Source organism: Streptomyces alboflavus (assembly GCF_000716675.1).
Classification (GTDB): Bacteria; Actinomycetota; Actinomycetes; order Streptomycetales; family Streptomycetaceae; genus Streptomyces; species Streptomyces alboflavus.
Map to the genome: position 1 here is coordinate 1 of NZ_JNXT01000004.1, position 56,998 is coordinate 56,998.

Below are 56,998 nucleotides of genomic sequence, written 5' to 3' on the forward strand. Positions count from 1 at the left end.
CGGGGGGGGGCGGGGAAGGGCAGGGGGGTGGGGCAGCGGCAGCGGGTCAAGCGGGGGGGGGCGGTGTCGGGGGCGGTATCGGGGGCGGTATCGGGGGTGCTTCCGGTGACGTCTTCGGGGCCGCTTCCCCGGGTGCGGGCCTCGTCGGGCCGGGTCCCTTCGGCGGGTTTCACGGAGTCAGAGGGTGCCACTGAACGGGTCCTTGCTCTCGTCGTAGAAGAGGCCCGACTTCATGACCTCCTCGAAGACCACGCCGTCCGCGGCGTCGACCAGGTCGAGGGGCGCGGTCACGGTACGGCGGCGGGGCCGCCGCTGGTGGAAGCGCAGCGTGCCGGTGGCGTCGAGGGACACCCAGACGTAGCCCTCGGGCACGTCGGCGAGGGTCCCGAACTCCCGGTGCGCCGGGTCCGGCCCGGCGTCCCGCTCCACCCCGGTCCCCGCTCCCGCGCCGGGCTGCCCCCAGTACAGCGTGATCCGCCGCGCGGCCACGTGCAGCAGGAGTCCGCCCGCCGGGACCGGATCGCCCGCGAACGCCAGCGGCTCGCGTTCCCGCAGGCCCACGCCGACCTGGTACACCTCCTGGTGGAGCGAGTAGCGCAGGGTCGCGGGGGCGCCCTCGTGCTCCGGCGGGGCGACCAGGCCGTGCGGTACGGCGGTCGTGTCCACCTCGGGGCCTTCGAGCAGCCAGCCGGGGGTCCCCTTGCACAGCAGGAGCGTGATGCGTTCCTCCTGGTCGATCTCGAAGCGGACGTTGACGCCTGCGACGGCGAGCTGGTCCGCCTCCTCCTGCAGCATCGTGTGGGTCGCCCACAGCGATTCGGCGTCCGGGGCGTCGTCGTTGGAGACGTCGTAGCGGTGCACGGCGAGCACGGCGCGCACCGGGTAGGAGACGCGGCCCTCGGCGTAGGCACGGCCGCCGGGCTCCAGTTCGAGCCGCTGCCCCCGGCTGAACACCGGTTCCGGGTACGTCTCCTGCGACCCCTTGCGCAGGTGGAAGTCGGCCGCCAGGTTCACGTACAGGCGGCTGGCGTCGACGTCCAAGTAGGAGATGCCGCTGAGCAGTTCGGGGATGACCTCGGGGTCCTCGGCGTCGGGGCTGAGGTCGGCCACCGCGTCCAGGTACACACCGCCCACCGCCGTCCCGGTCTTGGCGAACTCCGCGTCGAACTCGACCTCGAAGGTGGGCGCCAGTCGGTCGCTCTCGAAGCGGCGGCGCAGCCCGTCCTCGATGCCGCGACGCAGCGCGGCGGAGTGCATCGAACCGCCGGAGAACAGCACGCGGTCGACGCTCTCGTGACCTCCGCCGGACACGTCGATGCCGCCGCGGGCGATGCCGCCGGCCAGCCAGGTGATCTCGGCGACGAGTTCGCGCAGCTGCTCGGCGAGTTCGTCGGCAGTGACGGTCACCTCCGTGGCCGAGGGTTCGGCGGGTGCCGTTCCGTCCGGGGACTCCGGCCAGACGAAGGGAACGGCGTCGGAGCCCTGCACGGCGCTGCCAGGAGCGGCGGAGCGCACCCGGACCGCCACGGGGCTCTTTGCCCCGAGCCCTTTCCGCTTGACCGCGTCCGCCGCCTCCCACAGCGCCTGGAACAGCTGCTTGCGGGGCGCGGCCTGTTCCACGCCCTGGAACCGGGTGTCGCCGGGCCTGATCCCGAGCTTGGTGCGCAGCAGCGTGAAGAGCTGGGCGGTGAGGCGGTCCCCGCCGAGGTTGAGCCGCCCGCCCGAGGCCAGGACCTGCGGCTGGAGCGTGTAGAACCGCCCCGGGCTGTTTCCCGCGGCCGCCGGTGTCGCGTCCACGACGGTCACCTTGATCAGGGCGCAGTCGGTGGTGCCCCCGCCGACGTCGAGGACCAGCAGGTTCTCGTGCCAGGCGCGGGCCTTGGCCCACTCGTCGGGCTGCTCTCAGGCGCGCCCGCCCTCGGGGCAGCGGGCGTTCAGCCGGAACGCCTCGACACCGAGCAGGAAGTCCGCGCCGAGCCGCTTCATCATCGCGAACCCGGCGGCGGCGACGGCCTCGTCGATGTTCATCTCCACCTTGCCCCCGAGGGTGCGCAGCACCTTGAGCAGCTCATCACGCTTGTCCGGCGGCAGCTTGGTGGGGAAGGTCACGCTCAACGAGCCGATGGCACGCGGCAGCTTGAGCTCGTCCGCGACCAGCTCGGCGAACCGCGCGTACACGCCGCGGAACAGCTCCCTGCCGCTGAGGCCCGTGCCCGGCACCTCGATGTCGAGGTCGGCCAGATGGCGCTTGGCACCCCGGATGCGTTCGCCGGTGGCGTCCGTCGCGAAGTCGACGCTGTCACCGGTCACGACCAGATCGCTGGTGCGCGGCCTGGTGTGGCTGACGTGGTGCACGTCCAGGGGCGCGCAGCCGAAGACCTCGCGCCAGGCCTCCCCCCTGATCCGGGGGATGCCGATGGTGCGGTCCTCGATCTCCTGCGCCGGGTCCGGCGAGTCGTCGGTGGCGAACAGCTGGACCGGCAGCAGGCTCCTGGCCCGTTCCACACCGGCCGCGGGCAGTGCGGCGTCGCTGCCGCGCACCCGGCGGCGGTCGAAGACGCCGCACACGGCACGGCTGGTCCCGAAGTCGAAGAAGGCGCCGATGAGGTCGGGACCCGGTGTCTGTGCGGGACTGCCGTCGGGCGTGGCCTGGGTCATGGGTCGGTCTCCGATCTGTTCCGGGTCGAGCCGGAAGCTGCCGCGTGCCGACGGCGCGGGGACGCGGGATTCCGGTTGGTGGCGGCGGTAGTGGACGACGACCGTGGGCGCGGTGGGCCTGCGCCGCCACGGGGTGAGGACGAGGTCGGCGTCGGCCGCCGCGCCGTCGACGGGCGGCGTGAAGGTGGTGGTGCTGACGACCGCCGAGCCGTCCAGCACGTCGACGCGCTCTATGCGTCCTGGAACGGTGCCGCGCCGCAGCGCGAGGCCCGCGCCGCCCGACCGGCCGTAGAGCTCCAGCGACGGCCGGTCATCAGGCACGTCCCGCCCTCGCCGTCGACAGTTGCTGCAGCTCGGCCCCGATCTGGTTGAGCACGGCGACCGGTCCGGTGGCACTCACGAGCGCGAGCCGCTGCTGGACGAGGAGTTCACCGAGCGCCTTCTGGGTCTGGACGACGGCGGGTTCGAACTTGTCGATCAGCCGTCGTTCCAGGAGCCGGGCCAGTTCCTCGCGGACCCGGGCGACCTGCCGGAAGTACAGCCGCGCCGCCGGGCGGTGCCCGGTGCCGCCGTCGGCGCCGTGGCGTCCGGCCACCTGGTGCAGCAGGCGCCCCGCCATGGTGTCGACCTGCGCGACCTCCTCGGCGTCGGCGTCCGCGCGCGGCTGCTGCGGGCCGTCGTGCGCGTCGGCTCCGGACGGCGCCATGAGCCGCGCCCACGGCGCCCCGTCGGCGAAGTCCTGGCGGGTGTGCGAGGCCCACCAGCTCTCCAGGGCCTCGGTCAGCTCGGTCCGCGTCCCGTCGACGGCGGCCGCGGCGAGGCCGCCGACGTCGAGGCCGCGCAGCGGCTGGAGCGCGTCGCCGTCCGCCCTGCCCCCGGTGCCGGTCTGTTCCAGAGCGAGCCGCACCTCCGACCAGGCGTCGGCCGCGTACACGGCGGTGTCGGCCTGTTCCCTGGCGATGCGGCGCAGGTCGGCGATGGGGCGGGCGTCGTCGCGGGCCGCCGCCTCCTGGAGTTTGAGCTTCCCGGCGACGGGGACGTGTCCGCCCGCCTCCTTGAGGAGCCGGATGCCGTCCTCGATGAGCTGCTCGAACTCCTGGGAGTCGACGTGTCGCGTGTCTCTGTCGGCGAGTTCGGCGATGAGCGCGCGCAGATGGCCGACGCCGCCGTCGGCGAGGGCGCCCTCGACGGCGGCGCGCAGCTGCCCGCCGGTCGCCCCGGACGGGCCCCACGCGGCGGCGCGCCACTGCTCGCGCGCGAGTCGGGCGCTCTTCCAGATGTGCGGGTTGTCCGAGTCGAAGGCGTTCCAGTCGGCCTCGGTGGCTGCGGCCCACGGGCCGCTGACGGCGGCGACGCGCGTCTCACGGCCGGGCCGTCCGTCCGCGCCGATGTCACGCACCAGGGAGGCGACGGATGTCTCCAGGACGTCCAGGGAGTTGGCGTTGCTCGGGTTGTCGACGGCGTCGAGGCGGGTGGCGACGAACACGCAGTGCGGGTCGGGCGCGGTGCGCGGTGTCGTGAACTGGGTGCCACCACCACAGGCCACGGTGAGCAGGGCGATGTGCGCGCGGCTCTGCGTCTCGGCGATGACGACGTCCTCCAGGGCGCCGCCCTTGCGGGTGCCGGGGGTGTCGACGATCACCACGGACCGACCCGCGGCCCAGTCCAGCGGCCACACTTCGGCAGGGACGTGCAAGCGCGCACTCACCCGGGCGATGAGCGGGGTGCCGCGCCCGGAGGTGAAGATGACGGAGCCGCCGCGGGCGGCCAGTTGCTCCATCGTCAGGGTCTCGCCGTAGCCGAGCCGGTCCACGGCCTCCAGCATCTCCTGGACGATGCCGACGTGCGGATGCGCCGTCCGGCTCATCTCCTCCAGGCTCCGGGGATCGTCCTCCTCCAGGTCGAGCAGACGGCGGGCCCGGCGGCGCGCGCCTTCCTCGGTGAGCGTCACGACCGTGTACTCGGGCGGGCCCGCGGGGCCCTCGTCCTGAACGAGCCGCAGCTCCGTGGAGACCGCGCTGACCGCGCCCGGGCCCACCGAGAAGATGTCGTCGCGTCCGAGGAGCAGGCGCAACGTGGTCGACTTCATCGAGGAGTTGGCCCCGAGGGCCACGATCCTCACCTCGCCGGCGGTGGTGTGCCGCATCCGCTCTAGGACGTGTTTCAGCTGGTCGATCCGGTCGACGAGCACGGGCGAGCCGGCGGGCAGCGAAAGCCGCCCCAGGCTCGCCTCCAGCTTCTCCAGCTTCCTGACCAGGTATGTGTCCCCCATCGGGTGCCTCCCCCTCGGCGTCCGGGGAGCACCACCCCGAACGCGCCGAACACCGCTTGTCCCCCCTGGGTGGGCGGCGACTCCAGGCCATTCAGCCTGAAGCACTTTTCATGATTTTGATAGACATCGGACACTCACTGACAGATGGTCAGATATACGTCTCCCAGCAGCTGTTGACGGTCAGCCGTGCGGCACCACCGCGATGGGACAGGCCACGTGCCGGACGGCCGAGTCCGCCGTTCTCCCGAGGCGCGGCCCGGCCTGCGCACGGCGCCCGACGACCAGGAGCGAGGCGCCCGTCGCCGCCTTCAGCACGTGGTGCCCCGTGCGCCCGGACCGGACGCGCTCGACGACCTTCGTGGCGGGGTAGGCGCGGCGCCACGGCAGGAGCTCCGCCGCCAGCTCACGGCGTGCGTCCTCCGCGCGCTCGGCGAGGACGTCGGGGACCGCACGGCCCGGGGCGCAGGCGTCGAGCGGCGGCACGGTCCACACGTGCAGCACGTGCAGGGGCGCGCCGCGGACGGCCGCCGCGTCGAAGGCGTATCCGAGCAACTCCTCAGCGGGGAGCGGGAGATCGAGCGCGAGGACAACCGGCCGGTACGGCGTGCTGCGCGAGGGTCCGCCGTCGGTGTCCGGGACGTGGGCGTCCTCGGGGCACTCCCCCGCGCGGACGAGCACCACCGGCCGCTCCGCGCGCGCGGCCACCGCCGAGGCCACCGAGCCGACCAGGAAGCCGCCGAACCCGGCCGGGCTCCGGGAGCCGAGGACCAGTGTCTCGGCGTCGGCGGCCGCCGCGAGCAGGGCGGCGGCCGTCGGTCCGGAGGGCTGCTGGGCGTGGATCCGCAGCGCCGGATGGACGTACGACAACGTGATCGCGGCCCGGTCGAGGACGCCGCGCGCCCGGTCGGCTGGACCGGCCCGGCGTATCCGCGGCTGGTGGTCCTGGTCGGCCGCGACGTGCAGCAGACGCAGCGGCACCCCGCGGCGCAGCGCCTCACGCGCCGCCCAGTCGGCGGCGTCCATCCCGGCGAGAGTGCCGTCGATGCCCGCGGTGACCGTACGGGTGCGGTCACCGGCGGCGAGACGGGTGCGGGTCGTCGGGCAGGGACGGGGTGACGTGCGGTGGCGATTCATGGGGTGCCTCGGCGGGTGTGCGATCCAGTGCTGTTCGGATACAGGTGCGGGTGCGGGTCGGGGACGGTTCAGTACGGCCACGACCAGTCCGCGACCTCGGGCATGTCGGTGCCGTGCTCGCGGATCCACGCGTGGTGGCGGCTGCGCTGGTCGGCCATCAGCTGCCGCAGGGCCGTGGCACGGACGGACAGGTCGGGGACGCGGTCGACGACGTCCATGACCAGGCGGTACCGGTCGAGGTCGTTGCGTACGACCATGTCGAAGGGCGTGGTGGTCGTGCCCGCCTCCTTGTAGCCGCGCACGTGCAGGCGGCTGTGCCCGGCGCGGCGGTAGGCGAGGCGGTGGATCAGCCACGGGTAGCCGTGGTAGGCGAAGATGACCGGCTTGTCGCGGGTGAACAGCGCGTCGTACTCGAAGTCCGCCATGCCGTGCGGGTGTTCCTCGCGCGGCAGGAGCCGGGCGATGTCGACGACGTTGACGACGCGCACGGCGAGTTCGGGCCGGTGCTCGCGCAACAGGGCGGCGGCCGCGAGGACTTCCAGGGTGGGGACGTCGCCCGCGCAGGCGAGCACGACGTCGGGGTCGCGCAGGCCGTCGTCGGTGCCCGCCCACTCCCACACGCCCGCGCCGCGCGCGCAGTGGGCGCGGGCCGCGTCGAGGTTCAGCCAGTCGAAGCAGGGCTGCTTGCCCGCGACGATCACGTTCACGTGGTCGCGGCTGAGCAGGGCGTGTTCGGCGACGCAGAGGAGCGTGTTGGCGTCCGGCGGCAGGTAGACACGGACGACTTCGGGACTCTTGTTGAGGACGTGGTCGACGAAGCCGGGGTCCTGGTGGGAGAAGCCGTTGTGGTCCTGGCGCCAGACGTGCGAGGTCAGCAGGTAGTTGAGGGAGGGGACGGGCGCCCGCCAGGTCAGCTCGCGCGCGGTCCGCAGCCACTTGATGTGCTGGTTGACCATGGAGTCGACGATGTGGACGAACGCCTCGTAGCAGGAGAACAGGCCGTGGCGGCCGGTGAGGAGATAGCCCTCCAGCCAGCCCTGGCAGAGGTGTTCGGACAGGACCTCAAGCACGCGGCCGTCGGGGGCGAGGTGTTCGTCGGTGGGCAGCGTCGCGGACTGCCAGGCCTTGCCGGTGGCGGTGAACAGGGCGCCGAGGCGGTTGGAGTCCGTCTCGTCGGGGCCGACGACGCGGAAGTCACGCCGCTCGGCGGTGTCGGCCATGACCTTGGCGAGCAGCTGCCCGAGCACCCGCGCGGGCTCGTGCAGGGCGGTGCCGGGCTTGTCGACGGCGACCGCGAAGTCCTCCAGGGGGCGCAGCGGCAGGGTGCGGGTGAGCAGGCCGCCGTTGGCGTGCGGTGTCGCGCCCAGGCGCCGGTCGCCCGCGGGCACGCAGGCGAGGACCTTCGGCGTGGGGCGTCCTTCGGCGTCGAACAGCTCCTCGGGGCGGTAGGAGCGCAGCCAGGCCTCCAGCTGGCGCAGGTGCTCGGGGTTCTCGCGCACGCCCGCGAGCGGCACCTGGTGCGCGCGCCAGGTGCCCTCGACCGGCTCGCCGTCGACGTGCGCGGGCCCGGTCCAGCCCTTGGGCGTGCGCAGGACGATCATCGGCCACGCCGGGCGGCTCCCGCGCCCGCGCCCGCCCGTGGAGCGTGCCTCCCGCTGGATCGCGGTGACGCGGTCGACGGCCCGGTCGAGTGCGGCGGCCAGGTCGCGGTGGACGGTGCGGGGGTCGTCGCCGGTGACGTGCAGGGGCTCGTGGCCGTAGCCGCGCAGCAGGGCGTCGAGCTCGGCTTCGGGGATGCGGGACAGGAGGGCCGGGTTGGCGATCTTGTAGCCGTTCAGGTGCAGGATCGGCAGGACGGCGCCGTCGTGCACGGGGTCGAGGAACCGGCTGGAGTGCCAGGACGCGGCCAGCGGCCCGGTCTCGGCCTCGCCGTCGCCGACGACGCACGCCACGAGCAGGTCCGGGTTGTCGAAGGCGGCGCCGTAGGCGTGCGCCAGGGAGTAGCCGAGTTCGCCGCCCTCGTGGATGGAGCCGGGGGTCTCGGGCGCGACGTGGCTGGGCACGCCGCCGGGGAACGAGAACTGCCGGAACAGCCGCTCCATGCCAGCCGCGTCCCGGGTGACGTCCGGGTACGTCCGCGTGTAGCTGCCCTCCAGCCAGGAGTTGGCGAGGACGGCGGGCCCTCCGTGGCCGGGGCCCCACACGCACAGCGTGTCGCGGTCACGCTCCTTGATCAGCCGGTTCAGGTGCGTGTGGATCAGGTTGAGGCCGGGGGAGGTGCCCCAGTGGCCGAGGAGGCGGGGCTTGATGTGCCGCGGTTGCAGCGGCTCGGTGAGGAGCGGGTTGGCGAGCAGGTAGAGCTGGCCCGCGGCGAGGTAGTTCGCGGCGCGCCAGTGGGCGTCGAGGGCGCTGATGTGATCCTTGGCCATGGGTGACGGACCTCGATTCTGTCCGGGGATCGTGTCCGGGGCCGCGTCGCGCGGGTCCGGGGCTGCCTCGTACGGGTGCGGGTGGGCGTCCGGGTTCCACGTGCGGCGCGGTTCAGACAGGTCGGGCGCAGGGACGTCTGGTGCGTCGAGCACGTCCGGCGCATCCACCACGTCCGGCACGTCTGACATATCGGGCGCTTCTGGTGCGTCGGGCGCGGCTGCTGCATCGGGCGCATCGGGTGTGTCTGACGCATCGGGCGCATCGAGTGCATCGGGCGCAGCCGGTACGTGAGAGGCGTCTGGTACGTCCGGCGCGCACGCCGCGCGGGCGTCGCTCACGCATGGGGCACCACCGTGACCGGGCACGCGGCGTGGTGCAGGACGGCGTGGTTCACGGGGCCGAGCTGGAGGCCGGTGTGGCCGGGGCGGCGGCGGGCGCCGACCACGATCAGGTCGGCGGTGGCCGAGGCGTCGAGGAGGGCGGCCCGGGCCTGGCCCTCGACGGCCTCGTGGCGCACGGCGACGGCACCGTGGTCGCGTACGGCCGACCGCAGGGCCACGTCGAGTTCGCGCTCCGCGCGCAGCCGTCGCGGGTCGGCGGCGCCGACGGGACGCGGCCCGCCGCCGGCCTCGGGCACGGGGCGGCGCCAGGCGTGCACGGCGAGGAGTTCCGTGTCGCGCAGCCGGGCGGCACGGACGGCGTACGCCACCGCGGCCGCGGCCCCGGCGGCCTCGTCGACGCCGACGACGACGCGCCGGAACCCGCCGCGCAGACTCTGCTCCCCGCCGCGCACCACGGTGACGGGGCAGGAGGCGCGGGCGGCGACGGACAGGCTGACCGAGCCGAGCAGGAGCCCGGCGAGGCGGCCGCGCCCCCGGCTGCCGACGACCACCCCGGCCGCCCTGCGGCTCTCACGGATGAGGGCGGCGGCGGGGTCCTCGTCCAGGACGCCGCTGGTGACGCCGGCCGCGCGGGCCCGTTCGCCGACCCGCGCCGCGGCGGCCGCGAGGACGCGGTCGGCCTGGGCGCGCACGGCCTCGCGGTTGATGCCGAACGACGGTTCGTGGCCCTCGTACCACTCCCAGCCCGACGCGTGCACGACGCGCAGCGCGAGGGAGCCGCGCTCGGCCTCGTCGGCGGCCCAGTCGAGGGCCGCGAGGCTCGGTGGTGAGCCGTCCACTCCGACGATCAGTGTCCCGTCCACGGCGTACGGCCTCCTCGGCGTCGTGCCCGCGCCCGCTGCCGGGATCCGCCGCTCGCCCGACGGGTCCCACCCCGACGTTGGCATGCTCCGGCCGTGCCCGGGCAGAGGCGAACCGGCCCGATGAGGGGGCCGACCGGCCCTGCCGCAGGAGGGAGGCGAGGGGTGGTCAGCGCCGGTTCAGGGCCGCGCGCTGGGCGTCGCTGAGCCTCTCCGGCCTGGCGGCGACGCCGTAGGTGTCCGGTGCCGTGCGGCGCAGGGCCACCGGGTCGGCGATGTCCGGGTGCCGCTCGGCGTCGTGCAGCGCCATGGCGACGCGCTCCGTCGACCAGTCGAGCGCCGTCGCCAATTGCCCGGCGGTCAGCGGGGCTTCGGCGTGCACGAGGGCGGCGAGGACGGTGAGGGCGTCGGCGAAGGCGTCGGCGGTGGTGCCGCCCGCCATGTCGTCGCTGAGGCTGGTGAAGAACTGCCGCATCTGGTCGAGGCGGGCGCCCGCGGGTGTGCCGGGGTCGAGGATGTCGGCGCCCGCCTGCGCGGTGTCGGCCATCATCGCGTGCGTACGGGCGCTGGTCAGCCAGGTGCGCAGCCAGACGTCGTCGTCGATGACGTAGGCCTCGCGGCGTCCGGAGGCGTGGCGTTCGCGGCGCAGCACGTCCAGGCGTTCCAGGTACGCAACGGCCTTCGACACGGAGGCGGGGCTGACCCGCAGGCGCCGCGTCAGGTCGGCGGCGGTCAGCGCGCCGGAGTCGGCCGTGACGAGGCTCGCGAGGACGCGGGCGGCCATGCGGGGCAGCCCCGTGTGCACCATCAGCTCCGCGAACCGGTCGACGAAGCCGCGGACCGCCTCGGGGTCACGTCCGTATCCCGCGTCCTCGGCGGGCGCGTCCTCGCCCCGGGCCGAGGCGGCGCGCCGGGCACGGCGGGCGGTGGCGTGGTGGGCGTGGTCGGCCCGGTACCCGCGGGGGCCGCCGTTGCGGGCCACTTCCCTGCTGACGGTCGACGTCGGCCGGTCGAGACGCCGGGCGATCTCCGCGTACCCGAGCCCGTCGGCGAGCCCGGCGGCGACGCGCAGCCGGTCCTCGTGGGTGAGCCTGCCTCCAGGCATCGTCGCGCGCTCCCCTCCGCCGCCATGGCCTCTGGTCGATGACCGGGACAGTATCCGTTAACGGACATCTCATTGCAACGAAGAGGAGCCAAGTGTTGCGTTCACCTTCACCTCCATTGCACTGACTGGGCATTTTTCTCGCCAGAACACCCCTCGCTCCCACTCTCGCCCATTGCGCCAGCCATAAACGCAACGTAGCTTTCGCGGCCGATGAACAGTGAGGACAAGGTATCGATGACTACGGACACCGGCTGTGACGACGTCGTACTCGACGTCGAAGGGCTGCGCATGCGGTACGGCACGACGGACGTCCTGCGGGAGGTGACGTTCCGCGCCCGGCACGGCGAAGTGCTTGCCCTGCTCGGGCCGAACGGCGCGGGCAAGACCACCACGATCGAGATCCTGGAGGGCTTCCGGATGCGCTCGGCGGGCCGGGTCCGGGTCCTCGGCACGGATCCGGCGCGCGGCGACGAGGCGTGGCGGGCGCGGGTGGGTGTCGTCCTGCAGTCGTGGCGCGACCACGGCAAGTGGCGGGTGCGGGAGCTGCTCGCGCACTTCGGCAGGTACTACGTCCCGTACGCCACCGAGGCGGTGCCGCGCCCCTGGGGCGCCGATGAACTCCTCGCCGCCGTGGGCCTGTCGGCGCAAGCGGGCGACAAGGTGAAGACGCTGTCGGGCGGGCAGCGGCGCCGCCTCGACGTGGCGATCGGCCTCGTCGGCCGGCCCGAACTCCTCTTCCTCGACGAGCCGACGGCGGGCCTCGACCCGCGGGCCCGCCACGAGTTCCACGACCTGGTCCACGGCCTGGCCGCCGAACACCGGACCACGATCCTGCTCACCACGCACGACCTCGCGGAGGCGGACAGACTCGCCGACCGCATCATGATCCTGTCCGGCGGCCGGATCGTCGCGGACGGCACCGCGGCGGACCTCGCCCGCCGCACGGCCGCGGCGGACGAGGTGAGCTGGACCCGCGAGGGACGGCGGTTCACGCACACGACCGGTGAATCGACGCGGTTCGTACGGGAGTTGTTCGCCCGGCACGGCGAGGCGATCGGTGATCTGGCGGTCCGCCGGGCCTCGTTGGAGGACACGTATCTGGCGCTGGTGCGCGAACCCGGGAATGGAAGCGGCTTGCCGACGCCTGCCGCCGCGCACGGGGAGCGCACGACGGAGGTGGCCCGATGAGCACCCTCGCCCCCGCGCGGTGGACGCGCCCCGCGAGCCCCGCGGTCACCGCCCTGCGCGCGGGCTGCGGACGCGGCGCGATCGAACTGCGCCAGTCGTTCACCAACGGCGCGGAGCTGGTGTCGCACCTGCTCTGGCCCGTGCTCATGCTCACGGCGCTGTTCTTCCTGCGGGACACGGAGTTCGGGTCGAGCGGGCTGCTGCTCGGCACCCTCGCGCTGCCGAGCATCCTCGGCATGAACGCCGCGATGGGCATGGTCACGATGAGCCAGGTCCTGACGGCCGAGCGGGAGGACGGCACCCTGCTGCGCGCCAAGGCGACGCCGGGCGGGATGCGCGGCTATCTGACCGGCAAGGTGATCTCCGTCGCCGGGGGTCTCATCGCCGACCTGGCGATCCTCCTCGTCCCCGGCATGTTCCTCATCGACGGCCTGGCGGCGGACGACGCCGGGTCCTGGCTGACGCTGCTGTGGATCCTGGTCCTCGGCATGGTGGCGACGCTGCCCATCGGCGCGATCCTGGGCTCCCTCTTCCCCAGCGCCCGCAGCCAGGGCCTCATCCAGCTCCCCGTCATCGGCATGATCTCGATCTCCGGCGTCTTCTATCCCCTCACCGCACTCCCCGACTGGCTCCAGATCGTCGCCCAGTGCTCCCCCATCTACTGGCTCGGCCTCGGCATGCGCTCCGCGCTGCTCCCCGACGCCGCGGCGCAGGTGGAGATCGCCGACTCCTGGCGCCACCTGGAGACGGCCGCGGTGCTCGGCGCCTGGGCGGTGCTCGGCCTGGCCCTCGCTCCGGTGGTGCTGCGGAGGATGGCGCGACGGGAGTCGGGGTCGGAGGTGGCCGAGCGCCGGGAGAGGGCGCTGCAGCGCGTGGGCTGAGGACGCTGCAGCGCGTGGGCTGAGGGCCGCGCGAGCGCGCGGGGCCGCGTCGCCCGCCGGAGGTTCCTTCGGGTCGGCGCGTGGACCGGCGCGCGCCGAACGGCCGGACCGGCTCAGCAGGTGGGCCGGTACGGCACGTCGGGGACGTACGCCTTCCAGTCCCGCCGGGACAACCCGGTGCCCGTGCGGGCGCAGACATCGGAGGCCACCCGCCGCGGAGCGACGCGGTAGCGCTGGACGGGGACGTGCTCGCCCGCCGCGTACAGGGTGGCGCTGTCCGGGCTGAACGCGAGGGAGAGCTGCAGGTCGCCGGGCGTGGGCAGCGCGGCGCCCAGGGCCTGGTTGGCGGTGGCGTCCCACAGCCGCAGCGTCCCCTCGGAACCGCCCACGGCGAGGGTCCTGCCGTCCGGGGAGAAGGCCAGGGCAGCCACCGGCTCGGCGACGTCCTGCCGTTCACTGGTGAACGTACCGTCGAACTCCCCGACGCGGCGGCGCAGTTCGCCGTCCCACAGGCTGACCCGCCCCGAGGTGTCACCCGCGGCGAACAGGCGGCCGTCGGGGCTGAACGTGATCGCGGTCAGCGAGTCCGCGTCAAGGCCCGGGCCCACGCGCCGCACCCGGCCGTCCCGCAGGTCGGCCGTCCGGCCGCTCGCGGCCACCAGGAGCCTGCCGTCGGGCCGGACCGTCAGGTCACCGCCGAGGCCGCGCAGCACCTCGGTGCGGTTTCCCCGGCGTACGTCGTAGACCTCGGTGTGCCCGTCCGCGCCCTCCCCGCGGGACAGGAACAGGGAACTCCCGTCCGGGCTCAGCGCCATCGAGAAGCCGCCCTCCGCGTCCCTGCCGGGGGCCCGGAGGGACTTCGGTGTCCTGTCCCGGCCCGCGGCGACGTCCCAGACGGCGAGCCGCTCCCCCGCGGCCGAGTCCACCGGTCCCGTCCGGTAGGCGAGCGTCCGCCCGTCCGCGCTGAACGCCATGCCCTCCAGACAGTCGCCCACCTGCTCCTCGGGGCAGCGCAGCCGGGGCAGTTCGCGCGCGGGCCGCCGGGTGCGCACGTCGTACAGCTGGAAGCGGATCCCGTCGGCCTCCTGCCGCGAGCCGACGAGCAGGCGGCCGTCCGCGCCGAACGCGGCGCCGGACACCTCTGGTTCCAGCCAGGTCCTGGCGGCGGCGTCGCGCAGGGCGAGCGAGCGCACGACTCCCCCGCGCATCCGGCGCTGGGACAGATAGCGGATGCGGCGGTCGTCGAGGTCGAGGCTGAGCTGCCCGACGGACTGCGTGCCGACCGGGTACCGCAGCACCGGCCGCTCGGCGTCGGCCGGCCGCCAGAGGCTGATCTCCTCGGCGTCGGACGTCACCACGAACCTGCCGTCGGCACCGAACTCCAGGCTCGTCACGCCCACTTGGTCGATGCCGGGCAGCGACGCTCCGGTCCGCGCCCGCCACATCCGCACCGCGTCAGGCGCGAGGGCCGCGACCGTGCGGCTGTCGGGGGCGAAGCGGACCTCCGCGCAGGCGTCGTCCCCCCGGCGCGGCAACGACCCGGGAACGGGAAGGCGCCGCCGCCCGGCCATGTCCCACACCTGGAGCCTGCTCCCGGCCGGGCAGAGCGCCACCAGACGCTCGTCCGGACTGACGACGGCCGCTTCCACCTGGCCGACGGGAGCGCTGAAGAGCACACGCCGGCGCTCCGTGTCCCAGACGCGGGCCCGCACGGCGGCGGTGTCGCCCAGGACGACGGTGCGCGCGGTGGAGCCGAACCCCAGGCCCACCGCGTCGGGCGAGCCGATCCGGCGTCCGGACGTCCGGCCCGCGCCGATGTCCCAGACGAAGACACCGTCCTCCGTCTCCAGGAGCAACCCCCGTGCGTCGGGGCTGAGATGAGTGGCCGCACCCACGTGGCGGCCGAGCCCCGGATACGTTCCCGTCCTGCGCTTGGTCCGCACGTCCCACTTCGTGACGTGCGAGCGGTCGGCGACGACCAGGGTGCGCCCGTCCCGGCTCAGGAACTGCTGGGAGTCCAGGCTCTCGGGCACCGTGAGGACGTCCTCCTCCGGCTGGGTGTGGGCGCCCATGAGGCCCGCGCGGGTCTCCGGTGTGTCGGCCACCCTCCAGGCGGCGACACTCAGCCGCATGGCCGTGACGGGGTCGGAGAAGCGCATGCCGTTCGCCAGCGCGCTGACCTTGCGCGCGACGGCCTCCGTTCTGCGCTTCTCGCTCGTGCGGTTCTGCTGCCAGGCGATCGCACCGGCGAGCAGCGCCAGGACCAGCAGGACCGTCAGCGTGCCCAGCAGGGACCGGTTGCGGCGGCGGTCCCTGGTGCGGGCGGCGACGGCGGCCGCCAGGAAGGCCCGCTCGTGCGCGGTCAGGGCGACCTCGCCGTCCCTCCCGCCGAACGCCTCCTCCACGGCGGTCAGACGGTTGCCCCGGTACAGGGCCCCGGTGTCGCGCCCGCTCTCCTCCCACACGTTCGCCGCGTCCGTCAGGCGGCGGTGCAGCCGCAACCGCTCCCTGTCCTCCTCCACCCAGGTGCTCAGCCGGGGCCAGGCCGTGATCAGCGCCTCATGGGCCAGATCCGCCGAGGACTCCTCCAGGGTGACAAGCCGGGCACGGGCCAGCTGTTCCAGGACGGACGCGGCACCGGGTCCCACCGCGAGGAGTTCGGCGCGGTCGGCCGGGCGCCGGGTGTCCGGCGCCCCTTCCCCCGGAGTGATCAGGCGCAGCAGAAGGTGCCGCGCGAGAGCGGCCTCGGCGGGCGTGAGCCGCGCGTACACCTCCTCGCCCGTGTGGGCGATGGCACCCCGCAGGCCGCCCGCCGCCTCGTAGGACGACTCGGTCAGCGCCCGGCCCCTGCGCCGCCGCCACGTCTCCAGGAGCGCGTGTGACAGCAGGGGCAGACCGCCCGGCTCGTCGGCGACCTCGGTGACGAGCCGGGCGGTCAGGGCCCGTTCGACGAGGGCTCCCCGGGTGGCCGCGGGACCGACGATGGCCTGGCGCACCTCTCCCCGGCTCATGGGCCCCACCAGCAGGCTGGTTCCGCGCAGGGCCGCGGCGAGCGCGCGGTGCTCGGCGCACCGGCCGTAGAAGTCGGCGCGTACGGCGATGACGACGCGCAGTCGGCTGTCCGGCCGCCGGGCGGTGAGCAGCAGGTCGATGAACCTCGCCCGTTCCTCCTGGCTCCGGCACAGGGTGAAGGCCTCCTCAAACTGGTCGATCACGACGACCGTGTCGCGTTCGCCGTCGGCCGGGGAGAGCGGCGCCGCGTGCGCGGTGAAGGGGTGCGTGCCGGGGGTGAGGATGCGGATGGCCGCGGGGCGCCGGTGCAGCTCGTCGGCGTGCTGGAGTGCGGGAATGAGGCCCGCGCGGAGCAGGGAGGACTTGCCGCTGCCGGAGGCTCCCACGAGCGCGGCGAACCGGTTCTCCGCCACGACGGTGAGCAGTTCGCCGGTCAGTCGCTCGCGGCCGAAGAACTTCTCCCGGTCGCCCGGCTCGAACCGGGCGAGGCCCAGGTAGGGCGCGGGTTCGTCGTCCGCGGCCGAGGGCACGGCCGCCGCCTTGGCTCCGGCCTCGCGCAGGCGCCGCTCCCACGCCGCCCCGTCACCGCCGCAGGCCGCCACGTAGGCCCGCAGGACCGGCAGCGACGGCAGCCGCTCGCCCGCGGCGGCCTGCGCCAGGGTCGTGGCCGAGTAGCCGCCGCGCGCGGCCATCGTCCGGTAGGTCGGTCCGCCCGCGTCCCGGCGGAGCGCGCGCAGCTCGGACGCGAAGCGCTGGACGGGCCCCGCGTCCGGGTCCAGCGGACTCTCCCGACGCCCCACATTCCCTCCCCCGGCACGTGGTGGACCGCGTCAAAGTACGCGGGGCCGTGGCGTGCGGCAACGCGCCGCGACCGCCCGGGGGCCTTCTTCGGCCACCGCGTGCGACCGGCGGTGTTCGTTTGTACGGAGTGATCCCTGAGGGCTGCCTGACAACGCGGCGGCGGCTGCAATCGAGTCATCGGCCAGCGGTCGGCCGGCGCCCCGGGGTTCTCCCCCAGGTGCCTCGGCCGCCCCCGCAGGCCGGCCACATCACAGCCATCGGACCAGCCCTGTAGGGGCTCCGTCGGGGGAGAGATGCCATGTACGTCAAGCAAGCCATCGGCGTGGCCGCTGCCGCTGTCGCGGCGGCGGTCGCCCTGACCATCACCACGGCGGCCGAGGAGGACACGCCGGACACGAGGGCGGCCTCGGGGACGGCGGCCACTCTCGCACAGCCGAGCCCGCTCACGGGCGAGGGCACCACGGGCAACTGGCCGCCTCCGCATGCCACCGAGAGGGGCAACTGGCCGCCGCCCCAGTCCCAGTCCCAGACCACCCGGGCAGGTAACTGGCCTCCGCCCCAAACCACCCAGACCACTCAGACCACCCAGACAGGCAACTGGCCTCCGCCCCAGTCCACTCACACGGGCAACTGGCCGCCTCCGCAGGTGGCCGCCGCGATCGACGCATGACCCGTTCTCCCGAACCGGTGCCGTCCGCCCAAGTGGGCGGACGGCACCGGCACGCCCGGGTGACGCCGGTCAACGTGCCTGCCCGGCGGCCGTGTTCAGGGGTTTCCGGCGTGGGCGAGCAGGTCGCGTACGTGCGCGGCCTCGGGGCTGCCGACACGTTCGAACAGGGACAGGGCGTCCTGCCAGCAGGTGTGCGCGCGTTCCTGCTGCCCGAGCCTGCGCAGCGCCCGGGCGAGGACGGACAGCACACCGGCGACCCGCCGGTCGCCGCCGATGTCGCGCAGGAGGACGAGGGCCCGTTCGCCGTGCGCGGCGGCCGCGGGCGCGCGGGCGGCGGCCAGGTGGGCGGTGGCCATGCGGAAGTGGGTCATGCCGGTCCAGTACGGCTGTCTGCTCTCCTGGAACATCACGAGGCCCTGGTGGAACCGTTCGAGCGCCTCGTCGTGGCGGCCCGCCTCGTGCAGGGCGAGGCCGAGCGCGTAGTAGCCGTTCGCGAGCCGCAGGGTGGCGCCGAGTCCGCGCCACAGCTCCACCGACTGCTCGGACGCGGCGATCGCGCTCTCGGTCTGCCCGAGACCGAGCTGAGCCCGGCCCAGGTTCATGAGCATGGCCGTCTCGCCGTAGCGGTTGCCGTCGTCCCTGAAGGCGCCGAGTGCCTGGGTGAAGCAGGCCGCGGCGGCCCGGTGGCGGCCGTGGAAGACGGCGAGCAGGCCGAGCAGGTTGGGCGCGTAGCCGAGCGTGAGCGCGTCGTCGGCGGCGGCGCCGAGGGCGTGAGCGCGCTCGGCCTCCTCGCGCGCACGCTCCACGCGGCCCGCCAAGTGGTGCACTTGGCCGAGAACCACCCTGGCGCGGCCCTCGGCGCGCGGATCGCCGCCGCGCCGGGCCTCCTCGGCCACGGCTGACGCCGCCGACGCGTACGGCTGCCGGTGGGCGCCCGACTCCATCAGGTCCTGCGTCACCAGCAGGACGTCGGCGGCCATGGGCGCGAGCGCCGGTTCCGCCGCGCACTGGCGCACCGCGGCGAGCAGGGCGGGCCCTTCGGAGAACAGCCAGTCCAGGGCCTGTTGGCGGTCGTCGAACGGCAGGGCCCGGCGGCCGGTGGGCGCCAGGTGTTCCAGGAGCCGGTCCCCCGGGTTCTCCAGCGCGTACGCGTGGCAGGCCGTGGCCAGGTAGAAGCCGAGCAGCCGGGACAGCACGGCCCCGCGGTCCCCGTCCGGGTCCTCGCGTACGGCGCGGTCGCGGGCGAAGAGGCGCAGCAGGTCGTGGTGGTGGTAGCGGCCCGGGGCGGCGGATTCGAGGAGACCGGTGTCGACCAGGGACTCCAGGAGGCGCTCGCTGGTGTCCTCGTCCTCGTCCAGGACGGCGGCGGCCGCGGCGAGGGAGATGTCGGCGCCGTCCGGCAGCGCGAGGCGCCGGAAGGCCCGGGCGGGCGCGGGCTCCAACTGGCCGTAACCCAGCTCGAAGGAGGCGTCCACGGCGAGGTCGCCGACGCGCAGCTGGTCGAGTCTGCGGCGTTCGTCGGCGAGCCGCCCGGCCAGGGTGGAGACCGCCCAGGCGGGGCGGGCGACCAGGCGTGCGGCGGCGATGCGGATCGCGAGGGGCAGGTAGCCGCAGGCGGCGACGGTCTCGCGGCAGGCGGTCGGCTCGGCCGCGGCACGCGGGGCGCCGACGACGCGCGTGAAGAGGGCGAGGGCCTCCTGCTCGGTCATGACGTCGAGGTCGAGCACCTGCGCGCCGGGGGCCGCGACGAGCCGTGCGCGGCTCGTGATCAGCACGGCGCAGCCAGGGGCGCCGGGCAGCAGGGGGCGCACCTGGGCCTCGCCGTGCGCGTTGTCGAGCAGGACCAGGACCCGGCGTCCGGCCAGGGTGGACCGGTAGAGCGCCGACCGTTCCTCGTGGTCGTCGGGGAGGGCTGAGTCGGGGACGCCGAGGGCGCGCAGGAAGGCACCCAGGACGTCGTGGGGCCCGGCGGGCCGGGCGCTCTGGCCGAGGAGGTCCGCGTAGAGCTGCCCGTCGGGGAAGTGGCCGCGGACGGCATGGGCCACCCGCACGGCGAGCGTGGTCTTGCCGACGCCGCCGAGTCCGCGCACCGAGGCGATGGGCATCACCCGGCCCGGGTCGCGCAGCAGCTCGCGCCGCAGGTGTGCCGTGGCGGCGGCCCGGCCGGTGAAGTCGGCGAGGTCGGCCGGGAGTTGGGCCAGGCGCGCTCCCGGGGGCGGCGGCTCGTCCTCGCCGCCGGTGTCGGCGGGCGCGGCGAGGGCGGGGTCCGCGTGCAGGACGCGCTGGTGCAGTGCCGTCAGCTCCGGGCCCGGGCCGACGCCGAGTTCCTCGTCGAGCATGCGGCGGGTGTCGGCGTAGACGCCCAGGGCCTCGCCCTGGCGTCCGCCGCGGTAGAGCGCCAGCATCAGCAGGGCGCGCAGGTCCTCGCGCAGAGGGTGCTCGGCCGTCAGCGAGGTCAGTTCGGATACGGCGTCCAGGTGTCCGCCGAGTTCCAGGTCGAGGGCGAGGCGGTGTTCGAGCAGGGCCAGGCGCCATTCGGCGAGGCGGGAGCGCTGGGCGTCGGCGAAGGGGCCGGGGACGCCGCCCAGGGGCTCCCCGTGCCAGAGCGCGAGCGCGTCGCGCAGTGCCTGCCGGGCGCGGTGCGGGTCGTGTGCGGCGCGGGCCTCGGCCGCCTGCGCCTCGTGCTGCTCGCACCGGGCCAGGTCGAGCGCCCCGTCCGGCAGGGCGATCGCGTATCCCCCGGCCTCGGAGACGAGGGTGCGGCGGCCGAGGGCCTTGCGGAGCCGGGAGGCGTAGGTGCGCAGGGCGGGGAGCGCCTGGGCGGGGGGCGTCTGGCCCCAGATGGCGTCGATGAGTTCGCTCGCGGTCGCCGTGCGTCCGGCCCGCAGCAGCAGCGCGGCCAGCAGAGCCCGTTCCTGGGGGCGGCCCTCGGGCAGCGCCTGCGCACCGCACCACACCCGGACAGGACCGAGCACCTGGAAACGCAGCGGGGACGCGGGCCGCCCCGCGGTGCGGCCCGGGTCCTCGGCCCGCGCGGGGGTCCTGCCGGGGCCGGGCGGTGCGCGGCGGTGGTCGGGAAGCGTGAAGCCGAGCCGCTCCAGGGGCATGCCGAACATCTCCTCCAGCACCCGCTGGCTGGAGGGGCGCGGGCAGGGCGGATCGGGCTGCCGCCAGCGGTGCAGCTGGCGCGCGGTGATCCGCCGCGGCTCGCCGAGCCGCCACGCCGTGGCGTCGTACACCGCGATGAACACCGCGGGCTGCTGCCACTGGCGCCGGGCGCAAAGGCGGGCGAAGACCGACTGCTGTGTCGCCATGCCCGCCTCCCGGCTCTCGCGGCCGACGGCTCGGGCGGCTCGCTCCGGCCGACGGCTCAAGCTAGCGGCCGCCGCGATGCGGTCACAGGTGTCTTACCGGACGAAAAGTCCGGCCGGAAGTCCGGCGGCATGGCCGCGGCTCGGGCACGGGACGGCTCCGACCACGGTGTTTCGCCGGGAGGTCCGCCTCGTGGGCGTGGTCATCGGACGGACAGTGCGCGGAGGCGGCCTGGTGAGCGCGCCGGTGTTGACTCGTCCTCGTCCGGCACATCGGCGCGAAGAAGAGAAGGAGAGGACGAGAACATGACGGCACGCATTTCCACGCGTCTGGCGCTGATTTCAGGTGCGACGCTGCTGGGCGGAGGTCTCGCGTTCGCCCCCTCGGCCGGCGCGGCCTCGCCGGAGGCCCCGGCACGGACGTCGGCCGGGGTGTCCGCGCCGGCCGGGGCGGAGCAGGCCGCCGCTCCGCCCGGCTGCCCGCGTGAGTACTACTGCGTGTACCTGCACGCGAGGTACGGGGGCGAGGACTACTTCTTCAAGGACGACAACAGGTCGTGGTCGCGCTGGGCGATCTTCAACAACGACTCCTCGTCGTGGAACAACGGTGTTTCGGGGCTCGGTGTGGCCCTGTACGGCGAGGAGAACTACGGGCGCAAGCTGGGCTGTCTGCCGAGGGGACAGGGCTGGACCCAGCACCGGCCGAACGACGACGGCGAGAGCAACAAGTGGATGCGGTGCTGAGGGCCTTCCCCTCCAGTTCCGCTCCGGCTCGCTGAGCGGCACCACACAGCCCGGGGCCGGGCGCGTCGCGAGGGGGGCTCGCGCGGGCCCGCCTCGGGACGTCCGGGCACGGTCACGGGGGGCCGTGCCCGGCCACTGCTCCTCTTCCCCCTCCGCCCGCCCCGAATTCCCCCTCCGCCCGCCCCGAACCGCCCCGCCCGTCCCGAACCGCGCCCGCACCGCCCCGGCCCACCAGGGCGTACCCGACCGGAGGTTCCCATGCAGCGCGTCGTGACTCCCCGCCGGGCGGCGGTCGCCGGATGCGTGGCGCTGCTGCTCGCCGCGTGCTCCCCGCAGGAGGACGCCGCCTCGCCGCACTCCGACCGGCCCGGGCAGCCGAACGTACTGGACCGGGCGGCCCTCGCCCGCGTCAAGGGAACCGAGGCGCAGCAGAAGCGGCTCCACGCCGCGCAGGAACGGCTCATCGTCCGCTGCATGGCGGACCGGGGCTTCAGCTACCGGCCCAACCCCTGGTTCGTGCCTCGCACTCCCGGTGAGGACGACCCGCGCAGGGGCGATCAGGTGGAGCGGCGCCGCCAGGTCGGGTACGAGGCCGCCGCGCATCTGCGCAAGGTACGGCTCCCCGCGGATCCCAACGCCGCCTACGTGCGGTCGCTGACCGCGGCGAAGCGGACCTCGTACACCGCGGCGCTCTTCGGCACGCTCGGCCACAAGGTCCTGGCGAAGCTGCCCGACGGCAGCGAGACCTACATATACGCCGACGGTTGCAACGCACGGGCGCTGCAGGACCTTTACGGGGATCTGAAGGTGTGGATGCGGGCGCAGATGGTGGCGACCAACCTCGACGCCGAGATCGACCGCAGGCTCCTGAACAACAAGCGGGTCACGGCGCTCGACGCCCCCTGGAGCCGCTGCATGGCCGCCTCCGGACACCGCTACCGCGACACGTCCGCGGCCAGGTCGGCGGTCTTCGAGGGCTACGACAAGGCGCTGCGGCAGAAGTCCGCGCGCGGCGAGGCCGCGGCGCGGCGCCGCGAGACGGCGGTGGCCGTCGCCGACGCCACCTGCGACGCGTCCGTGGGCCGGGCCCGCCTCGTCCGCTCCCTCGACCGCCACTACCGCGAGCAGGTCGCCGACGACCGCGCCCGTGAGATCGCCACCTATCGGTCCCTGCGCGCGAAGGCGCTCTCGGCGGTGGCGGGCCGGGAGGCCGACGCCCGCTGAGCCCGGCTCGCGGGCGCCCCCCGACTTCGCTTGTCCCGTCGCCCCGGCTCCCCCCGCCCCGTCCGCCCTCGGAACCTCTTTGGCCGGACGGACAAAACATGTGCGGGATCTCTGGACCGGCACCGCATGCACGCGGTCATGAACGGGAGAAAGACTACGCGCAAGCTGCCTGCAAGGAGTTTCGCGGGGCAGTGACCGCTCTTCCCACTTTTGATTCCTCCTTTTGATTCCTCGCGCAGGCCCTCACCTTTCTTGAGCGCTATGTCGACGGCGCAAGGACTGCGTTCTCCTTTTCCAGGCGTACCGGAATTCCCGCCATGCCCGCCGGATTTCCGAGAAGGGCCCTGCAGCATGAAAGCACCATCGCCCGAGCCACCCGTCGAGGCGGCACCCGACGTGCCCGCGGAGACGGAGGTGTCCAGCTCCGACGGCGCCGCGGACGGCACGTCCGTGCGGGGGCGCTCCCTGGGGCGGATCGCCTGGGAGCGCCTCAAGAGCGACAGGCTCGCTCTCACGGGCGGCATCGTCGTGCTCCTCCTCGTCGTCGTGGCCCTGCTCGCCCCGGTGCTCACCGGCATCGTCGGCCAGGACCCCGAGACCCACCACGAGGACCTGATCAACCCCCTGTTCGGCACGCCGACCGGCTCCCTCGGCGGCATCAGCGGCGACCACCTCCTGGGCGTGGAACCGGTCAACGGCCGCGACATCTTCGCCCGCATCCTGTACGGCGCCCGGATCTCGCTGCTCGTCGGCTTCCTCTCGGCCGTGGTCGCGGTCGTCCTGGGCACCGTCCTCGGCATCCTGGCGGGCTTCTTCGGCGGCTGGGTGGACACGGTCATCAGCCGCGTCATGGACGGCCTGCTCGCCTTCCCGCAGCTGCTCTTCATCATCGCGCTGGTCTCCGTCATGCCGAACGACATGCTGGGTCTCACCGGATCGAGCGTGCGCGTCTTCGTGATGATCCTCGTCATCGGCTTCTTCGGCTGGCCCTACATCGGACGCGTCGTGCGCGGCCAGGCCCTCTCCCTGCGGACACGGGAGTACGTCGAAGCGGCCCGGTCGCTGGGCGCCGGGCGCCGCCACATCCTCTTCAAGGAACTGCTGCCCAACCTCGTCGCACCGATCATCGTGTACACGACGATGATGATCCCCACCAACATCCTCACCGAAGCGGCACTCAGCTTCCTGGGCGTGGGCGTCAAACCCCCCACGGCCTCCTGGGGGCAGATGCTCTCGAGGGCGATCGACTACTACGACTCGGACCCCATGTACATGGTCGTGCCCGGCACGGCGATCTTCGTCACGGTCCTTGCCTTCAATCTCCTCGGCGACGGCGTGCGGGACGCGCTCGACCCGAAGGGTTCCCGCTGAACCGCGGTGCCCCCAGCGGCCCGTGGCACTCACACGGTGTTTCCCGTCAATTCCGGAGGATCCGAGATGGTGACTACCCAGCGCGCCCCAGGGCGGCGCAAGCAGACCCTGGCCGCCGCCGCGGTGGCCGCCGCCCTGCTGACCACGGCGGCGTGCGGCGACGGCAAGGAGGACGCGGCCGGCTATGACGCCGCGAACAACAAGGTGCTCAACGCCAGTTCCCAGAAGGGCGGTGAGCTGAAGTTCGCCGGTTCCCAGGACGCCGACTCCTGGGACACCACGCGCGGCTACTACGGTTTCGCCTGGAACTTCATGCGCTACTACAGCCGTCAATTGCTGTCGTACAAGACCGAGCCCGGAAAGGCGGGCGCGGAACTGACGCCGGACCTCGCCACGAACGCGGGCAGGATCTCGAACAACGGCAAGACCTACACGTTCGACCTGCGCGACGGGATCACCTGGGAGGACGGCAAGCCGATCACCTCCAAGGACCTCAAGTACGGCATCGAGCGCCAGTGGGCACAGGACGTGCTGTCCGGCGGTCCGGTCTACCTCAAGGACGTCCTCGACCCGGACGGCGCGTACCCGGGCCCCTACAAGGACAAGTCGGCCGACAGACTGGGCCTGAAGTCGATCGAGACGCCCGACGACAGAACGATCGTCTTCAACCTGCCGCGCGCCAACAGCGACTTCACGCAGATGCTCGCGACACCGTCGGCCTCCCCCGTGCGCCAGGACAAGGACACCAAGTCCAAGTACGGCCTCAGGCCGTTCTCGAGCGGCCCCTACAAGTTCGATGCGTACGCGCCGGGAAAGAGCCTGAAGCTGGTCCGCAACACGCGGTGGAAAGCCGCGTCGGACCCGATCCGCAAGGCGTACCCGGACACCATCAGCGCCACGTTCTTCGCGAACGCGGGCGACATGGACCAGCGCCTGATCAACGGCGACTACCATCTGGACCTCAACCAGACGGGCCCGTCGCCGCAGGGTCGTACCACCGCCCTCAAGCAGCACAAGGGCAACCTGGACAACCCGCTCACCAGCTACATCCGTTACGCGGTCTTCCCGCGGAGCGTGCCGCCGTTCGACAACATCCACTGCCGCAAGGCCGTGATCCACGGTGCGGACCACGTCTCGCTGCAGAACGCGCGCGGCGGCCCGCTCGCCGGTGGTGACATCGCCACCAACATGCTCCCGCCGTCCGTGCCGGGCGCCGAGGGGCAGAAGTACGACCCGTACAAGATCGCCGGGGACGGCAAGAAGGGCGACATCGAGAAGGCCAAGGAGGAACTCAAGGCCTGCGGTCGCCCGGACGGCTTCCGGACCACCATCGCGGTCCGCAACAACAAACATGCGGAGGTCGCGACCGCCGAGTCCCTCCAGGCATCGCTGAAGAAGATCGGCGTCCGCGCCGAGATCGACCAGTACGACGGCGCGCAGACCGCCGGCATCGTCGGCAGCCCCGCCCACGTCAAGAAGAAGAAGTACGGCATCGTCATCGACGGCTGGGCCCCGGACTTCGGCACGGTCCAGGGCTTCGGTCTGCCGCTGTGGAGCAGCAAGTACATCCTGCAGAGCGGCAACAACAACTTCGCCCTGATCAAGGACAAGACGATCGACGGACTCTTCGACTCCTATGTGAAGGAGCTCGACGAGGGCGAGCAGGCCAGGATCGCCAAGGGCATCAACCACAGGGTGATGGAGGGCGCGTACTACCTGCCCTTCACCTTCGAGAAGTTCCTCAACTGGCGCTCCCCGAAACTGACGAACGCGTACACCACCGACGGCTACAGCGGCATGTACGACTTCGTCAACCTCGGCCTGAAGAACGCGAACTGAGCCATGCTCGCTTACCTCATCAGGCGGCTGTTCGCCGCCGCGGTGATGCTGGTGGTCATCGTCGTGGTGGTCTTCTGCATCTTCTTCCTCGTCCCCCGGTGGGCGGGCGTCGACATCGCGTCCAGCTTCGTCGGCAAGCAGGCCGACCCGGCCGCCGTGGCGGCGGTGCGCGAGAAGCTCGGTCTCGGTGACCCGATCCACGTCCAGGTCTGGGAGTTCTTCAGGGGCGTCTTCGCGGGCCGCACCTACGCGGCCGGCGGCGAGGTCACGCACTGCGCCGCGCCGTGCTTCGGCTACTCCTTCCGCAGCGAACAGGCCGTCTGGCCGGTGCTCACCGACCGGTTGCCGGTGACCTTGGGCCTCGCGCTCGGCGCCGCCGTGCTGTGGGTCGTCGTCGGCGTCGCCGCCGGTGTGCTGTCCGCGCTCAAGCGGGGCAGCCTGTGGGACCGGGGTGCGATGGTCGTCGCCCTCGCGGGTGTCTCCCTGCCGATCTACTTCACCGGCCTGCTCTCCCTGGCGGTCTTCGCCTTCGGCCTCGACTGGCTCGACGCGCAGTACGTGCCACTCGAACAGAGCTTCACGGGCTGGCTCGGCGGCATGATCCTGCCCTGGGTCACCCTCGCCTTCCTGTACGCGGCGATGTACGCCCGGATCACCCGGGCCACGATGCTGGAGGTGCTCGGTGAGGACTACATCCGCACCGCCCGCGCCAAGGGCCTGCGCGAGCACACCGTCGTCGGCAAGCACGCCATGCGCTCCACGATGACGCCGCTCCTGACCATGCTGGGCATGGACCTCGGCGCCCTCATCGGCGGCGCCATCCTGACCGAGTCGACGTTCAACCTGCCGGGCCTCGGCCGGGCGGTGCTCGACGCCACCAGGAACCAGGACCTGCCCGTCGTCCTGGGCGTCACCCTGATCACCTCGCTCGCGGTGCTGCTCGCCAACCTCGCGGTGGACGTCCTGTACGCCGTGATCGACCCCCGGGTGAGGCTCGCATGACGGCGTTCCTGGACGTGCGCGACCTGAAGGTGCACTTCCCCACCGACGACGGCCTGGTGAAGTCCGTCGACGGGCTCAGCTTCCAGCTGGAGAAGGGCCGGACCCTCGGCATCGTGGGCGAGTCCGGCTCCGGCAAGTCGGTGACCTCGCTCGCCGTGATGGGCCTGCACACCGCCGGCCAGTACGGCAGGCGCAAGGCACGGATATCGGGCGAGATCTGGCTGGACGGCACCGAACTGCTCGCGGCGGGCCCCGACCACGTACGGGGACTCCGCGGGCGCGAGATGGCCATGATCTTCCAGGACCCGCTGTCCGCGCTGCACCCGTACTACACGATCGGCAAGCAGATCGTGGAGGCGTACCGGATCCACCACGACGTCGGGGCGAAGTCCGCCCGCAGGCGGGCGGTCGAGATGCTCGACCGGGTCGGCATCCCGCAGCCGGACAAGCGGGTGGACAGCTACCCGCACGAGTTCTCCGGCGGCATGCGCCAGCGCGCGATGATCGCGATGTCGCTGGTCAACAACCCCGAGCTGCTCATCGCGGACGAGCCGACCACCGCCCTGGACGTGACGGTGCAGGCGCAGATCCTGGACCTGATCCGGGACCTGCAGCGGGAGTTCGGCTCCGCGGTCGTCATCATCACCCACGACCTCGGAGTCGTCGCCGAACTGGCCGACGACATCCTGGTGATGTACGGCGGCCGCTGCGTCGAGCGCGGCCCGGCGGACCGGGTGTTCCACGAACCCCGGCACCCCTACACCTGGGGCCTGCTCGGCTCGATGCCGCGGCTCGACCGCGACCAGCAGGAACGCCTCGTCCCGGTCAAGGGCTCCCCGCCCTCCCTCATCAACCGCCCCTCCGGCTGCGCCTTCCACCCGCGCTGCCCGTACGCCGACGTCCCGAAGGACGACGTCACCCGCACGGTCCGCCCCGAACTGACCGAGGTCGGCGGGCGGCACTGGGCCGCCTGCCACATGTCGGCCGAGCAACAGAAGCGCATCTGGGCCGAAGAGATCGCGCCGAAGCTGTGAGCGAGAAACCGAGGACGCAGCCATGACGATTCCCGAGCGGAGCGACAGCGCCGCCCCCGCCCCGGTCCCCGCGACCGTCCCCGCCGAGAAGCACGACAGCGAAGCCCTGCTGAAGGTGACGGGTCTGCGGAAGCACTTCCCGATCAAGAAGGGCCTCTTCCAGCGGCAGGCCGGCGCCGTCCGCGCGGTCGACGAGCTGGACTTCGAGGTCCGGCCGGGCGAGACGCTGGGCGTCGTCGGCGAGTCCGGGTGCGGCAAGTCGACGATGGGCAGGCTGATCACACGGCTGCTCGAACCGACCGCCGGGACGGTCGAGTTCGAGGGCAGGGACATCACGCACCTCGGCGTCGGCGCCATGCGGCCGCTGCGCCGCGACATCCAGATGATCTTCCAGGACCCCTACTCCTCGCTGAACCCGCGCCACACCATCGGCACCATCGTCGGCGCCCCCTTCGGACTCCAGCGCGTCTCGCCCCCCGGCGGCGTCAAGAAGGAGGTGCAGCGGCTCCTCTCGGTCGTGGGTCTCAACCCCGAGCACTACAACCGCTACCCGCACGAGTTCTCCGGCGGTCAGCGCCAGCGTGTCGGCATCGCCCGCGCGCTCGCCCTCCGACCGAAGCTCGTGGTCGCCGACGAGCCGGTCTCCGCCCTCGACGTGTCGATCCAGGCGCAGGTCGTCAACCTCCTGGACGACCTCCAGCAGGATCTCGGCCTGACCTACGTGATCATCGCGCACGACCTCTCGGTCGTCCGGCACGTCTCGGACCGGATCGCGGTGATGTACCTCGGCAAGATCGTCGAACTGGCCGACCGCGACTCGCTCTACAGGGCGCCACTGCACCCGTACACCAAGGCCCTGATGTCGGCCGTCCCGATCCCGGACCCCCGGCGCAAGAACGCCAGGGGCGGCCGCGTCCTCCTCAACGGCGACGTGCCCTCACCGATCTCCCCGCCGAGCGGCTGCCGCTTCCACACCCGGTGCTGGAAGGCCACGGAGATCTGCGGGACGACCGAACCGCCGCTGTCGGAGGTGCGGGCCGGCCGACAGGTGGCCTGCCACCACACGGAGAACCCCGAGGCCCCGGCTCCGCCGGTCCAGCGCGGCTGATCCGGGGCCCGGCCGCGGGGCAGCGGCCTACGGGCGCTGCCTCACCCGGTCGACGATCCCCCAGTCCACCACGTGCGACAGCTGGACGTACTTCTTCTTCCCGGAAGCCGAGGTCCGCTCGTCGCGGAAGCCCAGGAACTCATGCGATGCCGGGTCGAAGATCAGGTACTTGCCGTCGTAGGGCTCGCGCCCGGTGTGGGCGATCCCCACCCCGGTCCGCCCGGCGGAGTCCTTCACTCCCGGGATCGTCTTGACGCCGGGCACGAGCGCCAGCGCCTCGTACGCCGCGGGGCGCAGTCCCTGGGGCAGCACCGGGTTCTTCAGGAGCTCACCGAGCAGCCAGTAGGCCTCGTACCGATTCGGCTTGTCGAGGTCGCTGACCGGCCGGTCGTCGGACGCGCCGCGGAGGTCGAGGGAGACGATGGCCCAGATGAGCTTCTTGGGGTCCTGGGGCAGCTTCTTCAGCTCGCTCCACTTCCGGGGTGGCCACACCCCGCCGCCCTTCCCCGCGGGCTCCTCCCACATCTCGCGGCCCAGTTCCATGGACAAAGAGGGCTTGGAGACGTCCACCGAGTCCCACATCTCGTCGGTGTAGGTCTTGACCTCGCCGGTCTTCTGCTCCGTCTCCTTGATGATCCGCTTCGAGTAGATGAACTGGTCGTCGCGCGGCGCCACCGGCTCCTTCTCGCGCTTGCGCTCCCACGCCGCCGCCCCGTTCAACACCGCGGCGGCGTTCTCCATCCGCGGGGTGCTCGTGCCCGGTGCGCCGTCCTCACCGGAGCCGTCCGTACCGATCAGCACCGCCGTCCCCGTGACCGCCGTGGCGACCACCGCGGCCGCCGCGAGGCGCAGTGCACGGCGGCGACCCGGACCGGTGCCGGTGGGCCGGTCCGCGTGCGCCATCGCGTTCAGCAGCCGGTGCCGGGCCCGGTCCCGGGCCGGTCCGGTGAGCGGGGCCGCGTCCGCGTCCCACTCCCTCAAGAGTTCGAGTTCGTCATGCATGGTCGGATACCTCTCGCAGTGCCGTCGGATTGGATCCGCCCAACGCTTCGCGCAGCTTGCTGCGAGCCCGGTGCATCCGTGATCTGACCGTGCCCACGGGGATGCCGAGGGCCTGGGCCGCCTCCCCGTAGCTGAGATCCCCCCAGGCCACCAGCAGCAGCACGTCCCGGTGCCGAGCGGGCAGCGCGGCAAGGGCCGCCGCAAGGTCGCGGCCCGCGGCCCGCGCCACCACCCGGTCCGCGGCCCGGTCGGCCAGCGGCTCGTCGTGGTCGGCGGGGGCCGGGACCCGGGCCATGGCCTTGAACCGGCGGGCCTCGGCCCGCCGATGGCGGCCGACCAGGTTGGTCGCTATGCCGAACAGCCAGGGCCGGGCGTCGGCGCCCGCGCCGCGGGCCGGGTCATAGCGATGCCGCTGCTGGAACGCGGTGGTGAAGGTCTCCGCGACGAGGTCATCGGCGACCTCGCCGCCGAGGCGACGGGCCGCATAGCGGTGCACGGCGTCGGCGTGCCGGTCGAAGAGCGCGGCGAACGCCTCGGGCTCATCCCGGGACCGCGCGATCACTGAGGCGTCGCTCTCGGCATCGGCACGCGCGGTGCCGATGCCGACGCCTGGTTCGACGGTCATCGGGGCTCCTCTCGTCCAAGGGACGATGCTCGAATACTTGGGCTTTCACCTGTCCTTCGCCCATCGCGCCGAACCGGTTCCCTCAGACATCCTCGGCGACCTCGCGGCACTGTCTCAGGGCCGGCTGCGCCTCGGCGGGACGTGCGCGGTCGAGGTGAGACTCGTCCGCATACTCGGCAGTGCGACGGGCCGCCACCCGGATGCCGCCGCGACGCCTTGACACGCCCTGCACGCCCGGTACTTCACCTCCGCGTCCCCGGGGTGTGGTCACCGGCAGCACCCTGTCGTGCCGAGCTCCGGGAACGGTGGGTGAGGCCGACCGCGCGGCCCACCGCGTTGCGCACCGCGAGGCCCGGCCGGGTGCGGGGCACCATGAGCCTGGAGAGCAGGCCGACGCGTCGCTGCCGCGGGCCCACCTCACGACGCAGCCGCGACTCGTAGGCGGCGAAGGCACGGGCGTGCTCACCGGGATGGGCGGCGAGCTCTTCCGCGAGGGCGTACGCGCCCGTCATCGCCATGCTGGACCCGTCACCCAGCAGGGCGGTGGCCGCCGCCGCGTCCCCGAGCAGCACGACCCGCCCGCGGGACCACGACGGCACCCGGACGGTGGTCAGGGGGTCGAAGTACGGAGCCGGGTGGTCGAGGAACGCCGCCACGAGTTCCGGCGCCCGCCACCGCACGTCGGCGTAGGCCTCGGCCACGGTCTGCTTGTGAAGGGCGATGTTCTTGCGGTCGTGGGGGGCCGGTTGCGCGGCCCGGAAGGTGAAGATCGCGAGCGGAGTGGTCCGCGAGGGATGGAGGACCAGCATCCGGTTCGGCACGGTCAGCATCGTCATCTCGCTCGGGTCCTCGACGGCGTCGGGTTCCAGTGGCACGGTCGCGCCGTACAGGCCCAGGTCGCCCGCGACCTGCCGCTCGGGTCCGAACACCAGGCGCCGTACGGTGGAGTGCATCCCGTCGGCACCGACCACCAGGTCGAAGCGTCGTGACGCGGACCGCCGGAAGGTGACGTCGACCCCGCCTCCGTGCTGGTCGAGAGCGGTGACCGTGTCGTCGAACAGGAAATCGGCCTCGGTCTGCGCCGCCCGGTGGAGCACCTCGGACAGGTCGGCGCGGGTCACCTCGACCGTCGGCGCCCCGTCCGAGGCGAGCGGGAGGCGCAGGATTCGCCTGCCGCCCGGGTCGAGCAGGGTCAGTGACCGATTGCGGGTGGCGAGCCCGCGGAGCTCCGGGAGGATGCCCATGCGGTCGGCGACCGGGATCGCGGGTCCCTTCACGACGATCGCGCTGCCACCGGAGCGCAGCTGCCGGGCGTGTTCGACGACCGTCGGCCGGTAGCCGTTCCGGGAGAGCCAGTGCGCGAGTGCGGGCCCTGCGATTCCGGCACCGACTATCAGCACCTCGGGCTTCTTCATGACGATGACCTCTCGGAGTGTCGACGACCAGGCCCCGGGCGACTGCCGGGGGCCTGGCCTCAGGGCGCGGCGGCAAAGGGCGGCGCAACCCGGAATCAGGTACGAAAGATTTCGTACCTGAGTGGAGCACACTCTTCAGGTACGATTCAAGTCGTACCTGAAAGGGGTGTCGCGTGGCCGGGAAGAACCTGGTCGGCCCGGAGGCCGATGCGCTCGATCTGGGTGCCGTGTTTCGCGCCCTCGCCGACGAGCACCGTCGTTCGGTGCTGACGCAGTTGGCCACCGACCGCGACGACAACGAGCGGGGCTGCAACTCGTTCGACCTTCCGATCTCGAAGCAGACCCAGACCCACCACTTCCGCGTCCTGCGCGAAGCGGGTCTCATCGACGAGATCGACTACGGCAACCGCAAGGGCGTCCGGCTGCGACGCGCGGACATCGAGAAGAGATTCCCCGGGCTGCTCGCCCTCCTGGGAGCAGAGCCTCCGGGCGACACCGCTCCTGGCTGAGCGCGGGTGGGCGCAGGCGTTCGCCCTGGGGCCCCTCGAACCGTCGAAGCGCTTCACGCGGCCTTGGTCAGCGTGGACCGGTCCTCGCTGGGTGCGTGCCGGGCGGGTGTCACGGGGCTGGTCGTGGTTCCTCGTCCGTCGTGGCGCGGCCACAGCAGGAGGGCGCCGACCGCTCCCCCTCCGGCGAGGACCGCGAGGACGGACCAGGCGGCGGCGAGGCCGGTGTTCGTGCCGAGCCAGCCCGCGACGGGGTAGGTGATCAGCCAGGCCAGGTGGGAGAGGGAGAACTGGGCCGCGAACGCCTCGGGGATCGCGTTCCGGCCGACGGAGGCGCGCAGGACCTTGCCGGTCGGCGTGATGATCAGTGCCATGCCGATGCCGATCACGGTCCAGACGACCGCCGTTCCGGTCCAGGTGGCCAGGCCGGTGGCGATGAGCGTGACCGCGGCGGTCGTGCCGCCGACGAGGACTCCGGCGCCGGTCATCATGACGGTGCGGGCGGCGATCCGGTCGAGAACGCGGGGCAGTGCGAGGGCGGCCACGAGGGTTCCGGTGCCGGAGGCGGCGAGCATCCAGGCGACGTCCGGCTGCGAGCCGCCGAGTCCGTCACGGACGTGGTTGACGGTGTTGACGACGACGATCGAACCCGCCGCCGCGACCACCAGGTTGAGCGCCATGACACCGCGCAGTCGCGGCGTCCTGAGGAAGGTCCTGATCCCCGATGCCGCCTTGTCCCACGCCTTGGTGTGGGTGCTGGGGCGGGCGTCGGGGATGCGCGTGGACAGGACGAGCAGGGCGGAGACGAGGAATCCGGCTGAGGTGCCGAGGAACAGCAGGTCGAAGCTCATGAAGGTGAGGGCGACGGCCGCGAGGACGGGGCTGAGCAGGCTCTCCATGGTGGAGGCGACCTGGGAGGCGGACAGGGCACGTGTGTAGTCGGACTCGTCGGTGACGATGTCGGGGATGACGGCCTGGAACGTCGGGGTGAACGCCGCGGAGCCCGCCTGGAGCAGGCCGATCAGGACGTAGATGTGCCAGACCTCGGTGACCAGCGGCAGCGCCAGGACCACCGCGCCGCGGACCACGTCGAGGAGGACCAGGAGAGTTCTTCTGGGGAGCCGGTCGACGTACGCGGCGGCCAGCGGGGCGATGACCACGTACATGACCATCTTGATCGTCAGGGCGGTGCCGAGGACCATCCCGGCGCGCGGTCCTGCGAGGTCGTAGGCGAGCAGTCCGAGGGCCACGGTGGTCAGTCCGGTGCCGAACAGGGCGATGACCTGGGCGCCGAACAGGTGGCGGTAGTCGCGGACGGCGAAGAGCCGCATGACGGGTTCCTTCCGTGTTCATGCGGCGGGGCACGGCCCCGGGGTGAGGGCCGTGCCCCGCGCGTACAGGCGGGGGTGTCTTCTCTACGCACCGGTGTCGCTCCCCGCGGTGAGGCCGGCCCCCGGTGTGAGGCCGGCGAGGAGGTTGAAGGCGCCGGTGAGGATGTTGAGCGCGACGACGCCGACGACATCGGCTATGGCGCGGTCGCTGTAGCCGTGCGCCCGCAGCGCGATGACCTGTGCGTCGGTGATCGACGTCGGCTCGCGATGGATCTGGAGGGCGAGGGTGATGATCGCCGCGATCGCGGGATCGGCCGACGTGCCCGCCTGGGCCCGCCCGATCTCTTCCTCGTCGACTCCCAGGGCGCGGGCGGCACTCACGTGCGAGTCGAGGCAGAGCCCGCATCCCTGCACGGCCTGGACGGCGATCGAGATCCGTTCGCTGATCCGGCGGTCGAGTTTGGCTCGTCCCATGGCCCGGCTGAGCTGGAGGTATCCGCCGAGTACGGCCGGGGAGTGCGCCATCGTGGAGACCATGTCACCGATCTGGCCATGGCGGGAGACCAGGTCGGCGAGGAGGTCGCGTGAGGCGCCGACCGCCGTGTCGGGGGTGAGGGGGGTCAGGCGGGGCATGACGCTCCTTCCGGTGCGGCCGGTCAGTGGTGGGCGTGGTGTGCGTGGGGGCCGTGGTGGTGGCTCCCGTGCTCGGGTGCGGCGTCCGCGTGCGGGGTGGCCGCGGCGGTCCGCACCGTGAACTCGGCCGTCCGGACGACGCCGTCGTGCTGGAAGTCCAGGAACAGCCGGTAGGTGCCGGCCGTGGGCGCGACCGCCATGAAGGCGATCTCGGGTCCCGGCGCGGTGGTGCCGTCACCGGGTTCGCCCTCCGGGTGGACGTGGAGGTAGCCCAGGTCACCGACCCGCAGGGCCACCAGGTGCCCGTACGCGGCCAGGTAGGGCTGCAGGTCGGTGACGGGGCGGCCGTCCCGGCTGACGGTCAGGACCAGCTCGCTCGCCTCGCCGGGCAGGAGTTCGCCGTCGAGCGCGACGGTGTACTCGCCGATCCGGGCGGTGCCGGTGGCCTCCGGAAGCGGCCGCGGCTCGTACGCCCCGGCGACCGCGACGTCGATCCCCAGCGTCATGGTCCCGTCGTGCCCGGCCGGGTGGATGTCGGCGAAAAGCCTCCAGTCCCCCGGCTCCAGGGCCAGTTCGGTGCTCCAGGTGCCCTTCTCGTCCCGCACCGGGTGCACGTGCTGGAACCCGGCCGTGTCGCGCCGTACGGCGATGAAGTGCAGCTCCTTCTCGTGCTCGGGCACGAACTCGGTCACCGCCCGCCCGTCGGGGCCGATCACCCTGAAGCTGACCGGCTGGACGCCGGCGGTGCGGATCGTCGAGTCGAGATCGAGGGTGTAACCGTCCACCGAGACCGAAAGGCCGCCGGGCTGGGCCCCGTTGTGACCGCCATGACCGCTGTGCGCGCCGTGGGCACCGTGGTCGGCCTGGTCGTGTGCGGCGTGGTTCCTCATGACATCTCCAAAGGTGCGATGGGCCTTCCGGTGTCGTCCGTTCAGGCCGTTGATCAGAACTCTATACCCCCAGGGGGTATCTCGACCAGCCTCGATGCTGGAAATCTCGCGAGAGGGCTTACCGAAGTGGATCCAGCAGGTAGATCCAGTAGGTGGAACCGGCGGATGGAGCCACCCACCGGCTACACGCCGATCTGCTCGCCCGTGGACTGCGGAGCGTCGGCCCGCCGCGCGGTGTCTGCGGCCTTGTCGCCACGCATCACGAGGAGGGTGATGAGGCCGCCTGCCGCAGCGATCGCGGCGGCGCCCAGGAACGCGGCACTGAAGCCGTCGGTGAGTGCCGGCAGATCGCCCAGCTGTCCCGCGCCCCGCGAGGCGGCAAGGGCGGTCAGGGCGGCCAAGCCGAGGGCCGAACCGACCTGATAGGTGGTGTTGACGATCCCGGAGGCCAGGCCCGCCTGCTCCTGCGGGGCGCCGGACATGGCAGCCATCATCGCCGGGATGTACGCGAGCGACATGCCAAGGGCCGCGACCAGCGAGGCAGGCAGGACATCGACCGCGAACGAGCCGGTCGGCTCGACGGCCGACAGCCACAGCAGTCCCGCCGCGAGAACGAGCAGGCCGCCGCCGATGAGCGGCTTGGCGCCGAACCTGGCGAGCAGCTTCGCGGTGATCGCCGTCATGAAGATCATCAGGAGCACGGTCATCGGCAGCAACGCGGCGCCGGAGGCGAACGCCCCGTAGCCGAGCACCTGTTGCAGGTACAGGTTGAGGAAGTACCACATCGGTATCCACGCGGCGCCGAGCAACGCCATCGCCAGGTTGGCGGACCCCAGGCGCGGCACCCGCCAGATACCGAGCGGCATCAGCGGCTGCCCCGTCGATTTCTGGATCGCGAAGAACAGGACCAGCAGGGCGGCGGCGCCCACAAGCTGCAGAACGGTGGCGCTGGATCCCCAACCGACGTGCTCCGCGCGGACGATGGCGAACACGGCGAGGGCCAGACCCGCGGTCACGGATGCGGCACCGAGTACGTCCACTCGGCCGCGGCGGGGCTCGACGGCGGGCAGCAGCTTGGTGGCCGCGAGGGTGGCGACGCCGATCGGGACGTAGATGATGAAGATCCAGGGCCAGCTGAGCCACTCGGTGAACACACCGCCCAGGAACACACCCGCCGTGCCGCCGGCGGGGGCCGCGGCGCCGTAGAGCGCCATCGCCTTGCCCAGCTCCTTCGGGTCATGGGCGAAGAGGATCATCAGCAGCGTCATGGCGGCAGGCGCGATGAGCGCCCCACCGACGCCTTGTACGGCACGGCCCACGACCTCGACCCAGGCGGTCTGCGCGGCCGCGGCGACGACGGAGCCCACGATCAGGACGACCCAGCCCGCATTGAAGACCTTGCGCGCCCCCAAGAGGTCGGACAGCCGACCGCCCAGCAGCAGGAGACCGCCGAAGGCGATGACGTAGGCGTTGAAGACCCACTGCAACTCGCCCTGTGAGAAGCCGAGTTCACGCTGCATCTCGGGAAGTGCCACTCCGATGATGCTGGTGTCCATGATCACCATGAACTGGGCGGTGGCGAGCACGAGCAGCGCCCACCATCGTTTCGGATTGCTTGTCGACATGATCCCATCCCCTCTCTCGGATACCCCTCCGGGGCATCTCCGAGCGGGAATCTAACATACCCCTGGGGGGTATACAACGGAGCTGGGCGTGCGCCTTCGTCGCACCGACGATCGGCACGGCGGACCTGCCGGGCAGCGTCCGCTCCTAGCTGTCGGCCCGGCCTTCGCCGGTGATCAGGTCCTGCGCAGGCACCGGATCTTCTGCTGTGCGGCGCCGATGGCATGCTCCAGTTCGATGCGGGCGTACTCCTGCTTCATGGCGCGCCTCATCAGGGCATCGTGCTCCGCGAGCGTCGGCCGCGAGCTCTGCTCCTGGATCAAGGTGTTGAGGTAGACCTCGATGCGCTCGACGACGGTGCGCAGCTCCGTGGAGATCGCTTCCGTCTGTCCGATCGACCCTTTGATCATGTTGCTCAGCCGGAGCAGCCTGTCGGCGTCGGCCGCTCGGCACGGCTTCTGGGCGAGGCCGCACAGCTCGGCGGAGAGGTCCCTGAGGTACTGGCAGACTTCCTCAAGGTCTCTGGCTTCGTCGTCCTTGGCTCGCGTGATCTTCATCCAGGCGAAGACCGCCTGGTGATGGCGGATGCCGTAGCTGGTGATGATCGCCATGACCACGCCGACCAAGGCGGCCGTCAACATGGAGCCGGCGCTTGTCCCGAGCGCCACGGTGACTTCGGTGAGGGGCATCGTGAAGGGAATCCGTTCGGGAAGCGCGTACGGAACCCGCGGGGCCCGGGGCGCTGGGGACGGTCGGTGGGTCCATGCTTGTGGCGCAGGGGACTACGCCGACATCGCGATGTCGCGGAGGCCGAAACGGTCCGTCACCACGAACTGCCGGTACTTGCTGGTGATCACGCCATGGGTGCGGCGCAGGCGGCCGATGGCGTTCTCCACGGTGGAGACGCCCATCATGAGGGCGTCCGCCAGGTCCCTCTGGCTCGGCCCCAGGATGGTGGTGTGGCCGGGCGTGGCAGGGGTGGGCGTGCCGGCGGTGTCGGCGAGGTGGAGCAGCAGCCCGCCGACCCGCTGCAGGGGTGTGCGCGTGGCGGTGCTGTAGATCAGTTCGTCGCCGCGGATGCGGTCCTCCAGGCTCCGCAGCAGCGACAGCTGGATCTCCGGGTGCTGGGTGAGGAGAAGGTTCAAGCGGCCCACCGGGCACGGCATGACCCAAGTCGTGGTCAGGCAGAAGGTCCTGACGGACTCTCGGGGGGTGATGAGCTTGGCCTCCCCCAGCATCTGGCCGACCCCGCGGAACCGCGTGATCTTCGGGGCGTCCTTGTGCGTGCCACAGGGGAAGCGTTCCTGACGGACGCACCCGCCGAGCACTATGTACACGTGCTGGCCGTCCGGCCCGAGGGGCAGTTCCTCGTCCCGCTCGTACACGCGGGCGTCCGAGCCCCATGCGGAGACCAGCAGCGGCCAGGAGGCGACCGGCAGGTGCTGGAGGAAGCTGCCCTGGGGCATGGCCTGCTGGCCCTTGAGGACATCGGTGGTGCGGAACGCGTCGACCTTGGGAGGCATCATCCCTCCCCGGTTCCGGGTTTCCCGTTCGCGGTCGCCCGGCGCGGAAGGCGGAGCCGTCCGGGCCGGTGACGCCGCATCAGCCGGGGACTCCCGGCCCCCTCCGGAGGGAAGGGCTGTCGTACGGCGACGCCATCGGTGGTGGCGGTCTTCATCGGTCTGAGGTCCTTCCAGCTCAGAGCTGTTGGGCTGGGTGCGTCCGCCGCAGCGGACGCACCCCGGTTGGCGGGTCCAGCGCCCTCTCCATCGCGTGATACCGGGTGGTAGGGCCGGTAGCGAGGCGAAGACTCACAGAAGGCTACGCCTATGCGCGCGGGAAATGCCAGCCACGCCGCCACCTGCGATGTTCCCTGATCTGGAGAGAAATCGAAGCCCCTCCCAGGAGGGTTTTGTTACATCACCACCAGGGTCGACTGTGATGCAGATCACATAGCCTTCCAGGTGATCCGGCCCTGCAAATCGAGGTGCCGCAACATTTCAAAGTCTTTACGCAGGAAAGGTACGGAATTTTTGCCCGGGGGACACCAGAAGGCGCGGATGTAAACATTCCGAAAAATACAGAGGCCCCGGGGAACCACCCCCGGGGCCTCCGGAAAGGGTCTGGACCCGCCAAGGCTCAGACCGACATCCAGTAAACACCATGAGGTCCAAAAAGGTCACACCGCAGGGGAAACAAGGCCTGCGGCACCCCTCGCGAGAGGGGTTTACCGGCCTCCGGGGCCGCCCCCTCGAACCCGAGGCGAGACGAGCCGTCTCGAACCCGCTATGCGGCTTCCATCCGATTTGCCACACTTCACTGCGCACTCAACTTCGCAGCACCTCCACATCGATCAACAATATCGAATATTGATCACCCGCAGGTCAGGGAGAGTCGCCGACATTAGGGCAGCCTTACCTGCCGACCCGATAGCTCAGATGTTCCACGGCCGTAAAGCTGACTGCTCGGCCAAAGCGAGGGTCGAATAAATAGAGAAACCATTCTTGAAGGGCTTATGCCGCCACCCGGGCAGTCCTTATTGGCAAATGCAGGCCATCGACTCACGGACCTACTCTCGCGTAAGTCGACTAAGGAACAACATCACAAGCCACATGGCGCCGGACAACGAGTTGAAGCCCCTCCGCCACGGCAACGAACCCTCTGGCCACGCCTTTTAGAACGCATGACGGCGTCAACTACACGGAGCACTACGCCGCGTACGCGCCCCCTGCCCCGAACGGTTGATGACCGCAACAACCGCAACGGCGAGACCCTCCTCAACCGACGTGCGCCGACAGCCCCGTACGGCCCGAATGCCGCCGGGCCCCGCGCACGGGCGGACAGACCGGCCTGGCGTTCGATGACGGCGAGAAGTCGTCGAAGGTCGGTGGCGGGGCCCTGGAAGTCACCCCGATGCGGGAGCACGGCGGGCGGTCCGTCGGGGACGCCGCATCACTCCTCGGCGTCAGGCGCTTCGACCGTGAACGTCACACATTCGACCTCGGCATCGGAGGGCAGGCCGGGATAGTGGCCCTGGAGGGCCTTCTTGAGCTGGTCGATGCTCGTGAAGCCATCGCGCCGAGCCTGGTCGGCAGTGAGGCGATCGAGCCGGTGGCGTTCGACGCCGGTGACGGTGCCGTTCAACGTGCGGTGGGCTTCGTCGTCCTCGAAGAGGAAGATTGCGGGCCCCGGAGCGATCGGATCTTCATGGCGGACGGTGGAGGTCTTCCGCCCGGTGGCGATGTCCTCGTAGTAGCGCTTGTTGAACCGAACAATTCGACGCGCATCCGTACCGGGGAAGAAGTAGGCGTCCGGCAGAAGCTCTCGAATCGGGCGCAGGGTCGGCCCGTCGTCGGTCGGTACGGCGACGAAGATGTCGGGATGGAGGTCGAGAAGCGCTTGGCGGCAGCGGCCGCACGGCGGGATCAGGCCGCGGCCCCGATCTCCCGCGGCGGCGATGGTGACGAGCGGGCCGGCCCCTGTGGCTGCGGCAGCACCGAGTACGACGAGCTCGGCGCACGGTCCGCCGGTGAAGTGGTAGACGTTGACCGCCTCGTGGATCCTGCCGGCCGTGTCCATCGCCGCTGCGGCCACGGTGTGGTTCGGATCGCTCCCGAGGGAGGCAGCGAGCCGTTCCGCAGCCTCGATGACGCGGCGCTCGGAGTCGAAGAGCTTCATGGAGACCATGCCGTCGACCCTAGGTCGGCCCAGCCGGACTCCTCCACACCATTTGTTCTCATGAGCCGCTCCCTCAGTGTGGTCGGCGGCTTGACATCGAGACCCACATACCAGAGGAGCGGTTCAGTCGCCCTTGGGGCCGTGTCGCAGCGAGACGCGGACCGTGAAGGAGCGGTCGGCAGGGGCGCGAACCGCTGACCTATGCGTGACCTTCGCTGCCGCAAGACCGATACTGCCGTCAACAGGAGGTGCGGTCGCCTCTCGCCGTACGCGCTCTGGCCTCGTCAACGGCAAGCCAAAGGCACGCCTGCCGATCTCTCCAGGAGGTACCCGTGAAGATGCTCATCAACGTGGCGGAGACCGTGGTCGCCGACGCGCTCAGGGGGATGGCGGCGGCGCATCCGGAGCTGACCGTCGACGTGGAGAACCGGGTGATCACGCGCGCGGACGCACCCGTCGCCGGGAAGGTCGCGCTGGTGTCGGGGGGCGGGTCGGGGCACGAGCCGCTGCACGGGGGGTTCGTGGGGCCGGGGATGCTGTCGGCCGCGTGTCCCGGTGAGGTGTTCACCTCGCCCGTGCCCGACCAGATGGTGCGGGCCGCGGCGGCCGTGGACAGCGGAGCGGGCGTGCTGTTCGTCGTGAAGAACTACACCGGTGACGTGCTGAACTTCGACATGGCCGCCGAGTTGGCCGAGGACGAGGGCATCCAGGTCGCCAAGGTCCTCGTCAACGACGACGTGGCGGTGACCGACAGCCTGTACACGGCGGGGCGGCGCGGCACCGGCGCGACCCTGTTCGTGGAGAAGATGGCGGGCGCGGCCGCCGAGGAGGGCAGGCCCCTGGAGCGCGTCGAGGCCATCGCCCGCCGCGTCAACGAGAACTCCCGCAGCTTCGGCGTCGCCCTCAGCGCCTGCTCCACCCCCGCGAAGGGCTCCCCCACCTTCGACCTGCCCGCCGGTGAGCTGGAGCTCGGCGTCGGCATCCACGGCGAGCCGGGCCGTGAGCGGCGCGCCATGATGACGTCCCGGGAGATCGCCGACTTCGCCGTCGACGCCGTCCTGGACGACCTCGCCTCGCACGACCCGGTCCTCGTCCTCGTCAACGGCATGGGCGCCACCCCGCTCCTGGAGCTGTACGGATTCAACGCGGAGGTCCAGCGCGTGCTCGGCGAGCGCGGGGTCCCCGTCGCCCGCACCCTCGTCGGCAACTACGTCACCTCCCTCGACATGGCCGGCGCGTCCGTGACGCTCTGCCGGGCCGACGAGGAACTGCTGCGCCTCTGGGACGCGCCCGTGCGCACCGCGGGGCTGCGCTGGGGCATGTGACCGCGGGTCCGGCTCCGCACCCGATCGCCCTGCCACCGCTCCGGGTCCCCGCCCCGGCGCCCCGACAACGCAAGGAGTACCCGTGCTCGACGCCGATTTCTTCCGCCGCTGGCTGACCACCGCCGCCGCGGCTGTCGACCGTGAGGCGGAGCGGCTCACCGAGTTGGACTCGCCCATCGGCGACGCCGACCACGGCAGCAACCTCCAGCGCGGCTTCACCGCCGTCGCCGCCACCCTGGAGAAGGAGGCCCCGGACACCCCCGGCGCCGTCCTGACGCTGGCGGGACGGCAGTTGATCTCCACCGTGGGCGGCGCGTCGGGACCGCTGTACGGCACGCTGCTGCGCCGCACGGGCAAGGCACTCGGCGACGCGGCCGAGGTCGGCGCGGCCGAGTTCGCGGACGCCCTGCGCACCGGCGTCGACGCGGTGGCCGCGCTCGGCGGGGCGGCACCCGGCGACAAGACGATGCTGGACGCCCTGGTCCCCGCGGTCGACGCGCTCCCCACCTCCTTCGCCGCGGCCCGCGCCGCCGCCCACGAGGGCGCCCTCGCGACCACGCCGCTCCAGGCCCGCAAGGGCAGGGCGAGCTACCTCGGCGAGCGCAGCATCGGCCACCAGGACCCGGGGGCCACTTCGTCGGCCCTGCTGTTCGAGGCGCTGGCCGAGACCGCGGAGGGGGCGGGGCATGAGTGACAACGGCAAGCTGGTGGGCATCGTGCTCGTCTCCCACAGCGGGCCCGTCGCCGAGTCCGTGGCCACGCTCGCGACGGGTCTCGCCGGGGGCGGCACCGCGCCGGTGGCCGCCGCGGGCGGCACGGAGGGCGGCGGCCTCGGCACCAGCTCCGAGCTGATCGCCGCCGCGGCGCACCGGGTCGACCGGGGCGCCGGGGTCGCGATCCTCGTCGACCTCGGCAGCGCCGTCCTCACCGTCAAGGCACTCATCGCCGAGGGCGACGAACTCCCGGACGGCGCCCGCCTCGTCGACGCGCCGTTCGTGGAGGGCGCGGTGGCGGCGGTCGTGACGGCGTCGGCGGGCGCGGACATCGCGGCGGTGGAGGCGGCGGCGCGGGAGGCCTACGAGTACCGGAAGGTGTGAGGAGGGAAGGGCGGAAGGTGGGGCGGGGGCGGGGAGTTCCACCCCGCCCCTTGATGTGCCCCGTCACCCCTGTCAAATTGGTCCGGACCAATCGCGTCGAGTGGAAGGCACGACCGTGCGACGGACCCCCCACCTGCCCCGCCACCGGCTCCCCCTGACGACCGCCTGCCTCACCGTCACCGCGGCCGTCCTCGGGGTGAGTTCCTGCGCCTGGGGCGGTGACGACGGCAAGGGCACGCGGCTGCCCTCCGCGCCCCGCGGCCTCACCGTGCAGGCGGGCAGCGCCACGTCCGTGCATGTGATGTGGAACAGCACCACCGACGGCTCCGACGTCACCGGCTACGAGATCTACCGGGGCACCGCCAAGGTGAAGGACGTGCCCGCCGACCAGCACATGGTGGACATCACCGGCCTCAAGCCGGCGGCCACGTACACCTTCTCCGTGCGGGCCCGCGACGGCCACGGCAACGTCAGCCCCGACAGCAAGAAGCTGCGGGTCACCACGCCCGCCGCGACCGCCGCCGACCGCAAGGCCCCGTCCCGCCCGGCCACGCTGCGCGGCGAGGCCCAGGGCGGGCACGCGGCGACGCTGGCGTGGGGCACGTCGAAGGACAACCGCAGCGTGGCCTCGTACGAGATCTACCAGGGCACGACGAAGATCCACAGCGTGGGCGGAGGCACCACCGACACGCTGATCACGGGCCTGCGGCCGGGCACGACGTACACGTTCACCGTGAAGGCGCGCGACGCCGCCGACAACTTCTCGGCCGCGAGCCCCGCCGTGCGGGTCAGGACCGCCGCGGGCAAGGGCAGCGGGCGCGCCACCGCCCCCGCGGACTTCGAGGCCCGGACGCACAAGTCGGGCGACGGGGCGTACTACATCGACCTGACCTGGAAGCCCCCGCACACCGGCGGAGCGGTGACGGAGTATCAGATCCACCTGGACGGCAAGAGCGCGACCTCGCTGGTGTTCGGCGGCACGGCGCCCCAGGGCAAGGCGAAGCACAGCTTCTACATCGGACGGGAGCCCGGCGAGACACACCGCGTGAAGCTCCGCGCCAAGCTGCCCGACGGCACCTGGGGGCGCTACTCCCCCGAACGGACCGTCACCACCGCGCGGAGCGGCCCGAAGTAGGTGATCTCGTTCCGCTCCATGGGGATGTTTCCGCCTTTATGATCACCGCGGGTCCCCAGGGGGGAGGCCCGTATCGATCAGGAGGGGAACATGTCCGGAGTCTCCAGGCGGTCCTTGTTGGGCTACTCGGGTTCGGCCGCGGCCGGCGCGGTACTCGCTTCGGCGGGTACGGCCCAGGCGGATGAGAAGAGCGGCGCCGCGGCCGCGCAGACCGCCGAGGGCAGCCAGGCGGCGGTGGCGTTCGAACCGGGGACGCAGTTCAGCGGGCGCGTCCAGCACAGCTCGGGCTACGCGGAGCTGTCCATGACCTTCAGCGTCCGGCACGAGGAGCGCTCGGGGCAGCAGGAGGTCACGCCCGCGGACATCGCGGAGGCCCTCAACGACCTCGCCGCCAAGCGCGGCTGGCCGCCCATCACCTTCTACGGCACGCCGCCGAAGGCCCGCCTGAACTGACCCGGGCGGCCGCCCCCGAGAGCCACCCCCGCACCGGACGCCGATCGGGTGCGGGGGCATCCGGCCGGGGCCGTCTCACCCGCCCTGACCACGGCGCGCCGACCCCGACGGGGCCCGCCGCGCGCTCTCCCGCCGCTCCAGCAGCTCCGCCGTCCGCAGGCACCACTCGCGTGTCTCGCGCTCGAAGGCGAGCCCGCGCTGACAGGTCAGATACGGCCCGATCCGCTGCCCCGCGAGCAGGAACTCCGCCTCGTCAAGATCCCCGCGCAGCCGCCGAAGGAGCTTCCCCAGGACCTCGGCCTTGGCCTCGGCGACCGCCGCGCGCTCCTGGAGTTGGGCGATCACCGGCGCCGCGTCGACGCCGTCGACCGCCTGCACCTTGACCAGCAGGTCGTCCCGGATGAACGACGGCTTCGCGGGCGCGGCGGCGAAGCGCTCCAGCTCCGCGACGCCCGCGTCCGTCACCCGGAACATCCGCTTGTTGGGTCGCCCGTCCTGCACCACCTCGCGCCCGGCGACCAAGCCGTCGCTCTCCAGGCGCGACAGCTCGGCGTACAACTGCTGCGGCAGCGCATGCCAGAAGTTGGCGACGCCGATGTCGAAGCCCTTGGCCAGCTGATAGCCGCTGAACTCGCCGTCGAGCAGTGCCGCGAGCACCGCGTGCCGCAGAGCCATGTCCGACCTCTCCCTCTGTCCCCGATATCCCCGATGTCCCGGTGCCGCCCCCGTGCCGCGCGGGCCTCTCCTTCCGGGCGCCCCGCGCAGTCTTCCCTTCCGGGCACCGCGACGCCATGATAGTCATCATTCTGACTACTCAGATTCTTGACTATGGAGGTTCGTATGGCCACCGCACCGTCCGCCGACAGCGTCCCCGCCGCGGCCCGCGACGCCGTCGCCCGCTTCCGCGAGGCCGTCGAGAAGCGCGACATCAGCGTGCTCGACGCTCTGTTCACGCCGGACATCCGCTTCTACAGCCCGGTGAAGTTCCAGCCCTTCGAGGGCCGCGAGATGGTGGTCGGGCTCTTCGGGGTGCTGCTCCGGCTCTTCGAGGACTTCCGGTACGTCGGGTCCTACGAGGGCGCGGCACAGACCAGCAGCGACGGGAGCGAGGCGGTGTCGGCCGTGCTGCTGTTCCGCACGACCGTGTCCGGCAAGGAGATCCACGGCATCGACCTGCTGCACTTCGACGAGGACGGCCGGATCAAGGAGTTCACGGTGATGGTGCGGCCGCAGTCGGCCGTCCAGACGCTCGGGCAGGCCGTGTACGCGGGCCTGGTCGCCGACGGCCTGGTGCCGCCCCTTCCCGAGGAGGGGTGACACCGGGCCGGTCGGTGACGGTGGCGGATCAGGCGGACAGCGGCACGTCCAGGCGCGCCTTGCGGTGGCTGAACGTCTCGATGGAGTGCGGGCCGTGGTAGGCGCCGAGGCCGCTCTCGCCGACGCCGCCGAACGGCAGCTCGGGGACGGAGAGATGGGCCATCGGCAGGCCGAAGCCGAGCCCGCCCGACGAGGTCTCGGCGGCGAGCCGCTCGCGGGTGACGTCCGCCTCGGTGAACGCGTACAGGGCGAGCGGCTTGTCCCGGTCGTTGATGAACTCGATGGCCTCGTCCAGGCCTTCGACCTCGACGATCGGCAGGACGGGGCCGAAGATCTCCTCGCGCATGACGGGCTCGTCGGGCTTGACCCCGCCGAGCACGGTCGGCGCGATGTACTTCGTGGCCCGGTCGGTCTGCCCGCCGGTCACCAGACGGCCCGAGCCGAGCAGCCCCGAGAGCCGGTCGAAGTGCCGCTCGTTGACGATCCGGCCGTACGCGTCCGACGCCGCCGGGTCCGCACCGTACCGCTGCGCGATCGCCTCCGTGAGCGCGGTCTCCAGGGCGCGGGCGGTGGCCGGGTCGGTGAGGACGTAGTCGGGGGCGACGCAGGTCTGCCCGGCGTTGGCGAACTTGGCCTGGGCCAGGCGCCGGGCGACCTCCTGGACGTCCACGCCGGAGTCGACGAACGCCGGTGACTTTCCGCCCAGTTCGAGCGTGACGGGGGTCAGGTGCTCGGCGGCGGCGCGCATCACGATGCGGCCGACGGTGCCGTTGCCGGTGTAGAAGATGTGGTCGAAGCGCTGGGCGAGCAGCGCGGTGGTCTCGGGCACACCGCCCTCGACGACGGCCACGGCGTCGGTGTCCAGGTAGCGCGGCAGCAGGCGGGCGACGGCCGCGGAGGTGGCGGGCGCCATCTCGCTGGGCTTGACGACGACCGCGTTGCCCGCGGCGAGCGCCCCGGCGACGGGTACGAGGAGGAGCTGCGCGGGGTAGTTCCACGGCGCGATGACGAGGACGACACCGAGCGGGTCGACCTGGGTGCCCGCGCTGGCCCGCTCCCCGAAGACGCCGCTGACGTCGACGGACTGCGGGCGCAACCAGTCCTCCAGGTTTTCGAGGGTGTGGTCGATCTCCCTGATGCTGAAGTCGACTTCAGAGCGGTAGGCCTCGGCGCGCGGCTTGCCGAGGTCGGCGTGCAGGGCGTCCGCGATGTCCTCGCGGTGCTCGGTGAGCATCTCGCGCAGCCCGGTGAGCTGGCGCACTCGCCATGCGAGGGGGCGGGTGCGGCCGGTGCGGAAGGTGGCGCGGAGGCGGGCCACGAGGGCGGCGGGGTCCTCGGGGCCAGAGGGGTTCGCGGGGTTCGCGGGGTTCGCGGGGTTCGCGGTGTTAGCGGTGTTCGCGGGGGTGCTGCTGGCGTTCATGGGGTCCTCAGGAGTGTGACTCGGGTGCGGGCAGGAGCCCGGTGAGCAGGGCGTCGGTGGCGGGGCGCAGCAGGTGCGCCGCGGCGGGGAGGGATTCCAGGCCGATGACGAGGGCGAGGCAGACGTCGGCGGCCTGGGCGGGGGTGAGGGGGGTGGCGGTGGCCCGGGCGGGGGTGGACGTGGACCCGGCGGCGGGGACGAGGGTGGTTCCGGCGGGAGGTGGCGGGGACCCGGCCGGGGTGGGCCCGGTGTCCGTGTCGGCCTGCGTGCCCCCGGCGGCTCCCGCGGGCGCGGCCGCCACGCCCGTCCCGGTGAACTGCTCGGTCAGCAGCTCCCGGATCCGGTCCGTGAACGCGTCGCAGATGTCGCCGGACAGGCGCGCCTTGGCGTCGAGGAGTTCCGCGGCGTGCCCCGCCCCGCCCGCGAGGTCGAGGACCAGGTCGAGCTTGGCGGCCAGGATGCCGTGGATCCGCTCGGCGGCGGGCGCGTCGGCGGTGGCGGCCGCCGCGGCCCGCTCCAGCGCCCGGTCGTGCAGGCGCCGGGCGAGCTGCCGGACCGCGTCGTCCTTGCCGCGTACGTACTGGTAGACTGCGGACCGGGACACACCCATCTCGCCCGCGATGTCGTCCATCGTGGTGCGCCGCACGCCGTACCTGCTCAGGCACGTGTACGTCGCGTCGAGGACGTCGGTGAGCCGGTCGCCCGCCATCGCTCAGCCCAGCGCCGTGACGAACCGGGCGGCGAGCGGGGCCGCCGACGCCGGGTTCTGGCCGGTGTACAGGTTGCCGTCGGCGACGATGTGCGGCGCCCACGGCTCGCCCTCCTGGAAGTCGACGCCGAGGGCGACGAGCCGGTCCTGGAGCAGCCACGGCGCACGGTCGGCGAACCCGGCCTGGGTCTCCTCGGCGTTGCTGAACGCGGTCACGCGGCGGCCCGCGAAGGGCGAGCCGCCCTCGACGTCGGCGGTGGCCAGCAGAGCGGCGGGGCCGTGGCAGACGATGCCGAGGGGCTTGCCGGACGCGAGGGCCGCGATCAGGAGGGCACCGGAAGCGGCGTTCACCGCGAGGTCCTCCATCGGGCCGTGGCCGCCGGGGTAGAACACGCCGGCGTAGTCGTCGAGCCGCACGTCCTCCAGGGCCACGGGCTGCTTGAGCGCGGCGACGCCCGCCAGGAGGGCGGCGATGGCGTCGGCGTTCTCCTGGCCGTCGTTCAGCTCGGGCGCGAGGCTCGCCGGGTCCATCGTCGGCTCGACCCCTCCGGGCGTCGCGACCACGACGTCGTAGCCGGCCTCGGTGAAGGCCCGGTACGGAGCCGCGACCTCCTCGGCCCAGTAGCCGCTCGGGTGCGCGGTGCCGTCGGCCAGCGTCCATACGTCGGAGCCGGTGACCACCATCAAGATCTTCGCCATAGCCCAGTCCTTCTCTCGTGTGACGCCTGTGATGCCTTGTCTCGTGCGACTCCCTGACATTTCGTGCGCAGAACGTCAGGTCGCCGGTGATCCGAAGGTAGGACGCCGAGCCATAGAGTTCCAATACGATCTCCGGTATGCCCCATAGAGATTCCAATGGCACGAGCTCAGCGCGGGTCCGCCGGGCACGGCCCGCGCCGTCGCCCGCCGAGGTCGCCCCGGCACGCGCGCCGCTCGACCTGTCCCTGCTGCGTACCTTCCTCGCCGTGCACCGCTCCGGCTCCTTCACGGCGGCCGCACGGGTGCTCGGGCTCTCGCAGCCGACGGTGACGACGCAGATCCGCTCCCTGGAGCAGCAGCTCGGCCGGGAGCTGTTCGAGCGGCGGCCACGCGGGGCCGTGCCGACGTCCGTCGCCGACGAGCTGGCCACCCAGGTGGCGGCTCCCATCGACGCGCTCGCCGCCGTGGCGGAGCGCGGCCCGCTCGCCGCCGAGAAGCGCCCGGACCCGGTGCACCTGGCGGGTCCAGCCGAGCTGCTCTGTGCCCGCGTCCTGCCCGCGCTCGCGCCGCTCACCGACCAGGGGGTGCGGCTGCGGGTCACCATGGGCCTCACCGACGAGCTCCTCGACGGGCTCCGCGGCGGCCGCTTCGACCTGGTGATCTCGACGCTGCGGCTGCGCGGGCGGATCTTCGGCGCGGTGCCGCTCGCGGACGAGGAGTTCGTGCTTGTCGCCTCGCCGGAGTGGGCGGAGCGCATCGGCCCGCGGCGGGTCGCGGCGGAGGGGCCCGCCGCGCTGCGCGGGGTGCCGATCGTCGCGTACGCCGACGATCTGCCCATCGCCCGCAGGTACTGGTGGCACGTCTTCGGCGAGCGCCTGACCGAGCAGCCCGCGATCACCGTGCCGGACCTGCGCGGGGTGCTCGCCGCGGTGGCGGCCGGGGCGGGCATCAGCGTGCTGCCGCGCTATCTGTGCCTGGACGCGCTGGCCGCCGGCGCCGTGGTGCCGCTGCTGCTGCCCGAGGACCCGCCGATCAACACGGGCTATCTCGCGCAGCGGCCCGGCGCCGCCGCCAACCCGCATGTGCTCCTCGTCCGGGACCGGATGCTGCGGTCGGCGCCGTCGTGGTGACACGCGTGGCCGGGTGACAGCGGGTCAGTCGGCCGCGAGGCGCCGGACGCTCCGGGGACGCCGGGCACGCCCCTGAAACGCGGTCAGCTCTCCGCCGGACGATGGACTCCGTCACCTGCCCGGGGGCAGTCCGCATGCGGTACGGGCTGACGCCGCGTTGGCTCGTCGTCAGGTAGCACGGACGTTTCCCAATTCCGGCGGCGCACGGGACGTACCGCCAACCGTGCCACCGGAGGGCAGACGCATGCGTACTACTCAGATATCGCTCCGCTCCGGACTGGCCGTGGCCGCCATCGCACTCCCGCTGGCACTGACCGCCCCCTCGGCGGTCGCGGGACCCGGGATCAACGTGACCGTCACCGGGACGACCGTGCAGGTCACCACGACTGCCTGTCCAGGCGGCGGCAAGGCCGCGCTGATGAGCGGCGGCAACGCCAGCTTCGCCGCGGGGCGGCAGGCCCAGCTGTCGGGCGGCAGTGCCTCCTGGACCAATGCCAGTCCCGGCACCCATACGGTGGCCGTGCTCTGTCAGGACGGTTCGGCGGCCGGTTCGCAGTCGGTCACGGTCGGCACGACCGGGACGACCTCGTCGACGACGGCACCCGCGCGCGGTGTGCGCGGTGGCATCGGCGGCGCGGTCGAGGACTACGGCACGATCACGCTGGTCGCGGGCGGGGCCCTGGTGGCCGCGGGTGTGACGGGCGGCGTGCTGTACTTCCGGCGCCACACGGTGCACCGCCACTTCTGACCCTGTCCCCCACGGTGGCCCAGCTCCTCTCGGCCACCGCTCCGGCCGGGCCCACTTCCGGCCACCGCCTCGGCCGGGGTTCGCCCCGGCCACCGAACGGCCCGCGCCCGGCCCCGGCACTCCCACCGGATCCGGGCCCGGGCCTTCGTGCGTGCGGCGGGGGCGGCCGGCGCACCCCGACTCGAACGCGGGCGGCACGCCCCGCCCCTGACGTGCCGCCCGCCGCCGGAACCGGTCGACGTGCTTTTTCCGCACGCCCGTGGACATTCCCCAGCGGCTACCGGAGCCTGTCCCTGTGGACTCGTCCCTGACCACGTTCCTGCTGCCCGCCGTCCTCGCCGTGATCATGTTCGGCCTCGGACTCGGCCTGACCGTGGCCGACTTCCGCCGGGTCACCACGCATCCCCGGCCCGTGGCCGTCGCCCTCTGCTGCCAGTTGGTGCTGCTGCCCGCCGCCTGTCTCGGCCTGGTCCTCGCCTTCGACCTGAGCCCCGCGCTCGCCGTCGGCATGATGCTGCTCGCGGCCTCCCCCGGCGGCACGATGGCCAATATCTTCAGCCATCTCTTCGGCGGTGACGTCGCCCTCAACGTCACGCTCACCGCCATCAATTCGGTGATCGCCGTCTTCACGCTGCCGATCGTCGTGAATCTCTCCCTCGACCACTTCATGTCCGGCACGGACGAGGCCCTGGGACTGCGCTTCGACAAGACCCTCCAGGTCTTCCTCGTCGTCCTTGTGCCGGTCGCGGCGGGGATGCTGGTCCGACAGCGCCACCCGGACTTCGCGGAGCGCTCCACGCGGGCGGTCAAGGTGACGGCGGTGACCGCGCTCGTCGGCGTCATCATCGCGGCGGTCGTCAGCGAGCGGAAGAACGTGCTCGGCTATCTCGCCGACGTCGGCCACGTCGCCTTCCTCTTCGCCGCGATCTCCCTCACCGTCGGCTACGGAGCGACCCGGCTCGCCCGCGGCGACCACCGGCAGTCCGTCGCCACCTGCTTCGAGATCGGCATGCACAACACCACCCTGTCGATGGCCATCGCCCTCAGCCCCTCCCTCCTCGACAGCACCCGCATGGCCATCCCGTCGGCGGTGTACGCGGTGGAGATGTTCCTCATGGCCCTCGCAGCGGGCTTCCTGCTGCGCCGGATCGCCCCGCCGGATACCACCGCCGACAGCACGGGGGCCCAGCCTGCCCAGGCGTGACGAACGCCGCCGACGGCCACGTAAGACTTTCGTCATGTGAATCCGGGAGTTCCGGGCACCCCGCCGACGTCGTACCGGGAGAGGATCACCACTCCATCCCCGACGGAGGCATCACATGGGACGCGTACGGCGCACACTCGGCAAGCCGTGGTTCATCACCGCGCTGACCACGGGCGTGGTGCTCGTAGGTGTGGGCCTCTACTGGTTCCAGCCGTGGAAGCTGTGGGTGGACGAGACCGTACGGGACCCGTTTCCCGTCGCGGCGTCCGTGCCGCCCTCGGACGCCGGGGGCACGGACGCGGGGCCGAAGGAGCTGGCCACCGGCAAGCTCATCAGCCACGAGCACGCGACCAGCGGCTCCGTCCGCGTCCTGCGCCTCGCGGACGGCACCCGCGTCCTGCGCCTGACGGGCCTGGAGACGAGCAACGGGCCCGCCCTGCGGGTCTGGCTCAGCGACGCGGAGGTGAAGCCGGGCAAGGACGGCTGGCACGTGTTCGACGACGGCAAGCACGTCAGCCTGGGCGAACTCAAGGGCAACAAGGGCGACCAGAACTACCCGCTGCCCGCCGACGTCGACCTGGACGACTACCGCAGCGTCACCATCTGGTGCGACCGCTTCGACGTGTCGTTCGGCGCCACGGAGCTGACCCGCGCCTGACCCCGTGGCCCGCGCGGCACCGGGTCCGAGTCCCGCCCCTGCGCCGTGCCGCGCCGTCAGCCCGCCGGAGGCCGCCAGCCGTCGGCCAGGATGGCGAAGACGGCCTCGACCGCGGCCCGGTGGTCCCGCTGCCCCTGGGCGAGGACGGGAACGTCGAGGGCGAACCGGGCGAGCGCGGCACAGGCGAGGTCGCCGTGCCCCACGCCGAACTCGTCGGCGATGGCCGCGCTGAGGGTGTCGGTGTGCCGGATCCACATGCGCTCGGCGTACGCGCGCAACGCCGGGGTGGAGTCCACCAGCTGGTTGAAGGCCTCGTGCCGGGGATCCGCCGCGATCGGCAGCCAGGTGTCCAGTACGTGCTGCCGCAGGGCGTCGAGGACGCTCTGCCCGGCGTCGCGCTCGCGCACCGCGGCGACCAGCTGGGCGTCCGTGCTCGCCTCCCGGTCGAAGACCAGGGCTTCCTTGCCGGTGAAGTGCTTGAACACCGTGGTGGTCGACACATCGGCCGCGTCGGCGATGTCCCGGATGCTCACGGCGTCGTAACCGCGCTCCAGGAAGAGGTGGAGCGCGGCGTCGGCGATGGCTTGCCGGGTGGCCGCCTTCTTGCGTTCGCGGCGGCCGATCGGAGGCTCGGTCATGGGCGCGATCCTAGCCGATGGCGGAGTCGGCAGCTTAATGGCATCCACATCTTAGAGGCTTTCATCAATTAGTTGTCAGATTACACTTTTGAACTTAGTCTCCCTTCCATGACTTCACCGCACCCTTCCCGCGCCCGCGTCAGCGTCGTCGGGGCCGGTCCCGGCGGGCTGACCTGCGCCCGCATCCTGCAACTGCACGGCATCGCGGTCACCGTCCACGAACGCGACCCCGGCCCCGACTCCCGTGACCAGGGCGGCACCCTGGACCTGCACGCCGACAACGGCCAGATCGCCCTGCGCGCGGCCGGACTGCTCGACGAGTTCTTCGCGCTGGCCCGCCCCGAGGGCCAGGAGATGCGCGTACTCGACCCGGCGGGCACGCTCACGTCCCATCAAGTCCCGGCGCCCGACGAGACGTTCAGGCCCGAGATCGACCGGGGAAAGCTGCGCGACCTGCTGCTCGGATCCCTCATGCCCGGCACCGTGCGCTGGGGCCAGGCACTGGAGCGCGTCGGCGCGTCTCGCGACGGGACGCGGCAGTTGCACTTCGCGAACGGCACCACCGCCGAAGCCGACCTGGTCATCGGCGCCGACGGCGCCTTCTCCCGGGTCCGCCCGGCCCTCTCCCCCGCGACGCCCGCACACAGCGGCGTCAGCTTCCTCGAGGCGTGGTTCGACGACGTCGACAACCGTCACCCCGAGATCGCGGCACTCGTCGGCCAGGGCGGCGCGCACGCGGCCGACGGCGAACGCGCCGTGTTCGCCCAGCGCAACGGCGGCGACCACATCCGCGTCTACCTCATCCAGCGCGTCCCGGCCGACTGGATCCGCGCGAGCGGCCTGACGCCCGAGGACACCGACGGCATCCGCTCCCTGCTCCTGGAGCGCTACGCCCACTGGTCGCCCCGCATGCGCCGGATGATCACCGACAACGACGGCCCCTACGTCGACCGCCCGATCCTCGCCCTGCCCGTCCCGCACACCTGGGACCACGACCCCACGGTGACCCTCCTCGGCGACGCCGCCCACCTCATGCCGCCGCTCGGCGTGGGCGTCAACCTCGCCATGCTCGACGCCCACGACCTCGCCCTCGCGCTCACCGGCGCCGGCACCGTCGACGACGGCGTCCGCGCCTACGAGAAGTCCATGCTCCCCCGGTCGGCCGAGATGGCCAGGCTCCTCGACGGCGGCGCCGAGGACCTGCTCCGCACCGACGTCAGCGGGAGCGCCGACGTCAGCGGGAGCCCCGACGTCAGCGGATGAGGGAGCGGCCGGTGGGCGCGAGCCGGAGCACGCGCGGGGGCCCGGCCTGCTCCCGCTCGATGCCCGGCAGGACCTCGTCCCGCGCCAGGGGGTACGCCCGCACCTCGGCGGCGTGGCGGCGCTGGGCGGACTCGTCCGGATAGGCGGAGAGGACCACGGTGACGTTCTCGCCGGTGCGGACCGGCAGCCGGGTGAAGGTGTTGGGCGCCGACTCGGTGGTGAGGACGGCGAGCGGCGCCGGGCCCGTCGCACGCAGGACGGGCAGCAGTCCGTCCTGGATCAGCGCGGCGCCCTCGGACCGTCCCGGCGGGAAGGACCACACCGTGGCGGACACGAAACGGTCCGGCGCGGGGGCGCCGACGCGCGGCCGCTTCGCCGGGGCCACGCCGAGTCCGTTCGCCCCCCGACACCGGACGCAGCAGCAGGACGTCGTCGGAGTCGGCCATGGTGGTGTTGGCCCGGGGCCCGTGCTCGGCCCAGACGGGCCCTCCGTAGAAGTCCGCGAGCGACCGGTGGCGTGCCGCCATGTCCGGGAATCCGCGCAGCCACACGAAGCGGTCCGGGTCGTCGAGGTCCCGGAACTGGCCGAGCACGACCATCCCGGTCGCTTCCTGGGTCTCGACGAACTCCCGGTCGAACAGCTCGATCAGCTCGTCGCGCCGACCGGGCCGCAGCGTGTACTGGCGCAGCTCGACCACGGCGGGGCGGACGGCCTGACCGCCGGGCTCGACGGGCTCGACGGGGGCGTGAGGGGACGCGGGGATGCGAGGGGGCACGGCGGGCTCCTGTTCGATGCGCTTGCGTCGACGGTAGGCAGCCGGTGTGCCAGGGCCTGTCAGTGTTTCCGAGCAGAATGGGTCCATGTCCGCCGGTCGTCTGCTGTCGCTGCTGCTGTTGCTCCAGTCCCGCGGCCGGGTGTCCGCGCGCGGTATCGCCGACGAGCTGGGGGTGTCCGTGCGGACCGCCTACCGGGACGTGGCGCGGCTCCAGGACGCCGGGGTCCCGGTCTACGCCGAGCCGGGCCGCCGCGGCGGCTATCAGCTGCTCGACGGCTACCGCACCCGTCTCACCGGGATGAGCGAGGGCGAGGCGCGGGCGCTGTTCTTCGCCGGACTGCCGGGCCCCGCAGCCGAGTTGGGCCTCGCGGCGGAGGTGACGGCGGCGCGGCTCAAGCTGCTCGCCGCACTGCCATCGGGGCCGCGCGAGGAGGCGGCGCGGACCGCGGCGGTGTTCCACGTGGACGCTCCCGGCTGGTACCGGGAGCCCGAGGAGACGCCCCATCTCCCCCTGTTCGTCGACGCGGTGCTCGCCCGGCACGCGGTGGACGTGCGCTACCGCCGCTGGCGCGCGCCGCAGGAGGTGAGCCGCCGCCTGCGCCCCTACGGCCTCGTGCTCAAGTCCGGCACCTGGTACCTCGTGGCCGCGTCGGACCGCCGGACCGCGACCTACCGCGTCACCCAGATCCTCGACGCCACCCCCACCGGCGAACGGTTCGACCGGCCACGGGACTTCGACCTGGGCGCGTACTGGGCCACGTACCTCGACGGCTTCCGGAGCCGCCGCCACACCGGCACCGCCACCATCCGCCTGTCCCCGCGCGGGCGACGCCGCCTGCCCGACAACGTCCCGCAGGACGTGGCGCGGGCCGTCGAGGAAACCGCCACCCCCGTCGGCGACGACGGCTGGGTCGAGGCCGTCATCCCGACCGAGAGCACCGGCCACGCCTGCGGCGAACTGCTCCGGCTCGGCGTCGACGTGGAGGTCGTGGCCCCGGCCGGACTGCGCCGGGCCATGGCCGCCACCGTGGCCGCGCTCGCCCGGACCTACGGCGCCGGGAGCCCGCAGACACCCTTGTAGACCCGCCGCGCGCGCCTTACGGTCCTCCCAGCCGCCGACGGGGAGGGACCTCCATGCCACGACCGCTCAGCGTTCAGCTCTACTCCGTACGCGACGAGTTCGCCGTCGACCGCGCGGGGACCCTGGGCCGCCTCGCCGAGATGGGCTACGGCGCGGTGGAGGCGTACGACGTCACCGACGACGCGGCGGGGCTGCGCCGGCTCGCCGACGACCTCGGCCTCACCGTGTCCGGCGCGCACGCCGTGCAGCTCCTCACCGGCGAACCGGGACCCGTCCTCGACGCGGTGGCCACGCTCGGCACGCCCCTTGCGATCGTCCCCGCGGGGTTCCCGCACGAGGACTTCACGACGTACGACGGACTCGCCCGCGTCGCCGACCGCCTCGGCGGCCTCGCGCGGGACGCCGCCCGGCACGGCCTGCGGCTCGGCTATCACAACCACTGGTGGGAGGTGGAGCCGCGGCTCGCGAGCCACGGCGGGCGCCCCGCCCTGGAGGTCCTCGCCGAACTCCTGGACCCCGAGGTGTTCCTGGAGGTCGACACGTACTGGGCGGCGGTCGCGGGCGCCGACGTCCCCGCGCTGCTCACCCGGCTCGGCGACCGTGTGGAGGCCCTGCACCTGAAGGACGGCCCCGGCACGAAGGACGACCCGAACGTGG

At 72.6% G+C, this 56,998-nt stretch carries 48 protein-coding genes and 2 pseudogenes (1 of these 50 cut by a window edge); 24 read left to right on the forward strand and 26 right to left on the reverse strand.

The genetic code is table 11. From position 1 onward, the window contains the following. Positions 1-177: 177 nt before the first annotated feature. From OO63_RS04700 to OO63_RS04730, 7 genes are all read right to left on the reverse strand, one after another. Entirely contained in the window at positions 178-1,797 is a 1,620-nt protein-coding gene (locus OO63_RS04700) for an Hsp70 family protein (protein WP_030357484.1), read from the reverse strand. A 105-nt stretch (positions 1,798-1,902) separates the two neighbouring features. Next, positions 1,903-2,979 (reverse strand): hypothetical protein, encoded by a 1,077-nt coding sequence (locus OO63_RS45925; RefSeq protein ID WP_030357485.1) that lies wholly within the window; start codon positions 2,977-2,979, stop codon positions 1,903-1,905. Then, complete coding sequence (locus OO63_RS04710) at positions 2,972-4,930, reverse strand: P-loop NTPase family protein (protein ID WP_033263819.1); 1,959 nt, start codon at positions 4,928-4,930, stop codon at positions 2,972-2,974. Before OO63_RS04710 ends, OO63_RS45925 begins: the two co-directional genes overlap by 8 nt. A 180-nt stretch (positions 4,931-5,110) precedes the next feature. Continuing rightward, positions 5,111-6,064 (reverse strand): universal stress protein, encoded by a 954-nt coding sequence (locus OO63_RS04715; protein WP_051810559.1) that lies wholly within the window; start codon positions 6,062-6,064, stop codon positions 5,111-5,113. Positions 6,065-6,132: 68 nt separating this feature from the next. Further along, positions 6,133-8,493, reverse strand: coding sequence for a phosphoketolase family protein (locus OO63_RS04720; RefSeq protein WP_033263820.1), 2,361 nt, complete (start codon positions 8,491-8,493; stop codon positions 6,133-6,135). Between the two features lie 335 nt (positions 8,494-8,828). Next, positions 8,829-9,698 (reverse strand): universal stress protein, encoded by an 870-nt coding sequence (locus tag OO63_RS04725; protein ID WP_030357488.1) that lies wholly within the window; start codon positions 9,696-9,698, stop codon positions 8,829-8,831. A gap of 166 nt (positions 9,699-9,864) precedes the next feature. Then, positions 9,865-10,800, reverse strand: a complete 936-nt coding sequence (locus OO63_RS04730) for a GbsR/MarR family transcriptional regulator (RefSeq protein WP_030357489.1) — start codon at positions 10,798-10,800, stop codon at positions 9,865-9,867. Between the two features lie 234 nt (positions 10,801-11,034). On the opposite strand from OO63_RS04730, the gene OO63_RS04735 reads away from it, so the two are divergent. Next, complete coding sequence (locus tag OO63_RS04735) at positions 11,035-11,988, forward strand: ABC transporter ATP-binding protein (protein WP_234311092.1); 954 nt, start codon at positions 11,035-11,037, stop codon at positions 11,986-11,988. Then, a complete protein-coding gene (locus tag OO63_RS04740; protein WP_051810560.1) occupies positions 11,985-12,869 on the forward strand; it encodes an ABC transporter permease in 885 nt (294 codons plus the stop codon). The genes OO63_RS04735 and OO63_RS04740 overlap by 4 nt, the downstream gene beginning before the upstream one ends. Before the next feature lie 113 nt (positions 12,870-12,982). Here the strand turns inward: OO63_RS04740 and OO63_RS04745 are convergent, their stop codons facing one another. Further along, positions 12,983-16,681: an nSTAND1 domain-containing NTPase gene (locus OO63_RS04745; RefSeq protein ID WP_030357492.1), complete on the reverse strand. Its 3,699-nt coding sequence runs from the start codon at positions 16,679-16,681 to the stop codon at positions 12,983-12,985. A 299-nt stretch (positions 16,682-16,980) separates the two neighbouring features. Here OO63_RS04745 and OO63_RS04750 point away from each other — a divergent pair, with 299 nt between their 5' ends. Then, entirely contained in the window at positions 16,981-17,352 is a 372-nt protein-coding gene (locus tag OO63_RS04750) for a hypothetical protein (protein ID WP_030357493.1), read from the forward strand. A gap of 95 nt (positions 17,353-17,447) precedes the next feature. On the opposite strand, the gene OO63_RS04755 is transcribed toward OO63_RS04750, so the two are convergent. Next, the gene (locus OO63_RS04755; RefSeq protein ID WP_051810579.1) at positions 17,448-20,459 is read right to left on the reverse strand and encodes an AfsR/SARP family transcriptional regulator; all 3,012 of its coding nucleotides are present in this window, start codon (positions 20,457-20,459) and stop codon (positions 17,448-17,450) included. Between the two features lie 510 nt (positions 20,460-20,969). On the opposite strand from OO63_RS04755, the gene OO63_RS04760 reads away from it, so the two are divergent. The 7 genes and pseudogenes from OO63_RS04760 to OO63_RS04790 form a co-directional block, all read left to right on the forward strand. Continuing rightward, complete coding sequence (locus OO63_RS04760) at positions 20,970-21,407, forward strand: peptidase inhibitor family I36 protein (protein WP_030357495.1); 438 nt, start codon at positions 20,970-20,972, stop codon at positions 21,405-21,407. Between the two features lie 258 nt (positions 21,408-21,665). Next, positions 21,666-22,631, forward strand: coding sequence for a hypothetical protein (locus tag OO63_RS04765; RefSeq protein WP_030357496.1), 966 nt, complete (start codon positions 21,666-21,668; stop codon positions 22,629-22,631). A gap of 351 nt (positions 22,632-22,982) precedes the next feature. Beyond that, positions 22,983-24,002, forward strand: a complete 1,020-nt coding sequence (locus OO63_RS04770; protein ID WP_030357497.1) for an ABC transporter permease — start codon at positions 22,983-22,985, stop codon at positions 24,000-24,002. Positions 24,003-24,071: 69 nt separating this feature from the next. Beyond that, a complete protein-coding gene (locus OO63_RS04775; protein ID WP_030357498.1) occupies positions 24,072-25,841 on the forward strand; it encodes an ABC transporter substrate-binding protein in 1,770 nt (589 codons plus the stop codon). 3 nt (positions 25,842-25,844) lie between these two features. Beyond that, positions 25,845-26,843 (forward strand): ABC transporter permease, encoded by a 999-nt coding sequence (locus OO63_RS04780; protein ID WP_030357499.1) that lies wholly within the window; start codon positions 25,845-25,847, stop codon positions 26,841-26,843. Further along, entirely contained in the window at positions 26,840-27,877 is a 1,038-nt protein-coding gene (locus OO63_RS04785; RefSeq protein ID WP_051810561.1) for an ABC transporter ATP-binding protein, read from the forward strand. The genes OO63_RS04780 and OO63_RS04785 overlap by 4 nt, the downstream gene beginning before the upstream one ends. A gap of 22 nt (positions 27,878-27,899) precedes the next feature. After that, a pseudogene (locus tag OO63_RS04790) lies at positions 27,900-28,967 on the forward strand (ABC transporter ATP-binding protein); the annotation flags it as partial. A gap of 45 nt (positions 28,968-29,012) precedes the next feature. Here OO63_RS04790 and OO63_RS04795 read toward each other — a convergent pair. From OO63_RS04795 to OO63_RS04810, 3 genes are all read right to left on the reverse strand, one after another. Then, the gene (locus OO63_RS04795; RefSeq protein ID WP_030357502.1) at positions 29,013-29,987 is read right to left on the reverse strand and encodes a CU044_5270 family protein; all 975 of its coding nucleotides are present in this window, start codon (positions 29,985-29,987) and stop codon (positions 29,013-29,015) included. Continuing rightward, positions 29,980-30,612, reverse strand: a complete 633-nt coding sequence (locus tag OO63_RS04800; RefSeq protein WP_030357503.1) for an RNA polymerase sigma factor — start codon at positions 30,610-30,612, stop codon at positions 29,980-29,982. Before OO63_RS04800 ends, OO63_RS04795 begins: the two co-directional genes overlap by 8 nt. 242 nt (positions 30,613-30,854) lie before the next feature. Continuing rightward, the gene (locus OO63_RS04810) at positions 30,855-32,027 is read right to left on the reverse strand and encodes an FAD-dependent monooxygenase (protein WP_030357505.1); all 1,173 of its coding nucleotides are present in this window, start codon (positions 32,025-32,027) and stop codon (positions 30,855-30,857) included. 173 nt (positions 32,028-32,200) lie between these two features. On the opposite strand from OO63_RS04810, the gene OO63_RS04815 reads away from it, so the two are divergent. After that, positions 32,201-32,536, forward strand: coding sequence for an ArsR/SmtB family transcription factor (locus tag OO63_RS04815; protein WP_030357506.1), 336 nt, complete (start codon positions 32,201-32,203; stop codon positions 32,534-32,536). Between the two features lie 53 nt (positions 32,537-32,589). Here OO63_RS04815 and OO63_RS04820 read toward each other — a convergent pair whose 3' ends face one another. The 7 genes from OO63_RS04820 to OO63_RS47705 all read right to left on the reverse strand — a co-directional run bounded on the left by OO63_RS04820 (position 32,590) and on the right by OO63_RS47705 (position 40,697). After that, positions 32,590-33,864, reverse strand: a complete 1,275-nt coding sequence (locus OO63_RS04820; protein ID WP_030357507.1) for an MFS transporter — start codon at positions 33,862-33,864, stop codon at positions 32,590-32,592. An 84-nt stretch (positions 33,865-33,948) separates the two neighbouring features. Then, complete coding sequence (locus OO63_RS04825) at positions 33,949-34,497, reverse strand: carboxymuconolactone decarboxylase family protein (RefSeq protein WP_030357508.1); 549 nt, start codon at positions 34,495-34,497, stop codon at positions 33,949-33,951. Positions 34,498-34,520: 23 nt separating this feature from the next. Next, positions 34,521-35,387, reverse strand: coding sequence for a hypothetical protein (locus tag OO63_RS04830; RefSeq protein WP_033263821.1), 867 nt, complete (start codon positions 35,385-35,387; stop codon positions 34,521-34,523). Positions 35,388-35,569: 182 nt separating this feature from the next. Then, a complete protein-coding gene (locus OO63_RS04835; protein ID WP_030357510.1) occupies positions 35,570-37,012 on the reverse strand; it encodes an MFS transporter in 1,443 nt (480 codons plus the stop codon). Positions 37,013-37,186: 174 nt separating this feature from the next. Further along, the gene (locus OO63_RS04840; protein WP_051810562.1) at positions 37,187-37,699 is read right to left on the reverse strand and encodes a hypothetical protein; all 513 of its coding nucleotides are present in this window, start codon (positions 37,697-37,699) and stop codon (positions 37,187-37,189) included. Positions 37,700-37,792: 93 nt separating this feature from the next. Then, on the reverse strand, positions 37,793-38,536 hold the full coding sequence (locus OO63_RS04845) for a Crp/Fnr family transcriptional regulator (protein WP_234311093.1): 744 nt from the start codon (positions 38,534-38,536) through the stop codon (positions 37,793-37,795). A gap of 1,426 nt (positions 38,537-39,962) precedes the next feature. Then, entirely contained in the window at positions 39,963-40,697 is a 735-nt protein-coding gene (locus OO63_RS47705; RefSeq protein ID WP_063750366.1) for an ASCH domain-containing protein, read from the reverse strand. 323 nt (positions 40,698-41,020) lie between these two features. Here OO63_RS47705 and dhaK point away from each other — a divergent pair, with 323 nt between their 5' ends. The 5 genes from dhaK (at position 41,021) to OO63_RS04875 (ending at position 44,698) form a co-directional block, all read left to right on the forward strand. After that, entirely contained in the window at positions 41,021-42,013 is a 993-nt protein-coding gene (gene dhaK, locus OO63_RS04855) for a dihydroxyacetone kinase subunit DhaK (protein ID WP_030357514.1), read from the forward strand. A gap of 82 nt (positions 42,014-42,095) precedes the next feature. Continuing rightward, complete coding sequence (dhaL, locus tag OO63_RS04860) at positions 42,096-42,707, forward strand: dihydroxyacetone kinase subunit DhaL (RefSeq protein ID WP_030357515.1); 612 nt, start codon at positions 42,096-42,098, stop codon at positions 42,705-42,707. Next, positions 42,700-43,110: a PTS sugar transporter subunit IIA domain-containing protein gene (locus OO63_RS04865; protein WP_030357516.1), complete on the forward strand. Its 411-nt coding sequence runs from the start codon at positions 42,700-42,702 to the stop codon at positions 43,108-43,110. Before dhaL ends, OO63_RS04865 begins: the two co-directional genes overlap by 8 nt. Positions 43,111-43,225: 115 nt before the next feature. Further along, positions 43,226-44,245, forward strand: coding sequence for a fibronectin type III domain-containing protein (locus OO63_RS04870; RefSeq protein ID WP_234311094.1), 1,020 nt, complete (start codon positions 43,226-43,228; stop codon positions 44,243-44,245). Positions 44,246-44,335: 90 nt separating this feature from the next. Continuing rightward, on the forward strand, positions 44,336-44,698 hold the full coding sequence (locus OO63_RS04875; RefSeq protein ID WP_030357518.1) for a hypothetical protein: 363 nt from the start codon (positions 44,336-44,338) through the stop codon (positions 44,696-44,698). A 75-nt stretch (positions 44,699-44,773) separates the two neighbouring features. Here OO63_RS04875 and OO63_RS04880 read toward each other — a convergent pair whose 3' ends face one another. Then, positions 44,774-45,373 (reverse strand): PadR family transcriptional regulator, encoded by a 600-nt coding sequence (locus OO63_RS04880; protein ID WP_030357519.1) that lies wholly within the window; start codon positions 45,371-45,373, stop codon positions 44,774-44,776. Positions 45,374-45,538: 165 nt separating this feature from the next. On the opposite strand from OO63_RS04880, the gene OO63_RS04885 reads away from it, so the two are divergent. Next, positions 45,539-46,015 (forward strand): nuclear transport factor 2 family protein, encoded by a 477-nt coding sequence (locus tag OO63_RS04885; RefSeq protein WP_030357520.1) that lies wholly within the window; start codon positions 45,539-45,541, stop codon positions 46,013-46,015. A gap of 28 nt (positions 46,016-46,043) precedes the next feature. On the opposite strand, the gene OO63_RS04890 is transcribed toward OO63_RS04885, so the two are convergent. From OO63_RS04890 to OO63_RS04900, 3 genes are read right to left on the reverse strand one after another with little or no spacing between them, the layout of a single operon-like run. After that, a complete protein-coding gene (locus OO63_RS04890) occupies positions 46,044-47,435 on the reverse strand; it encodes an aldehyde dehydrogenase family protein (RefSeq protein WP_030357521.1) in 1,392 nt (463 codons plus the stop codon). A 7-nt stretch (positions 47,436-47,442) separates the two neighbouring features. Next, the gene (locus OO63_RS46600; RefSeq protein WP_037631138.1) at positions 47,443-48,144 is read right to left on the reverse strand and encodes a TetR/AcrR family transcriptional regulator; all 702 of its coding nucleotides are present in this window, start codon (positions 48,142-48,144) and stop codon (positions 47,443-47,445) included. Positions 48,145-48,147: 3 nt separating this feature from the next. Then, on the reverse strand, positions 48,148-48,843 hold the full coding sequence (locus tag OO63_RS04900) for a type 1 glutamine amidotransferase domain-containing protein (RefSeq protein ID WP_030357523.1): 696 nt from the start codon (positions 48,841-48,843) through the stop codon (positions 48,148-48,150). A gap of 137 nt (positions 48,844-48,980) precedes the next feature. Here OO63_RS04900 and OO63_RS04905 point away from each other — a divergent pair, with 137 nt between their 5' ends. From OO63_RS04905 to OO63_RS04920, 4 genes are all read left to right on the forward strand, one after another. Beyond that, a complete protein-coding gene (locus tag OO63_RS04905) occupies positions 48,981-49,973 on the forward strand; it encodes a LysR family transcriptional regulator (protein WP_078618945.1) in 993 nt (330 codons plus the stop codon). Between the two features lie 244 nt (positions 49,974-50,217). Beyond that, the gene (locus OO63_RS04910) at positions 50,218-50,721 is read left to right on the forward strand and encodes a hypothetical protein (RefSeq protein WP_030357525.1); all 504 of its coding nucleotides are present in this window, start codon (positions 50,218-50,220) and stop codon (positions 50,719-50,721) included. A gap of 295 nt (positions 50,722-51,016) precedes the next feature. Beyond that, positions 51,017-51,925: a bile acid:sodium symporter family protein gene (locus OO63_RS04915; protein ID WP_030357526.1), complete on the forward strand. Its 909-nt coding sequence runs from the start codon at positions 51,017-51,019 to the stop codon at positions 51,923-51,925. 115 nt (positions 51,926-52,040) lie between these two features. After that, positions 52,041-52,583: a DM13 domain-containing protein gene (locus OO63_RS04920; RefSeq protein WP_030357527.1), complete on the forward strand. Its 543-nt coding sequence runs from the start codon at positions 52,041-52,043 to the stop codon at positions 52,581-52,583. Positions 52,584-52,639: 56 nt separating this feature from the next. Here the strand turns inward: OO63_RS04920 and OO63_RS04925 are convergent, their stop codons facing one another. Continuing rightward, on the reverse strand, positions 52,640-53,221 hold the full coding sequence (locus OO63_RS04925) for a TetR/AcrR family transcriptional regulator (RefSeq protein ID WP_030357528.1): 582 nt from the start codon (positions 53,219-53,221) through the stop codon (positions 52,640-52,642). 108 nt (positions 53,222-53,329) lie between these two features. On the opposite strand from OO63_RS04925, the gene OO63_RS04930 reads away from it, so the two are divergent. Next, on the forward strand, positions 53,330-54,484 hold the full coding sequence (locus OO63_RS04930; protein ID WP_030357529.1) for an FAD-dependent oxidoreductase: 1,155 nt from the start codon (positions 53,330-53,332) through the stop codon (positions 54,482-54,484). On the opposite strand, the gene OO63_RS47710 is transcribed toward OO63_RS04930, so the two are convergent. Both OO63_RS47710 and OO63_RS47715 read right to left on the reverse strand, forming a co-directional pair. After that, on the reverse strand, positions 54,474-54,869 hold the full coding sequence (locus OO63_RS47710) for a hypothetical protein (protein ID WP_397622159.1): 396 nt from the start codon (positions 54,867-54,869) through the stop codon (positions 54,474-54,476). The two genes, OO63_RS04930 and OO63_RS47710, sit on opposite strands and share 11 nt — an antisense overlap. An 88-nt stretch (positions 54,870-54,957) precedes the next feature. Continuing rightward, a pseudogene (locus tag OO63_RS47715) lies at positions 54,958-55,347 on the reverse strand (NIPSNAP family protein); the annotation flags it as partial. Between OO63_RS47715 and OO63_RS04940 the strand changes: the two are divergent. After that, positions 55,346-56,341: a helix-turn-helix transcriptional regulator gene (locus OO63_RS04940; RefSeq protein WP_033263822.1), complete on the forward strand. Its 996-nt coding sequence runs from the start codon at positions 55,346-55,348 to the stop codon at positions 56,339-56,341. The pseudogene OO63_RS47715 and the gene OO63_RS04940 sit on opposite strands and share 2 nt — an antisense overlap. Before the next feature lie 53 nt (positions 56,342-56,394). Continuing rightward, positions 56,395-56,998 carry the 5' portion of a sugar phosphate isomerase/epimerase family protein gene (locus tag OO63_RS04945; RefSeq protein WP_030357531.1) on the forward strand. The gene runs 149 nt beyond the window's last position, so the window shows 604 of its 753 coding nt (coding positions 1-604); the start codon lies at positions 56,395-56,397; its stop codon lies off the right edge, out of view.

Excerpts from the sequence above, each read along its gene's own strand:
- OO63_RS04940 (WP_033263822.1), top strand. The coding sequence starts at position 55,346 with ATGTCCGCCGGTCGTCTGCTGTCGCTGCTGCTGTTGCTCCAGTCCCGC.
- OO63_RS04920 (WP_030357527.1), top strand. The coding sequence starts at position 52,041 with ATGGGACGCGTACGGCGCACACTCGGCAAGCCGTGGTTCATCACCGCG.
- OO63_RS04765 (WP_030357496.1), top strand. The coding sequence starts at position 21,666 with ATGCAGCGCGTCGTGACTCCCCGCCGGGCGGCGGTCGCCGGATGCGTG.
- OO63_RS04730 (WP_030357489.1), bottom strand. The coding sequence starts at position 10,800 with ATGCCTGGAGGCAGGCTCACCCACGAGGACCGGCTGCGCGTCGCCGCC.
- OO63_RS04910 (WP_030357525.1), top strand. The coding sequence starts at position 50,218 with ATGCGTACTACTCAGATATCGCTCCGCTCCGGACTGGCCGTGGCCGCC.
- OO63_RS04845 (WP_234311093.1), bottom strand. The coding sequence starts at position 38,536 with ATGATGCCTCCCAAGGTCGACGCGTTCCGCACCACCGATGTCCTCAAG.
- OO63_RS04820 (WP_030357507.1), bottom strand. The coding sequence starts at position 33,864 with ATGCGGCTCTTCGCCGTCCGCGACTACCGCCACCTGTTCGGCGCCCAG.
- OO63_RS04890 (WP_030357521.1), bottom strand. The coding sequence starts at position 47,435 with ATGAACGCCAGCAGCACCCCCGCGAACACCGCTAACACCGCGAACCCC.
- OO63_RS04755 (WP_051810579.1), bottom strand. The coding sequence starts at position 20,459 with ATGCCCCTGGAGCGGCTCGGCTTCACGCTTCCCGACCACCGCCGCGCA.
- OO63_RS04835 (WP_030357510.1), bottom strand. The coding sequence starts at position 37,012 with ATGTCGACAAGCAATCCGAAACGATGGTGGGCGCTGCTCGTGCTCGCC.
- OO63_RS47705 (WP_063750366.1), bottom strand. The coding sequence starts at position 40,697 with ATGGTCTCCATGAAGCTCTTCGACTCCGAGCGCCGCGTCATCGAGGCT.
- OO63_RS04770 (WP_030357497.1), top strand. The coding sequence starts at position 22,983 with ATGAAAGCACCATCGCCCGAGCCACCCGTCGAGGCGGCACCCGACGTG.
- OO63_RS04715 (WP_051810559.1), bottom strand. The coding sequence starts at position 6,064 with ATGAATCGCCACCGCACGTCACCCCGTCCCTGCCCGACGACCCGCACC.
- OO63_RS04900 (WP_030357523.1), bottom strand. The coding sequence starts at position 48,843 with ATGGCGAAGATCTTGATGGTGGTCACCGGCTCCGACGTATGGACGCTG.
- OO63_RS04930 (WP_030357529.1), top strand. The coding sequence starts at position 53,330 with ATGACTTCACCGCACCCTTCCCGCGCCCGCGTCAGCGTCGTCGGGGCC.
- OO63_RS46600 (WP_037631138.1), bottom strand. The coding sequence starts at position 48,144 with ATGGCGGGCGACCGGCTCACCGACGTCCTCGACGCGACGTACACGTGC.
- OO63_RS04825 (WP_030357508.1), bottom strand. The coding sequence starts at position 34,497 with ATGCCCCGCCTGACCCCCCTCACCCCCGACACGGCGGTCGGCGCCTCA.
- OO63_RS04750 (WP_030357493.1), top strand. The coding sequence starts at position 16,981 with ATGTACGTCAAGCAAGCCATCGGCGTGGCCGCTGCCGCTGTCGCGGCG.
- OO63_RS04735 (WP_234311092.1), top strand. The coding sequence starts at position 11,035 with ATGACTACGGACACCGGCTGTGACGACGTCGTACTCGACGTCGAAGGG.
- OO63_RS04865 (WP_030357516.1), top strand. The coding sequence starts at position 42,700 with ATGAGTGACAACGGCAAGCTGGTGGGCATCGTGCTCGTCTCCCACAGC.
- OO63_RS04740 (WP_051810560.1), top strand. The coding sequence starts at position 11,985 with ATGAGCACCCTCGCCCCCGCGCGGTGGACGCGCCCCGCGAGCCCCGCG.
- OO63_RS04795 (WP_030357502.1), bottom strand. The coding sequence starts at position 29,987 with ATGCATGACGAACTCGAACTCTTGAGGGAGTGGGACGCGGACGCGGCC.
- OO63_RS04760 (WP_030357495.1), top strand. The coding sequence starts at position 20,970 with ATGACGGCACGCATTTCCACGCGTCTGGCGCTGATTTCAGGTGCGACG.
- OO63_RS04925 (WP_030357528.1), bottom strand. The coding sequence starts at position 53,221 with ATGACCGAGCCTCCGATCGGCCGCCGCGAACGCAAGAAGGCGGCCACC.
- OO63_RS04720 (WP_033263820.1), bottom strand. The coding sequence starts at position 8,493 with ATGGCCAAGGATCACATCAGCGCCCTCGACGCCCACTGGCGCGCCGCG.
- OO63_RS04875 (WP_030357518.1), top strand. The coding sequence starts at position 44,336 with ATGTCCGGAGTCTCCAGGCGGTCCTTGTTGGGCTACTCGGGTTCGGCC.
- OO63_RS04830 (WP_033263821.1), bottom strand. The coding sequence starts at position 35,387 with ATGAGGAACCACGCCGCACACGACCAGGCCGACCACGGTGCCCACGGC.
- OO63_RS04780 (WP_030357499.1), top strand. The coding sequence starts at position 25,845 with ATGCTCGCTTACCTCATCAGGCGGCTGTTCGCCGCCGCGGTGATGCTG.
- OO63_RS04905 (WP_078618945.1), top strand. The coding sequence starts at position 48,981 with ATGCCCCATAGAGATTCCAATGGCACGAGCTCAGCGCGGGTCCGCCGG.
- OO63_RS04800 (WP_030357503.1), bottom strand. The coding sequence starts at position 30,612 with ATGACCGTCGAACCAGGCGTCGGCATCGGCACCGCGCGTGCCGATGCC.
- OO63_RS04885 (WP_030357520.1), top strand. The coding sequence starts at position 45,539 with ATGGCCACCGCACCGTCCGCCGACAGCGTCCCCGCCGCGGCCCGCGAC.
- OO63_RS04840 (WP_051810562.1), bottom strand. The coding sequence starts at position 37,699 with ATGCCCCTCACCGAAGTCACCGTGGCGCTCGGGACAAGCGCCGGCTCC.
- OO63_RS04710 (WP_033263819.1), bottom strand. The coding sequence starts at position 4,930 with ATGGGGGACACATACCTGGTCAGGAAGCTGGAGAAGCTGGAGGCGAGC.
- OO63_RS04810 (WP_030357505.1), bottom strand. The coding sequence starts at position 32,027 with ATGAAGAAGCCCGAGGTGCTGATAGTCGGTGCCGGAATCGCAGGGCCC.
- OO63_RS04880 (WP_030357519.1), bottom strand. The coding sequence starts at position 45,373 with ATGGCTCTGCGGCACGCGGTGCTCGCGGCACTGCTCGACGGCGAGTTC.
- OO63_RS04785 (WP_051810561.1), top strand. The coding sequence starts at position 26,840 with ATGACGGCGTTCCTGGACGTGCGCGACCTGAAGGTGCACTTCCCCACC.